General features: G+C 70.2%; 46 protein-coding genes, 1 tRNA gene and 1 other RNA gene (2 of these 48 running past the window's edge). 23 read left to right on the top strand and 25 right to left on the bottom strand.

Going from position 1 to position 57,671, the window contains the following annotated elements; genetic code table 11:
• On the bottom strand, window positions 1-157 hold the start of the coding sequence (locus KF837_20455) for a pyridoxamine 5'-phosphate oxidase family protein (GenBank protein ID MBX3229701.1). 311 nt of this gene lie to the left of the window's left edge; only the first 157 of its 468 coding nucleotides appear in the window; it begins with the start codon at window positions 155-157; its stop codon lies off the left edge, out of view.
• Window positions 158-284: 127 nt separating this feature from the next.
• Between KF837_20455 and secA the strand changes: the two genes are divergently transcribed.
• A complete protein-coding gene (gene secA / locus KF837_20450) occupies window positions 285-3,362 on the top strand; it encodes a preprotein translocase subunit SecA (protein ID MBX3229700.1) in 3,078 nt (1,025 codons plus the stop codon).
• Window positions 3,363-3,392: 30 nt separating this feature from the next.
• Here secA and KF837_20445 read toward each other — a convergent pair whose 3' ends face one another.
• Entirely contained in the window at window positions 3,393-4,196 is an 804-nt protein-coding gene (locus KF837_20445; protein MBX3229699.1) for a DUF1223 domain-containing protein, read from the bottom strand.
• Window positions 4,197-4,246: 50 nt separating this feature from the next.
• On the opposite strand from KF837_20445, the gene KF837_20440 reads away from it, so the two are divergent.
• From KF837_20440 to KF837_20420, 5 genes are all read left to right on the top strand, one after another.
• Window positions 4,247-5,095, top strand: a complete 849-nt coding sequence (locus tag KF837_20440) for a hypothetical protein (protein MBX3229698.1) — start codon at window positions 4,247-4,249, stop codon at window positions 5,093-5,095.
• Window positions 5,096-5,144: 49 nt separating this feature from the next.
• A tRNA-Ser gene (locus KF837_20435) sits at window positions 5,145-5,234 on the top strand.
• A 234-nt stretch (window positions 5,235-5,468) separates the two neighbouring features.
• A complete protein-coding gene (locus KF837_20430) occupies window positions 5,469-6,128 on the top strand; it encodes a hypothetical protein (GenBank protein MBX3229697.1) in 660 nt (219 codons plus the stop codon).
• 127 nt (window positions 6,129-6,255) lie between these two features.
• A complete protein-coding gene (locus KF837_20425; protein MBX3229696.1) occupies window positions 6,256-6,549 on the top strand; it encodes a hypothetical protein in 294 nt (97 codons plus the stop codon).
• Complete coding sequence (locus KF837_20420; GenBank protein MBX3229695.1) at window positions 6,546-7,496, top strand: DUF4351 domain-containing protein; 951 nt, start codon at window positions 6,546-6,548, stop codon at window positions 7,494-7,496. The genes KF837_20425 and KF837_20420 overlap by 4 nt, the downstream gene beginning before the upstream one ends.
• A 10-nt stretch (window positions 7,497-7,506) precedes the next feature.
• Here KF837_20420 and KF837_20415 read toward each other — a convergent pair whose 3' ends face one another.
• Complete coding sequence (locus tag KF837_20415) at window positions 7,507-7,788, bottom strand: hypothetical protein (GenBank protein ID MBX3229694.1); 282 nt, start codon at window positions 7,786-7,788, stop codon at window positions 7,507-7,509.
• Between the two features lie 261 nt (window positions 7,789-8,049).
• Here KF837_20415 and KF837_20410 point away from each other — a divergent pair, with 261 nt between their 5' ends.
• Complete coding sequence (locus KF837_20410) at window positions 8,050-8,706, top strand: hypothetical protein (GenBank protein MBX3229693.1); 657 nt, start codon at window positions 8,050-8,052, stop codon at window positions 8,704-8,706.
• Here the strand turns inward: KF837_20410 and KF837_20405 are convergent.
• Window positions 8,675-9,142 carry a DUF3291 domain-containing protein gene (locus KF837_20405; GenBank protein MBX3229692.1) on the bottom strand — a complete coding sequence of 156 codons (468 nt, stop codon included), beginning with the start codon at window positions 9,140-9,142 and terminating at the stop codon, window positions 8,675-8,677. The genes KF837_20410 and KF837_20405 overlap by 32 nt on opposite strands.
• Window positions 9,143-9,191: 49 nt before the next feature.
• The gene (locus KF837_20400) at window positions 9,192-11,765 is read right to left on the bottom strand and encodes a hypothetical protein (GenBank protein ID MBX3229691.1); all 2,574 of its coding nucleotides are present in this window, start codon (window positions 11,763-11,765) and stop codon (window positions 9,192-9,194) included.
• A gap of 97 nt (window positions 11,766-11,862) precedes the next feature.
• Between KF837_20400 and KF837_20395 the strand changes: the two genes are divergently transcribed.
• Both KF837_20395 and KF837_20390 read left to right on the top strand, forming a co-directional pair.
• A complete protein-coding gene (locus KF837_20395) occupies window positions 11,863-12,396 on the top strand; it encodes a hypothetical protein (GenBank protein MBX3229690.1) in 534 nt (177 codons plus the stop codon).
• A gap of 92 nt (window positions 12,397-12,488) precedes the next feature.
• Window positions 12,489-13,883 carry a hypothetical protein gene (locus KF837_20390; GenBank protein ID MBX3229689.1) on the top strand — a complete coding sequence of 465 codons (1,395 nt, stop codon included), beginning with the start codon at window positions 12,489-12,491 and terminating at the stop codon, window positions 13,881-13,883.
• 5 nt (window positions 13,884-13,888) lie between these two features.
• Here KF837_20390 and KF837_20385 read toward each other — a convergent pair whose 3' ends face one another.
• Both KF837_20385 and KF837_20380 read right to left on the bottom strand, forming a co-directional pair.
• A complete protein-coding gene (locus tag KF837_20385) occupies window positions 13,889-14,671 on the bottom strand; it encodes a phosphatase PAP2 family protein (protein MBX3229688.1) in 783 nt (260 codons plus the stop codon).
• 28 nt (window positions 14,672-14,699) lie between these two features.
• The gene (locus tag KF837_20380) at window positions 14,700-16,388 is read right to left on the bottom strand and encodes a right-handed parallel beta-helix repeat-containing protein (protein ID MBX3229687.1); all 1,689 of its coding nucleotides are present in this window, start codon (window positions 16,386-16,388) and stop codon (window positions 14,700-14,702) included.
• A 217-nt stretch (window positions 16,389-16,605) separates the two neighbouring features.
• Here KF837_20380 and KF837_20375 point away from each other — a divergent pair, with 217 nt between their 5' ends.
• On the top strand, window positions 16,606-18,519 hold the full coding sequence (locus KF837_20375) for a hypothetical protein (protein MBX3229686.1): 1,914 nt from the start codon (window positions 16,606-16,608) through the stop codon (window positions 18,517-18,519).
• Window positions 18,520-18,827: 308 nt separating this feature from the next.
• Here KF837_20375 and KF837_20370 read toward each other — a convergent pair whose 3' ends face one another.
• Both KF837_20370 and KF837_20365 read right to left on the bottom strand, forming a co-directional pair.
• Entirely contained in the window at window positions 18,828-20,156 is a 1,329-nt protein-coding gene (locus tag KF837_20370; protein ID MBX3229685.1) for a sigma 54-interacting transcriptional regulator, read from the bottom strand.
• 3 nt (window positions 20,157-20,159) lie between these two features.
• Complete coding sequence (locus KF837_20365) at window positions 20,160-21,092, bottom strand: serine/threonine protein kinase (protein ID MBX3229684.1); 933 nt, start codon at window positions 21,090-21,092, stop codon at window positions 20,160-20,162.
• A gap of 48 nt (window positions 21,093-21,140) precedes the next feature.
• Between KF837_20365 and KF837_20360 the strand changes: the two genes are divergently transcribed.
• Entirely contained in the window at window positions 21,141-22,712 is a 1,572-nt protein-coding gene (locus KF837_20360; protein ID MBX3229683.1) for a serine/threonine protein kinase, read from the top strand.
• Window positions 22,713-23,007: 295 nt separating this feature from the next.
• Here KF837_20360 and KF837_20355 read toward each other — a convergent pair whose 3' ends face one another.
• From KF837_20355 to ffs, 5 genes are all read right to left on the bottom strand, one after another.
• Entirely contained in the window at window positions 23,008-23,787 is a 780-nt protein-coding gene (locus tag KF837_20355; GenBank protein MBX3229682.1) for a DUF4398 and OmpA-like domain-containing protein, read from the bottom strand.
• A 251-nt stretch (window positions 23,788-24,038) separates the two neighbouring features.
• Entirely contained in the window at window positions 24,039-24,386 is a 348-nt protein-coding gene (locus KF837_20350; GenBank protein MBX3229681.1) for a DUF4398 domain-containing protein, read from the bottom strand.
• A 27-nt stretch (window positions 24,387-24,413) separates the two neighbouring features.
• Window positions 24,414-24,719: a PilZ domain-containing protein gene (locus KF837_20345; protein ID MBX3229680.1), complete on the bottom strand. Its 306-nt coding sequence runs from the start codon at window positions 24,717-24,719 to the stop codon at window positions 24,414-24,416.
• Window positions 24,720-24,722: 3 nt separating this feature from the next.
• A complete protein-coding gene (locus KF837_20340; protein ID MBX3229679.1) occupies window positions 24,723-27,335 on the bottom strand; it encodes an Rne/Rng family ribonuclease in 2,613 nt (870 codons plus the stop codon).
• A gap of 673 nt (window positions 27,336-28,008) precedes the next feature.
• Window positions 28,009-28,095: signal recognition particle sRNA small type (gene ffs / locus KF837_20335), an RNA gene on the bottom strand.
• Between the two features lie 89 nt (window positions 28,096-28,184).
• Between ffs and KF837_20330 the strand changes: the two genes are divergently transcribed.
• The 3 genes from KF837_20330 (at window position 28,185) to KF837_20320 (ending at window position 32,445) form a co-directional block, all read left to right on the top strand.
• A complete protein-coding gene (locus tag KF837_20330) occupies window positions 28,185-30,383 on the top strand; it encodes a hypothetical protein (GenBank protein MBX3229678.1) in 2,199 nt (732 codons plus the stop codon).
• A gap of 47 nt (window positions 30,384-30,430) precedes the next feature.
• Entirely contained in the window at window positions 30,431-31,303 is an 873-nt protein-coding gene (locus KF837_20325; protein ID MBX3229677.1) for an ABC transporter permease subunit, read from the top strand.
• Window positions 31,304-31,476: 173 nt separating this feature from the next.
• Complete coding sequence (locus KF837_20320; protein ID MBX3229676.1) at window positions 31,477-32,445, top strand: ABC transporter ATP-binding protein; 969 nt, start codon at window positions 31,477-31,479, stop codon at window positions 32,443-32,445.
• Here KF837_20320 and KF837_20315 read toward each other — a convergent pair.
• The 7 genes from KF837_20315 to KF837_20285 are packed head-to-tail and all read right to left on the bottom strand — an operon-like array spanning window position 32,442 to window position 39,840.
• The gene (locus KF837_20315; protein ID MBX3229675.1) at window positions 32,442-33,971 is read right to left on the bottom strand and encodes a hypothetical protein; all 1,530 of its coding nucleotides are present in this window, start codon (window positions 33,969-33,971) and stop codon (window positions 32,442-32,444) included. The two genes, KF837_20320 and KF837_20315, sit on opposite strands and share 4 nt — an antisense overlap.
• Before the next feature lie 15 nt (window positions 33,972-33,986).
• The gene (locus KF837_20310) at window positions 33,987-34,598 is read right to left on the bottom strand and encodes a hypothetical protein (protein MBX3229674.1); all 612 of its coding nucleotides are present in this window, start codon (window positions 34,596-34,598) and stop codon (window positions 33,987-33,989) included.
• Complete coding sequence (locus tag KF837_20305) at window positions 34,595-35,443, bottom strand: hypothetical protein (protein ID MBX3229673.1); 849 nt, start codon at window positions 35,441-35,443, stop codon at window positions 34,595-34,597. The genes KF837_20310 and KF837_20305 overlap by 4 nt, the downstream gene beginning before the upstream one ends.
• Window positions 35,443-36,417, bottom strand: coding sequence for a hypothetical protein (locus KF837_20300; protein MBX3229672.1), 975 nt, complete (start codon window positions 36,415-36,417; stop codon window positions 35,443-35,445). The genes KF837_20305 and KF837_20300 overlap by 1 nt, the downstream gene beginning before the upstream one ends.
• Before the next feature lie 11 nt (window positions 36,418-36,428).
• The gene (locus KF837_20295) at window positions 36,429-36,854 is read right to left on the bottom strand and encodes a hypothetical protein (GenBank protein MBX3229671.1); all 426 of its coding nucleotides are present in this window, start codon (window positions 36,852-36,854) and stop codon (window positions 36,429-36,431) included.
• 23 nt (window positions 36,855-36,877) lie between these two features.
• Window positions 36,878-38,395, bottom strand: coding sequence for a protein kinase (locus KF837_20290; protein MBX3229670.1), 1,518 nt, complete (start codon window positions 38,393-38,395; stop codon window positions 36,878-36,880).
• A gap of 32 nt (window positions 38,396-38,427) precedes the next feature.
• Window positions 38,428-39,840 carry a sigma 54-interacting transcriptional regulator gene (locus KF837_20285; GenBank protein MBX3229669.1) on the bottom strand — a complete coding sequence of 471 codons (1,413 nt, stop codon included), beginning with the start codon at window positions 39,838-39,840 and terminating at the stop codon, window positions 38,428-38,430.
• Between the two features lie 407 nt (window positions 39,841-40,247).
• On the opposite strand from KF837_20285, the gene KF837_20280 reads away from it, so the two are divergent.
• Window positions 40,248-41,531 (top strand): hypothetical protein, encoded by a 1,284-nt coding sequence (locus KF837_20280; protein MBX3229668.1) that lies wholly within the window; start codon window positions 40,248-40,250, stop codon window positions 41,529-41,531.
• 17 nt (window positions 41,532-41,548) lie between these two features.
• Window positions 41,549-44,356, top strand: coding sequence for a hypothetical protein (locus KF837_20275; protein ID MBX3229667.1), 2,808 nt, complete (start codon window positions 41,549-41,551; stop codon window positions 44,354-44,356).
• A gap of 4 nt (window positions 44,357-44,360) precedes the next feature.
• Here KF837_20275 and KF837_20270 read toward each other — a convergent pair whose 3' ends face one another.
• Window positions 44,361-44,789, bottom strand: coding sequence for a hypothetical protein (locus tag KF837_20270; GenBank protein MBX3229666.1), 429 nt, complete (start codon window positions 44,787-44,789; stop codon window positions 44,361-44,363).
• 20 nt (window positions 44,790-44,809) lie between these two features.
• Between KF837_20270 and KF837_20265 the strand changes: the two genes are divergently transcribed.
• The 7 genes from KF837_20265 to KF837_20235 all read left to right on the top strand — a co-directional run bounded on the left by KF837_20265 (window position 44,810) and on the right by KF837_20235 (window position 54,467).
• A complete protein-coding gene (locus KF837_20265) occupies window positions 44,810-45,094 on the top strand; it encodes a hypothetical protein (protein MBX3229665.1) in 285 nt (94 codons plus the stop codon).
• 332 nt (window positions 45,095-45,426) lie between these two features.
• The gene (locus KF837_20260) at window positions 45,427-48,444 is read left to right on the top strand and encodes an SDR family NAD(P)-dependent oxidoreductase (GenBank protein ID MBX3229664.1); all 3,018 of its coding nucleotides are present in this window, start codon (window positions 45,427-45,429) and stop codon (window positions 48,442-48,444) included.
• A gap of 120 nt (window positions 48,445-48,564) precedes the next feature.
• Window positions 48,565-49,743, top strand: coding sequence for a lipid-transfer protein (locus KF837_20255; protein MBX3229663.1), 1,179 nt, complete (start codon window positions 48,565-48,567; stop codon window positions 49,741-49,743).
• Window positions 49,744-49,927: 184 nt separating this feature from the next.
• Window positions 49,928-50,518: a hypothetical protein gene (locus KF837_20250; protein MBX3229662.1), complete on the top strand. Its 591-nt coding sequence runs from the start codon at window positions 49,928-49,930 to the stop codon at window positions 50,516-50,518.
• Between the two features lie 138 nt (window positions 50,519-50,656).
• Window positions 50,657-52,078: a ferritin-like domain-containing protein gene (locus tag KF837_20245; GenBank protein ID MBX3229661.1), complete on the top strand. Its 1,422-nt coding sequence runs from the start codon at window positions 50,657-50,659 to the stop codon at window positions 52,076-52,078.
• 129 nt (window positions 52,079-52,207) lie between these two features.
• Window positions 52,208-52,702 (top strand): hypothetical protein, encoded by a 495-nt coding sequence (locus tag KF837_20240; GenBank protein MBX3229660.1) that lies wholly within the window; start codon window positions 52,208-52,210, stop codon window positions 52,700-52,702.
• A gap of 229 nt (window positions 52,703-52,931) precedes the next feature.
• Window positions 52,932-54,467, top strand: coding sequence for an AgmX/PglI C-terminal domain-containing protein (locus KF837_20235; GenBank protein MBX3229659.1), 1,536 nt, complete (start codon window positions 52,932-52,934; stop codon window positions 54,465-54,467).
• Window positions 54,468-54,479: 12 nt separating this feature from the next.
• Here KF837_20235 and KF837_20230 read toward each other — a convergent pair whose 3' ends face one another.
• The 3 genes in view from KF837_20230 to rfaE1 are tightly spaced (each overlapping or abutting the next) and all read right to left on the bottom strand, a layout consistent with a single transcriptional unit that may run on beyond the window.
• On the bottom strand, window positions 54,480-55,082 hold the full coding sequence (locus KF837_20230; GenBank protein MBX3229658.1) for a hypothetical protein: 603 nt from the start codon (window positions 55,080-55,082) through the stop codon (window positions 54,480-54,482).
• The gene (locus KF837_20225) at window positions 55,079-57,079 is read right to left on the bottom strand and encodes a hypothetical protein (protein ID MBX3229657.1); all 2,001 of its coding nucleotides are present in this window, start codon (window positions 57,077-57,079) and stop codon (window positions 55,079-55,081) included. Before KF837_20225 ends, KF837_20230 begins: the two co-directional genes overlap by 4 nt.
• Window positions 57,076-57,671 carry the 3' portion of a D-glycero-beta-D-manno-heptose-7-phosphate kinase gene (rfaE1, locus tag KF837_20220; protein ID MBX3229656.1) on the bottom strand. The gene runs 376 nt beyond the window's last position, so the window shows 596 of its 972 coding nt (coding positions 377-972); its start codon lies beyond the right edge, outside the window; its stop codon occupies window positions 57,076-57,078. Before rfaE1 ends, KF837_20225 begins: the two co-directional genes overlap by 4 nt.

Genomic DNA, 57,671 nt, shown 5'->3' with positions numbered 1-57,671 from the left:
CGGCGACGATCGTGGGGACGAAGACGGTGACGTGCTGGCGGTCGGCGTGCACGACCGCGCCGCAGCCGCGCATCGCCTCGGGGACGAGCGCTGCGTCGCGCGTGCCGACGAGGATGGACACCCCGCTCTCGAACAGATCCCCCAGCTCGGGAACGATGTGGACTCTTGAGCTCGGAACGGACAAGGCGAAGAGTCCATCCTATCGCAAATCCAGAAAAACCCTGTGCTAGCCTGCGGGGTCCGCGTTCCGGAAGAACGACTAACCCTTCGAGGTTGACTCCGTCATGTTGACTTGGGCGCTCAAGAAGATCCTGGGTACCTCGCACGAGCGCGAGATCAAGAAGCTCCAGCCGTTCGTCGTCGAGATCAACAAGCTCGATGAGAAGATGGCGGCGCTGAAGGACTCCGAGCTCAAGGCGATCACCCCGAAGCTGAAGGAGAAGCTCGACAACGGCGCCACCCTCGACGACATTCTCGTCGAGGCCTTCGCCGCGCTGCGCGAGGCCGGCAAGCGCTCGCTCCGCATGCGCCACTACGACGTGCAGCTCATCGGCGGCATGGTCCTCCACAAGGGCATGATCAGCGAGATGCGCACGGGCGAGGGCAAGACCCTCGTCGCGACGCTCGCCTGCTATCTCAACGCGCTCGAGGGCAAGGGCGTCCACGTCGTCACGGTGAACGACTACCTCGCGCGCCGCGACGCGGAGTGGATGGGCAAGCTCTATGGCTACATGGGGCTCTCCACCGGCGTCGTCGTGAACCAGCAGCGCGACAAGGAGAAGAAGGACGCCTACAAGAGCGACATCACGTACGGCCAGAACAACGAGTTCGGCTTCGACTACCTCCGCGACAACATGAAGTTCAGCGCGCTCGACTACGTCCAGCGCGAGCTCAACTACGCGATCGTCGACGAGGTCGACTCCATCCTCATCGACGAGGCGCGCACGCCGCTCATCATCAGCGGCCAGGCGGAGGCCTCGAGCCAGAAGTACCGCACGATCAACGAGGTCATCCCGCGCCTGAAGAAGGACGAGCACTACGTCGTCGACGAGAAGGGCCACTCGGTGTCGCTCACCGACGACGGCATCGAGGCGGCGCAGAAGCTGATGGGGATCTCGAACCTCTACGATCCCGTCAACCTCGAGTCGCTCCACATCTTGAACCAGTGCCTCCGCGCGCACACGCTCTACAAGCGCGACGTGAACTACCTCGTCACCGATGACGGCAAGGTCCTCATCATCGACGAGTTCACTGGCCGCGTCCTCCCCGGCCGCCGCTGGTCGGACGGCCTCCACCAGGCGGTGGAGGCGAAGGAGCACGTCAACGTCCAGGAAGAGACCCGGACGATGGCGACGATCACGTTCCAGAACCTCTTCCGCATCTACAAGAAGCTCGGCGGCATGACCGGCACGGCCGACACCGAGGCGGAGGAGTTCCACAAGACGTACAAGCTCAACGTCGTCACGATCCCGACGAACAAGGTCATCCAGCGCGTCGACAAGGAGGACCTCGTCTACAAGACCGAGCGCGAGAAGTTCACCGCCGTCACGAACGAGATCCTCCAGGCGCACGAGAAGGGCCGCCCCGTCCTCGTCGGCACGACGAGCGTCGAGAAGTCGAACGCGATCGCGAAGATCCTCAAGAAGAAGGGGATCCCGCACGCCGTCCTCAACGCGAAGCAGCACGAGAAGGAGGCCTTCGTCGTCGCGCAGGCCGGTCGCAAGGGCGCGATCACGGTCTCGACGAACATGGCCGGACGCGGCACCGACATCATCCTCGGCGGCAACGCGGAGATGCTCGCGAAGCTCGAGTTCAAGGAGCAAGGGCGCGACGAGTCCGAGGTCGAGGAGTTCGACAAGACGGTCAAGAAGTACGAGGCCTCCTGCAAGAAGGAGGGCGACGAGGTCCGCGAGGCGGGCGGCCTTCACATCGTCGGCACCGAGCGCCACGAGTCACGCCGCATCGACAACCAGCTCCGCGGCCGCGCCGGCCGCCAGGGCGATCCGGGCTCGAGCATCTTCTACCTCTCGCTCGAGGACGACCTCATGCGCATCTTCGCGGGCGACCGCGTGAAGGGGCTCATGGAGAAGATGGGCATGCCCGACGACGAGCCGATCGAGCACCCGTGGGTCACGAAGAGCATCCAGGACGCGCAGCGCAAGGTCGAGGGCCGCAACTTCGACATCCGCAAGAACCTGCTCGAATACGACGACGTCATGAACGAGCAGCGCAAGACGGTCTACAAGATCCGCCAGCAGCTCCTCCTCGGCATCTACATCCCCGAGGTGACGGACGACGAGGGCAAGCCGACCGGCAAGATCCGGAAGATCGACACGCTCGAGCGCCTCGTCGATGACGTGAAGGGCGCGATCACGGAGATGGTCCTCCACTACGGGACGCCGATGCCGGAGCCGGGCGAGGAGGTGAAGCGCCCGAAGAAGGTCGAGGACACGACCGAGATCTTCGACATGGACGGGCTACGCCACGACGTCTACCAGATGTGGGGCTACCGCTTCGACTACAGGGCGAAGGAGGCGAAGGACGCGCCGCAGGTCTACGAGCGCCTGCTCGAGGAGATCCCGTCTTCCCTCACGCAGCAGCGCGAGCGCCTGCTCGACCTCGTCGATCAGATCGTGAGCGCGGTGGTCGAGGAGAGCTGCCCGCAGAACAAGCCGCCGGAGGACTGGGACTGGAAGGGCATCAAGAACGCGTTCGTCGAGCACTTCGGCGCGAAGCCCCCCGCCGACTTCGAGCACACGCACGATCTCTCCGACCTCGCGCACATGCTCTATCAGGCGGCGCTCGAGCTGCTCGAGGCGAAGGAGAAGGAGATGGGGACGGAGCTCTTGCTCCGCGTCTTCCGCCACTTCTACCTCGAGGACATCGACAAGCAGTGGGTCGAGCACCTCACGAACATGGAGCACCTGCGCGACGGCATCAGCCTCCGCGGCTACGGCCAGCGCGATCCGAAGCAGGAGTACAAGAAGGAGGGCTACGACATCTTCGTCAGCATGATGGCGTCGACGACGTCGAACGTCGTCACGAAGCTCATGTCGGTGAAGCTCCAGAAGGAGACCGACATCGAGCGCATCGAGCGCGAAGACGCGGCCCGCCACCAGCGCCAGGCGCAGCAGATGCAGCTCCGCCACGGCGGCGAGGTCGAAGGCGGCGGCGACGAGGGCGCGCCGCCCGGCGCGAGCCAGCCCCCGCCGCGCCCGCGCGTCGCGACCCCGGTGAAGCGCGCGGAGCCGAAGATCAGCCGCAACGACCTCTGCCCCTGCGGCAGCGGCGAGAAGTTCAAGAAGTGCCACGGCGCCGCCCTCGAAGACGACGACGGCGGCAGCGACGACGCCACGGCGTGACCGCCGCCCCGCCCGCCGGTGTCGAGCGAGTCAGCGCGCGCCGACGAGCGGCGCCGTCGCGACGCCGAGGACGTGGCGGCTCGCGCGGTCCTGCGCGAACGCGACGACGGAGAAGCCGGTGCCCTGCGGCGCCTCGATCGCGGCGGGCACCTTCACGCGCGTCTTCGTCGTGGCGCCGATCGTCACGAGGCTCCGCGCGATCGCGGCGTGATCGAGCGTCTGGCCCGCGTTCTCGCCGCGAGGGACCGCGACGCGGCCGCGGTCCTGCACCACCGCGACGAGCAGCTCCGCGCCGGCGGGCAGCGCCGGCGTCGTCACCGTCACGTCGAACGTGTCCTTCTCGTTCGCGACCGCGACGACCACGAGCTCCACCCTCACGTGCGGCTCCTTCGCGGCGCTCGCGATCGCCTGCTCGATCGCGCTCGCGCGGCTGCCGACCATCTCGCTGCGCCCGTCGACGACGACCTGCGGCGTGTAGCTGCCGCTCTTCAGCGGAGCGTACGATCGCTGGCGCGCCGTCGCGCCCGCCGACGACCAGGGATCCGGCCACCCGAGCCGGTCCCAGTAGTCGACGTGGTGCGCGAGCACGATGACGTGCGCGCCGGCGACGGGCTGCGCGCTCACGAGCCGCGCGGCGACGGCGTCGGCGGGCGGGCAGCTCGAGCACCCCTCCGACGTGAATAGCTCGACGAGGATAGGCGTCGTCCCCGGCGCCGGGGAAACGTGCGGTCCCGGCGGCGCGGCTTCGGCCTGCGGGGCGAGCAGACATGCGGCGCCGGCGAGGGCACCTCCGACCACGAGCACGCCGCCCATCGCCCACGCGAGCCGTCTCATGCCGACACTACGCGCGGGCTCGGCCGCGGTTTCGGCGTATGATCGCAGAGGTGAAGGTCCTTCGTCCTTCCGTCGTTCCTTCCGTCGTTGCGCTCGCGATCCTGCTCGGCGTCGTCGCGCCCGGCTGCGGGAAGGACGACGACGAGGTGGTGATGCCGCCCGTCGTCGTCGCGATGATGGAGACCACGCCCCCGCTCTACGACGACGGCGAGGAGCAGATCTTCCAGGTCACGCGTCAGGTCCCGCTCCCCTACCGTCGCTTCACCGACGCGGAGCGCCCGCGCGGCGATCAGGATCCGTACCCGCGCCCGCCGTTCCATCGCGCCGCCGACTCGCGCGTCACCGTGCGCTTCACGCTCTCGAACCTGAGCGATCAGAGGCAGAACGTCGAGCTCTTGATCGATCCATGGAACGAGTTCGTGCGCTACGAGCCGGGCGTGAGCACGGTCGGCGAGGACGAGCTCCTCCCGAACTTCTCGGGCATCCAGCGCCTCTACACGATCGCGCCGCGCTCACGCATCGAGGGCATCCTCACGCCCGACGACTTCGGCGAGCTCGCGAAGGACCTGACGACGGCGATGAGCCTGGACCGCCGCCCCCCCGATCCGATGGGCGACTTCGGCGGCCCGGCCCTCTTCAACCGCGCCTTCAACGTCCAGAACCGCTCGAGCGAGCCGGACCCGGTCCTCGCGCCGTACATGCCTCCCCGCAACTTCCGCCTCGCCGCGATCACGGGCTTCGACGTGAGCCTGCGCACCGGCGCCGCCGCCCGCCTCGCGGTCGAGCTCATCATCTCCGTCGAGGACCTCGAAGACGATCGCATCGTCGTCGAAGGCGACGAGGGCCGCGTGCTCGCCCGCCCCGGCAACGTGCTGTCCCCACCCGCCGGCGCCCCCTGACCCACCGCCCGGCTTGACTTCCCGCCGTCGATCGATGAACGTCGCGGGTGGAGAGCTGTCCGAGTGGCCGAAGGAGCCTGATTCGAAATCAGGTGGAGGTGCAAGCTTCCCAAGGGTTCGAATCCCTTGCTCTCCGCCAGAGTCTGCTGAAAAGCAGCGTTGTTTCCGGGGGATGCCGACGGGACCGGTTCACGGTTCACCGGCGGTTCACGCGTGTTGACCACCGCTCCTTCGGGTGCGATCGACAGTGGGTGTCCCGCCCCCGCGTCGTCGATCTCGGTCAGCCCGTTCACGCATCTGCTTGCGAAGGTTGCGGCGCGTCCTTCGACGTCATTCCGCGCGCAGCATTGCGCCCGGTCGCCTTCGCCTGGCGGTGCATGCCCGACTGAGTTGGACACGGGCACGGCAGCCCGTACTCGTCGCGAAGGGTGTCGCGAGTGACGAGGCTTTCGTCCATCTCCTGGCAGATCTCGCAGGCCGACCCGTTCCCAACACCGCCGCCGTCGAGACCGAGAAGGCTGCCCGAGACCGCTTCGAGGAGGCTCGGCGGAAGGAGAGAAGGAAGAGGGAGGAGATCAAGAAGCGACGACTACCGCGGGACCAACGCAAGCCAGCGCTCGATGCCGAGCACGCTCCGCTTGCCCAGGAGGCGGTGAGGCTCCGGACCGAGTGGCGTACTGCGCGAGCCAAAGCCGCTCCGGATGTCACCGTTAGCATGGGCCTCGACCTCAACGTGAAATCGGAGGAGTTCGTCGACCACTGTCGCGACGCTTTGGAGGCGACAGCCGCTGCCTCTCGTCGCTGGATCGACTTCTGTGCATGCTTCGGAGTTGAGAGTGCGAACGAGCGGATGGAAGCCACTCCCTTCGCGTTGATCAGTGGGTCGGGGCATCAGCACTTTCTCGGTACGGCTGGCGACCTCATGGAGGCATCTCCCACGCTTCTCCGGCTCGTTCGACCGCGGAAGCGGGCGCCGGCGGAGTCGACGGCCTCTGCTCGACATCGTCAGCCGGAGCACGGAAGCACGACGTGACCCTGTCGAGGAGGCTCATCGCGCGTCGCTCCTCTTCGTCCGCGCCAAGCGGAGCGCTCGCGCTTCCTCCGCCGTCAGGACGGGGAAATGTATCGTGCAGCCTTCCTGATAGGGACGTTTTCGTCGATTGTCGGCGAGACCCATCCGCGACGTCGAGTCGTCGCCAATCATCGACGCGCACGAGCGCACGGTACGCCGAATTTCTCACGCTCGTCCGTTCCTGCGGATCGAGGGAGACGGCGCGCAACAGGCGCTCGGCTGCCTCGCGCTCATCAGGATCGGCGTCTCGATCGCTCGCGAGGGCGCGGAGCTCCTCGATGAGCTTCTCGATGGTGCCGAAGCTGTAGCTCGCGCGGCTGGCGAGGACGCGTGCAATCTGCGAAATGGGGCGATGGTTCATGGCTCGTTTCCTTTCTCGTGAGCGGCGTTGGCGTGATGGCCGGCGCCGTCGATGATCGAGTCGCCGATGGGCGCTCGAAGCTTGACGATGTTGCTGCGTCGACGGCCGCCGTGGATGATGGCGGCGTGACTCGAATCCCCTACGACCAGACGGCCAAGCAGCTCCTCGACGGCGCGCTCGAATGCGCGGGCCGCGCCGAGCTCCAGCACGAGGTGTCGAACGACCCGCAATGGATCGACGTGTGGTTCGAGCGTGACGTGACGAAGTCGCTGCCGCCGGGGCTCTTCGGGAAGATGATCGCGGAGTCGTGTGCGTTCGAGGTGTTCCACGGCGCGCTGAACGTTGCGCAGGCGCTCGATTGCCTCGCGAAGCAGCTCGGCGTGTATCGGCGCCGGCGTCGACGCTCGCTCCGTGTCTCGGCCGACGTACCTCCGATGTGGCTGGTCACGAGCGAACGCCCCAAGGCTGTCTTGAAGGAGCTCCTCGCCGAGCCGCTCAAGGGGTGGCCAGCGGGTTTCTATCGAATGAAGGAGCCGGTGCTGCCTCTGCACCTCGTGGTCGTGGGCGAGCTCCCGCGCGTGCGTGACACGCTCGTCTTGCGCTTGATGGGCGCGAAGAAGGTGCTCAGGGACGCGCTGGAAGAGCTCGGTACGCTTCCCGAAGCGGCGTGGGAGCGCACCGCCGCGACCGGGGCCGTCGGCGTGCTACACTCTCTTGCGGCGAGAGCGTCGAGACTGTCGGACCCCTACGAGAAAGCGATCGTCATGAGCGCCACGGCGATGTACGAACAAGTCAAGAATGAGGGACGCCGGGAGCTCCTGGTTCGGCAGCTCCGACACCGCTTCGGCAAGGTATCCTCGGCTGTCCTCGCACGAATCAACGCGGCCGATAGCGCCCAGCTCGACCGTTGGGGTGAAGCACTGCTCACGGCCGAGACGCTGAACGAGGTCTTCGACCGGAAGCGGTAGGGGCTCTCGCTCAAGAGAACGCGGCGACCACCGCTCGGAGCGCCTCCTTGTTCTTGCTCAGGACAGTGAGGATCGCCTGCTTCATCGCCCCGTAGTCGCAGGCGGTGACGGCGCTGTCGTCGAGCCGCGCCCGGATCCTCGCCGCGCGGACCTTCGCGTGGACCGCGCTCGTCTTGTCGCGATCCGCGAGATCGCCGACGAGCATGCCGTCGATCACGTGGATTGACGCGGTTGCGATGAAGAAGGTCGAGCGTGCGCTCCCGGAGCATCCCGGCGTCGTAAGGACGGTCAAGCGGGAGGCGGAATCGGAGCCCGCCGTTCGCCGAGCTGCCCCACATGATGCCGGTCGGACCTCGCCCTCGGCTACCCGATCCCCGAGCACCACAAGTCACCGACGCTCTGGGACGTCCTCGCGCGGCGTGTCGACGCGCGCGTCGACGCCCTCGTCCGCCGCGCGCTGGTCCTCCCGCTCTCGTCGTTGTCGCACGCGGATCTCGGTCCCACGGACCTGGTCGAGTGCGAACGCCAGCTCCGCGCGCGGATGGGCTGGGACATGAGCAGCGACTTCGCCAAGAGCTGGCTCGACGACGACGCGCTCGCGAGGAAGCGCGAGCGCGTCGACGTGGTGGCGGACGAGCTCGAGCGCTCTCCGGGCGCCTTCGACGATCCCGACCTGCGGCGCTTCATCGCCGATCACATCGTCGAGATCGACGCCGCGGCCAAAGGTAGATGGCGGCGCGCGATGGACCTCTTGAGCGGTTGGCTCCACCCGGAGCTCGGTCACCTCATCGTCGTCGCGGGCGCGCGGGTCCTCCGGGCTGGGCTCGCGAGCCCCGACGAGCTCCGCGCGTGGATCCGAGCCCGTCGCAGCCATGGCTGGGTAGACGACTCATGGGTCGTTCCGCTCGAAGGCATCATCGAAGAGCACGCACCGAAGCCGTTCGCCTGGCCCGCGTTCGAGACCCCTCGGCCGCTCGACGGCGGGCGCTCGTGGACCGCGACCTTCGACAGCTACGATCAGCATCACGAGGTCTGCCACTACCTGGTCCGGATCTTCGAGGGCGAGCACCGGGTCGGCGAGCTCATGGCCGAGGTCGGGCTGGAGTTCGCCGGCGACGACTGGACCGCCCCGGGATTCTTGCCCGAGCTGACCGAGCGGATCGCGCGCGCCGCCGCCGCTACGCGCTCGGTGGCAGGAAGCGTTGCTTGAAGGTGAAGGCGCGCTCGCTCGGGCCGATCGACGTGATGAGCTCGAGGCGCTCCTTCGCGCTCGCGACGGTGGGGAGCTCGCCGCGGCGGATCCACCACATCGCGAGCGCGTGGCCGCCGACGACGGCGGGCTTGTTCACGAACCAGCGGCGGCGGCCGGCGTAGACCTCGGCGTGCGCGGTTCGATACGTGTAGTGGTGGAGCGCCTCGATCGACTCCCAGACCGACATGTTGAACAGCACGTTCGGATCGGACAGCTCGCGTTGCTGCGGGTCGCGCGTGTCGGTGAGGTAGCGCCAGACGAAGCCGGGGCTCCGATCGGCGAGCTGGTTCATCTCGTCGAGGCGCGCGATGTAGTCCGCCATCTGCGGCGAGTCGGCCGGCGCCAGCGCGTACGCGACGTTGGCCTGAGCGAGGTGGTAGTCGGAGGAGCTCACGGGACCGACCTCGTTTGTACGGCCAACGCGCGCGCGGGTCGAGGCGCGATCAGCGCGAGGGCACGGGCTCGAGGTCGGCCCAGTTGGGGCCCGCCTCGACGCCGACGACGAGCGGGACCGTGAGCGCGTACGCGCTCCGCATCGCCTCGGCGCACACGCGCGCCGCGACCTCGAGCTCGGCCGCGGGCACCTCGAAGAGCACCTCGTCGAGGACTTGCAGCACCGGCTTCGTCGCGAGCCCCTCGCGGCGGAGCGCGCGGTCGGCGTCGCGGAGCGCGCGGCGCGACACGTCCTGCACCGAGGCCTCGTGCGTCGCGCGGCGCGCGAGGCGCTCGGAGTAGGAGCGCACCTGGTTGTCGAGCGACTCGAGCCCGCCGATCGGCCAGCGGCGCCCCGCGATCGTCGTGATGCCGCCCTCCTCGCGTGCGCGGCGGAGCTGCTCGTCCTGGAAGGCGCGCACCTTCGCGTAGTGGCGATCGAAGCGCGCGATGTACTCCTTCGCCTCCGCCGCGGTGATGCCGAGCTGGAGCGCGAGCGCGCTCGCTCCTTGGCCCGCGAACGTCGCGAAGTTCACGACCTTGCCGAGCTGGCGCTGCTCCGTCGTCACGTCTTCGGGCGCGACCTCGAGGATCGCCGCGGCGGTGAGGACGTGCATGTCGGCGCGGCGGCGCAGCGGCTCGACGAGCGCGGGATCCTTCGTGAGGTGTGCGAGGACGTGGAGGCCGAGCTGGTTGAAGTCGACCGACATGAGAAGGTGATCCGGCGCGGCGACGAACGCGCGGCGGATGCGCGCCATCTCGGGCGTACGGCCGGGCACGCGGCCGAGGTCGGGGTTCGAGTTCACGAGCTGACCCGAGAACGAGCGCGCGGGATGGAAGCGCGAGTGCACGCGGCCGTCGGCGTCGATGCAGCGGCGGAGCGCGTGGACCCAGTTGTCGCGCAGGCGCCGCAGCGCGCGCCACCGGAGCACGAGCGGCACGATCGGATGCGCGTGCTCGATGCGCTCGAGCGCCTCGATCGACGTGCTCCATCCCGTCTTCGTGTGGCTCACGATCGGCAGCTTCAGCTCCTCGAAGAGCACCGCGCCGAGCTGTTTCCCGGAGCCCACGTTGAACGAGCGCCCCGCGAGCGCGTCGATCTCCGCCTTCAACGTCGCCTCGATCTCCGCGAACGCCGCCTCCGCGCGATCGAGCTCGGCGGGATCGACGGCGATGCCGGTCAGCTCCATCCGCACGCAGATGTCCTCCATCTCGAGGTAGTCCGCGAGGAGCGGCGGCGCGAGGGAGGGCCCGAGCTTCTGCCAGATCGCGGCCGACGCGTCGGCGAGGCGGCCCGCGTGCTCCGCGACGCGCCCGAGCGACAGCGCGCTCCATGCTTTGCGCTGCTTGCCGGCGCCGCGCACCGCGTCGTCCTCCGGGAGCGCGCGGCCGAGCACGTGCTTCGCGACGACGGTGAGATCGTGCGGCGCCCAGTTGCTCGGCTCGGTGAGGTGCGAGGCGCAGGCGGAGTCGCCGACCACGCCCGCGAGCACGACCCCCGCGCGTCGCAGCTCGACGGCTGCCTCGACGAGGTTGTGTCCGACCTTCTCCGCGCCCGCGTCCGCGAGCCACGCCGCGAGCTCCGGCCACGCCGCGCTCCCGACCGGCACGTACGCCCCCACCCCGCGCCCGTTCGCGAGCCCGATCCCCGCGAGCGGCGTCCGCACCGGCGCGGGATCCTCGAGCAGCGCCGCGATCGCGGTCGCGTCGTCGCCGCGCATGCGCTCGATCGCCGCGCGCGCCTCGCCCTTCGCCTCGCAGACCTCGATCTGCAGCGTCGCGCCTTCGTCGACGAGGAGCTCCACGAACGCGAGCCGCTCGTAGAGCGCGTTCGCGCTGCGTGCGTCCGGCGGCGCGTACACCAACGACGCGAGCGGCGCCGGGAGCGGCACGCGCTCGAGCCGCGCTCGCGCGAGCTCGATCGGGACCTGCTCCTCCGCCGCGCGCAGCGCCTTCGCGAGGCGGCCTTCGAGCTTCGGCAGCGCCGCGAGCGCCGTCGCGACCGAGCCCTGCTCCTCGATCAGCGTCGTCGCCCCCTTCGCGCCGATGCCCTTCACGCCGGGGAGCACCTCGTTGCCGCTGTCGTCGCCGACGAGCGCGAGCCACTCACCGACGTTCGCGGGTCCGACGCCGAAGCGCTTCCTCACGATCTCCGGCGTGTAGCGGACGTCCTTCGCCGCGTCGTACCACCAGAGGCGATCGCCCACGAGCTGCGCGTACCGCTTGTCGACCGCGGCGATGAAGACGTCGTCGCCCGTCTCGAGCGCCGCCGACGCGTAGCTCGCGACGACGTCCTCCTCTTCCGGCGCGACCACGACGTGAAGACCGAGCGTCCGCAACAGCTCGGGGAGGTGCTCGAGCTGCGCCTTCAGGATCGGCGGCCACGCCGCGTCGCGCGGCTGCGCGTCGATGACGGCGACGGCGTGCGTGGGCACGCGGAACGCGAGCACGCGACGGATCGCGCGCGCGACGGCGAAGAGCGCGTTGACCGGCGCGCCGTCCCGCGACTTGCGATCGGTCGGGACGACGAGGAACCCGCGCGCGAGGAGGTTGGTCGCGGCGGCGACGAGCAGGCGCCCGGGCATCGCCGCCCAGTCTTGCACACGGATTTCAGACCGGCGGCCCTGAAATCCGCTCTCGTCCTGGTGCAGCGCCACCGCCTCGCTGGTACGCGGTGCGGCCATGAAGCCCCTCTTCTCCTCGCTTGCGATCGCGATCGCCCTCGTCGCGTGCACGACGACCGAGATCGTCACCCTTCCCGCGCCGACCGAGCCCGCGACGAGCGATCTCCCGTTCGGCGCCGTCTGCACCGGCGACACACAGTGCGCGGCCGGCCTCACGTGCAAGCCGCTCCAGCTGAGCGGCGTGTGCTCCGACCGGATGGCGTGCACCGTCGCGTGCGCGGACGACGACGCGTGCAGCGCCCTCGATCCGCGCGGCAAGTGCTTCGAAGGCTGCGACGGCGAGCAGATCTGCGCCCTCGCCGAGCGGAAGACGACGGAGCTCCCCCTCGGATCGATCTGCGAAGCGAGCTCCGAGTGCGAGGAGGGCCTCAAGTGCCTCGCCGGCACTGGCCCGAAGGACGAGTGTGGGACCGATCGCACGTGCAGCCTCCGGTGCAAGGAGGACGCGGACTGCAGCGCGCTCGCGGACTCGGCGAAGTGCCTCCCCGGCTGCGACGGCAAGAAGCTCTGTCAGCTCACCGCGCTCGAGTGAGCGGCCGGTTAAGGTTTCGATAGCGGCGATATAGGGGCGGGGTAGGGGACTCTTAGCGTCGCGAGATCGCTCGCGATGTCACGTTGTGGCGCATGATGAATCGCGCCCTTCGTTCCCTCCCGCTCCTTGGTCTCCTCGCCGTCGTCGCCTGCGAGGACGACCGCTCCGCCGGCGCGCCGCCGGGCCTCGGCGCCGTCCCCGTCACGTCGCCGCCGGCGATCGCGTGCACCGCGCCGACGTCCGGCCCGACCTTCCACAAGGGCGACGTCGGCCCGAACGAGCTCTGGCGCGCGGACGAGAGCCCCCACATCGTCGAGTACGACGTGAACGTGCGCGACGGCGCGACGCTCACGATCGAGCCGTGCGCGGAGGTGCAGCTCGCGAAGAAGGCGCACATCCAGGTCGCGCAGCCGCTCACGCCGAACAGCGGCACGCTGATCGCGGAGGGCGCCGCGGACCGCCCGATCCGCTTCACGGCGAAGGACGGCGAGCGCTGGTCGAGCCTCGTCGTGCGCGCGCCCGGCACGATGCGCCTCGCGCACGTGACGATCGAGGGTGGCGGCGGCGGTGACTTCGAGCAAGAGGCCTCGCTCGTCGCGACCGGCGACGGCGTCGACGGCTGGGACCCGCTCGTCTTCGTCGATCACGTGACGATCGTGAGGTCGCTCGGCGCCGGCGCGTGGCTCCAGCGCGGCTCGACCTTCATCGCCGGCTCGCGCGACCTCACGATCCGCGAGTCCGGGAGCGAGGAGCATCCGTACCCGATCGAGATCGAGGACGCGACGATCGACGCGCTCCCGACCGGCAGCTACACCGGCAACCGCCGCGACGAGATCCTCCTCGAGCCGAAGGGCGGCCAGACGGGCGGCACCGGCCTCCTCGCCGACGCGACGCTGCACGATCGCGGCGTCCCGTACCGCGTCGGTCGCTCGCGCGGGACGAGCTTCATCATCGGCGGTCGCACCGACGACAAGCTCGTCACGCTCACGATCGAGCCGGGCGTCACGATGAAGTTCGAGAAGGACGGCTCGCTCAAGGTGCAGCACTTCGCGGTGACGAAGCCGTCGACCGCGGCGCTGCGCGCGCTCGGCGCCGCGGACCGCCCGATCGTCTTCCGCTCCGCCGCCGACGCCCCGGCGCCGGGCGACTGGCAGGGGATCCGCTTCAACGGCATCCCCGACGCCGCGAACGCGCTCGATCACGTCCGCGTCGAGCACGCGGGCGGCGACTGCGGCTGCATCCTCAACACGTGCAGCAGCATCGAGCGGCACGAGGGCGCCGTCATCTTCACGTCGCCGCCGGCGACCGCGTTCATCACGAACTCGACGTTCGCGCAGTCGGGCGGGCACGGCATCACGCAGGGCTTCGACGGAGAGTTCGTCGACTTCCTCCCAACCAACGAGTTCAACGACCTCGCCGGTTGCCGGCAGACGAAGCCGCGCTCGAAGGTCGCCGCGTGCGAGAGCCCGCGCCCCGCGTGTGACTGAGCCCGCTACGCCTTCCGCTTCCGCTGCGTGCCGTACGCGGCGAGGACGGCGAGCACGGCGCCGGACAGCACGTCGGCGACGTAGTGCTGGTGCGTCACCACCGTCGACACGCAGATGAGCGCGGCGGTGACGATCCCCCAGCCGAAGAGCGGCCGCGACCGCGCGAACCGCAGGCCGATCGCGGCGTACACCGCGATCGCGCAGTGCGCGGAGGGGAAGCAGTTCGTCGTCGGATCGAAGGAGTACACCCCGCGGAGGAGCCACGCGCCGAAGCCCTCGAGCGCGGGATCGATCGGCGGGCGATCGACGCGCACCGGCAGCGCGATCCACAGCACCGACGACAGCAGCACGATGAGGACCGCGCCGAGGAGGTGCCGGCGGAGGAGCCGCACCTCGGGGATGACGCAGAACGGGATCACCCCGAACACGTGCACGCCGAGGTACACCGGCGCGAACGCGGGCAGGAGCGGCACGCGCGCGAGGATGGCGTCGTCGAACGTCCGCGCGCGCGGTGCGTCGGTGAGGTGACCGGCGGAGAAGTAGAGGACGGCCCAGACCGCGAACACGCCGACCCCGTTCACCCACCACCGCGCGAGCTCGGGCGGCTCGCGCTCGCCGCGGCGGAGCGTCCACGCGATCGCGCCGGCGATGCAGAGCCCCTCGAGCACGAGCACGAACGCCGGGCTCGGCAGCGCGATCCCGGTGAGCTCGATCGCGGCCCAGAGCTGGCCGCACGCGACGAGCGGAAAGAGCGCCGCGAGCGCGAGCTTCCGTGCGCGGGACTCCACGGCGCCGTGGTCTAGCACCAATCGCCGACTAGCGCGGCGGCGGCCAGCGGAGCCCGCGATCCGCGTGCGGCGACGTCGCGGCGAGCCGCGTGTCGTCGGCGGGGGCGGGGAGCGCCTTCCAGACGTCGGGGCTCTCGTCGGGTTTGCGGTTCGTGTTGTCGGCGGTCGCCTCGTAGAGGACGCCGAGGTGCATGACGAACGCGCCTCGCTCGTACGTCACCGCGGGCTGGCCCGGCGCGAGGGTGGCCCTGTCGGTCCACCACTCGACGCGGCGGTAGTCCTCGTCGATGCGCGCGTTCATGAAGTCGCGGAAGACGACGCGCGGCACGGTCGCCTTCGTGTTGTTCGTGAGCGTCGCGATCGCGGGCGGCGAATAGGCGAAGAACGGGTAGGGGCCGTCGGTCACGTTGTCGGCGAGCAGGTGCGGGTTCGCGGTGCCGTTGCCGATCGCGAAGATGCCGGCCGGCGGGCTCGCGGTCGGATAGACCTCGGCGTAGTCGAAGCGGAACCCCGCGAACGTGTTGCGCGCGAACTCGATCGTCGCGCCGTTGGTGCCCGCGTGCGTGAACACGCCCGACGACGACGAGTCCGCGAAGTAGTTGTCGGTGAACGAGACCTTGTCCGTCGCCGCGCGCGCGTCGCCGTCGACGCGCTGCGGGAACAGCTCGACGAAGAGGTCGCCCGCGCCGACGACGACGTTGTGGTGGAAGCTGCTGCTCCCGTAGCGCTGCCCGTACTGGACGTTGCCGTCCTGGTACTGCGCGAACGCGGACCGCCAGCGAATGGCGCCGGGGCCGAGGACGTTGTGGTCGATCTCGCAGCCGGCCCCGAGCTGCCCGACCTGGAGCGCCTCGGTGCCGGTGCGGAGGATGCGGTTGTCGTAGACGTGCAGGCCTTCGAAGGCGTGCTGCGGCTGCGCCTGCGTGCTCCCGAAGTAGATGCCCTCCGAGCCGACGTCGTGGATGTAGACGTCATGCAATCGCACGTCGTGCATCGTGGCGCTGCCGTCGTTGTCGGTCTTCGCGACGATGCCGGCGAACTCGACGCGCGCGACCTCGATCGCCTCGACCTCGAAGCCCGTGGCCTTCGCGCCGATCGCGACGCCGGAGAGCCCCGTCTTGCTGAACGCGTCGTCGATGAAGATGCCGTACGTCCCGCTGCTGTGCGCGAAGGCGCCCTCGAGGTGCCCGCGGAACCCGGCGTCGCCGGTCTTCGAGGTCGGGTCGTAGCGGCCGGTGAGGATCCAGTTCTTGCCGCCCTGGAGCACGACGACGTGGTTCGCGGCGAGCCCGCCGACCTTCACCTGCCCGCCGAGGTTCGTGATGACGAGCGGCCGCGCGGCGGTCCGATCGGGCAGCCCGCCGATGAGGATCGACCGATACGCGCCGGCGGGGATGTAGAGGCGATCGAGCGTGCCCCAATCGACCTCGGGGTGCTTCGCCTGGACGTCCGGGATCGAGATCGCCGGCGCATCCCCGGCCGGCCGCGGCAACGTGAACGTCGTCGCGGGCACGCCGAAGCGCCCGTACACCGGCGTGAAGGAGGGATCGCCGGGCCCGTCGCCGCCCCCGCTGCCATCGTTGCCGCCGCCGGGTCCGACACTTCCGCCGTCCGGCAAGAGCCCGCCGCCATCGCCCGCGCCTTTCGCGGATCCATCGCCGCCCCCACACGCGCCGGCGAGGAGAAGTCCGACCCCAACGAACCTCATCCTCGACATCGTACCGCGGCCTCGGCACGCCAACGAGACGATGGTGAAGGCTCGATTCTTCTTCCTTTGGGCCCGCACGACGTCGTCTCTCGTTTCGGCCTGATCGCGTGGGGCGCGGGTGGGCCTTCTCACCTACGACGTCCTCACCATGCCCCCGCCCCAATCCCGAACGTCCACGAGCCGCCGATTGGATGACGGCGTCACGTTCCTGCGTTAAGCATTCGTCGTGCGTCGTCTTTCCCTCTCCGCGCCCGGGTGTGTGCTCGTGCTCATGCTGGCGGCGGCGTGCTCGCGGCCGCGGGATGCGGGGGCGACGGCGTCGGCGCCGACCGCGGCGGCGGGGTCGGACGGGGCGGCGCCGGTCGCGGTCGCCGCCGTCGAGGCGCCCGACGCGGCGGCGTTCGCGGAGCCGGCGCCGACCTGCGAGGCCGAGCCGGGCGTGTTCCTGTTCACGTCGCCGATGAGCCCCGTCGCGGGTGGGCCCGTGCGCGTGATGGCGGTCAGCGACAAGCCGCTCACCGGCAAGCTCGAGATCGACGGCGCGAGCTCGGAGACGCGGCGCGGTGGGCCGCCGTACTTCTGGCTCGTCGAGACGACGGCGTCGGCGAGCACGAAGGCGACGTTCTCGCAGCGCGCGTGCGCGGACACGCCGGCCGCGACCGCGCCCGTCACGGTGGGCAGGGGCAACGCGTCGCTCGCGACCGGCTCTGGCGTCTGGCCCGCGCGCAACGCGTGGACGCACAAGCTCGAGAACCTGTATTCTGCATGGATCGAGGCGCTCTTCGACGCCCCCGATGACGAGCAGCCGAGCTGGGCGGCGCTGCACGAGGTGATCCGCGATCCGAAGCGGAACTTCCTCCTCGATCACCTGGGCGCGCGCGAGGACACCGGCAAGGATCAGCCCGTCATCCGGCCGGACTGCGCCGACCTCCCGTACTTCCTCCGCGCGTATTTCGCGTGGAAGCTGCGGCTCCCGTTCGGGCTCGCGGAGTGCAACCGGGGCGGCGGGGGCGCGCCGCCGTCGTGCCGCAACCTGATCACGAACGAAGACCCCGACGAGCGCGCAGACGCGCGCAAGAAAGACGGCGCGGTCGCGGCCTTCGGCGCGTTCCTCCGCGGCACGCTCGCCGACAAGGCTCACTCCGGCTCCGCGCGCACGCCGTTCGACGACGAGGCCGGCGACTACTACCCGGTGAAGCTCTCGTGGGAGACGCTGCGTCCGGGCACGACGTTCGCGGATCCTTACGGGCACGTGCTCGTCATCGCGAAGCGCCTGCCGCAGACCGCGGAGCGCGGCGGCATCCTCTACGCCGTGGACGGACAGCCCGACGGCACCGTCGCGCGGAAGCGCTTCTGGCGCGGCAACTTCCTCTACGCCAACGCGCGCGAGCTCGGCGGTCCCGGCTTCAAGGAGTTCCGCCCGATGGTCCGCCAGGGCGGCGCGCTCGTGCGCTCGAGCAACGCGGCGATCGCCGCGAACGCGGAGTACGGCGACCTCTCGCTCGAGCCGGGCAAGCTCGACACCGAGGCCTTCTACGACGCGATGGACGACGTGCTCTCGCCGAAGCCGCTCGATCCCGAGCGCGCGATGCTGCAGACGATCGACGCGCTCGAGGAGCAAGTGCGCACGCGTGTGCAGTCGATCGACAACGGCCGCAAGTGGCTCGAGAAGGGCCGCGGCCCCGCGACGATGCCGGAGGACGCCGCCATCTTCGAGACGCAGGGCGCGTGGGAGGACTTCTCGACCCCGTCGCGCGACCTCCGGCTCCTCATCGCGATCGACGTCGTGCGCGGTTTCCCCGCCCGCGTCGCGCGCCGCCCGGAGCGCTTCGCGAACGCGGGGCCGGACGCGAAGGCGAAGCTCGAGGCCGTCCTCGAGCGCGAGCTGAAGTCGCGTTCCGTGAAATATACACGCACCGACGGCTCGCCCTTCGAGCTCACCCTCGCCGAGGTGATCGCGCGGAGCCCCTCCTTCGAGATGACCTACAACCCGAACGACTGCGTCGAGACGCGCTGGGCCGCGCCGGCCGGCTCCGCCGAGGCCTCGACCTGCCGCGCGCACGCCCCCGCCGAGCAGCGCGCGCGGATGGAGACCTACCGCCCCTGGTTCCGCGACCGGCGTCGCCCGCCGCGCAAATGAGGCGTAGCATCGTGGGGTAGTTCCCTTTTTTGCCATTTTACACTGTTCGTCCTCGCTGCGGCTTGCGGCGGTGCGGTAGACCCGGCGTCGACGGACAGCGCGGGGAACGGCGGCGGGCCCGCATCGACCGGGCCGTGCACCGGCCAGACCGCGGCGCACGAGAACAATCTTCACCGCCGACGCGGTCGGGACGTCATCGACGGCCGAGCTTCGACGAAGGCGCTGCACTGGCCGGAGGTCGCGCTCGCGTCTCCGCCCGCGATCCGGTCCGTCGTGCTGGGGAGCGCGCCGGGCAGCTTCGCCTCGACCTATTCGCCGCGCGGCTCGCGGAGGCCGTGGAGGCGCAGGTACTTCCGGACGTGCGTGCGCTGGAGGCCGGTGCGTCGCGAGATCTCCGCGACGTTCGCGTTCGTCGCCTCGACGAGCTGCGCGAAGTAGGCGCGCTCGAAGGCGTGGAGCGCCTCGCGCTTCGCGTCGTGGTAGCCGCGCACCGCGGTCGCGTCGATCGGCCTGCCCTTCGTCGGCTTCGCCGCCTTGAGGCCGAGCGCGCCCGCGATGTCGAGCGGCTCCCCCTCGTCCGCGAGCGCGAGCGCGACCGCGACCGCGTTCTTCAGCTCGCGCACGTTGCCGGGCCAGTCGTAGCGGAGGAGGCGATCGAGCGTGGCGCGCGTGACGCGCCGCCAGGCCGTCTTCGATCCGAGCTGCTCCAGCATCACGCGCACGAGGCCGGGGAGGTCCTCGAGGCGCTGTCGCAGCGCGGGGACGTACGAGCGCACCTGCGCGAGGCGGAAGTAGAGGTCGCTGCGGAACGTGCCGGCGTTGACGGCGCTCTCGAGGTCGCGCCGCGTCGCGGCGACCACGCGCGCGTCGAAGGAGACGTACTCGTTGCTGCCGACCGCCTTCACCCGCTTCTCGGCGAGCGCGCGGAGCAGCTTCGGCTGCACGTCGAGCGGGAGCTCGCCGAGCTCGTCGAGGAAGATCGTGCCGCCGTTCGCCTCGATGAACGGCGAGACGCGCGCGTTCATCGCGCCGGTGAAGGCGCCCTTCTCGTGACCGAACAGCGTCGCCTCCGCGAGCGTCGGCGCGATGGAGCCGCAGTCGACGATGACGAACGGGCCCGACTTTCGCGTGCTCGTCTCGTGCACCGCCTGCGCGACGAGCTCCTTGCCGGTGCCGGTCTCTCCTTGCACGAGGATCGTGAGCTCCGTCGGCGCGGCGCGCTCGAGGCGGCGGAAGAGGTCGCGCATCGCCGCGCTCGATCCGTAGAGCGGGCCGAAGCGCTCGATCTCCGGGAGCTCGAATTTCTGCACCTTCGTCGGCTCGAAGCGGAGGTTCGCGCGGGCGAGGGAGAACGAGGTCGCGGTCGTGAGGAGCACGTCTCCGACCTTGATGTCGTTCACCCACGTCCCGTTCTTGCTCCCGAGGTCGCGGAGGCGGACGCCGGCGGGGGTCGCGACGACCTCCGCGTGCATCGCGCTCACGCCGGTCTCGTCGACGCGGAGCCCGCACGCCGGATCGCGTCCGATCACGATCGGCTCCGGGCCGATCGTGACCTTGCGTTCCTCGCCGTGCCCTTCGTGCACGAGCGTTCCGCCCTTGAACTCCAGCATTCGCGTCGAGAAGACCGTGGTCGCCATCGATTACCTTTTCCCGCGGGGGCCTTTGGACTGCATCGTGAGCGTCGCCGTCGCGCCTTCGGGCGACTCGGGGATCGCGAGCGCGGGACCGCGTCCGCGCGCCGCTTGCTGGAGCGCCGCGAGCGCGACCTCGGCGGAGGCGTACCGCTTCGACGGCGTGCGCGCGATCGTCTTCGCGAGGAACGTCTTCAGCGCCGCGGGCCACTTCTCGCCCGTAGCCTCGTCGATCGTCGGCGGCTCGTGCTCGCGCTTCAACGTGACGAGGCGCGTCCCGGTCGCGTCGCCGTAGGGGAGGCGACCGGTGAGCGCGTGGAACACGATCGTGCCGACGGCGTAGAGGTCCGCGCGCGGCCCCGCCTTCGCGCTGTCGCCGAGCTGCTCCGGCGCGACGAACGGCAACGTGCCCATCGTCGCGCGGCTCGTCGTCCGCGGCGCGCCGGCGCCGGTCGACTTCGCGACGCCGAAGTCGATCAGCTTCGCGATCGGCGCGGGGCTCTTCCCGTCCTCGTGGAGGAACACGTTCGCGGGAGAGAGGTCGCGGTGCACGATGCCGGCGGCGTGTGCGACGACGAGACCTTCGAGGATCTCGCCGCCGATGCGGCCGACCTCGGCGAGCGAGAGCCAGTGCTCGCGCTGGAGCAGCCGTTCGAGCGTCTCGCCCTCGAGCTTCTCGAGCACGATGAACGGCACGCCGGTCTCGAGCCGTCCCGCGTCGATGACCTTGCAGATGTACGGGCTCTTGAGGCGGCGCAGGATCACGGCCTCACGCTCGAAGCGGTCGACGAGCTCGGGCTCCTCCATCGACCACGTCTGCGCGATCTTGATCGCGACCTCGCGTCCGGTCGCCTGGTCGCGCCCGCCCCAGACCTCGCCCATCGCCCCGCGCCCGATGCGGTCCGTCAGCTCGAAGCGACCGGCGATGACGCGGGGAGCCACGCGGCCTCGACGATACCGCATGGTCCGATGGATGTGGGACAATGAGCTGTGGTCGATCTGTCCGCAGGCCAGCTCGTCGCGGACAAGTACCGCATCGACGGCGTCATCGGCGCGGGCGGGATGGGCGTCGTCCTCGCGGCGACGCGCCTCGATCTCGATCAGCTCGTCGCGATCAAGGTCCTCCGCGACGCGACCGACGAGGCGATCGCGCGCTTCCAGCGGGAGGCGCGCGTCATCGTGCGGCTCAAGAGCGATCACGTCGCGCGTGTCTTCGACGTCGGCACGCTCGACGACGAGACGCCCTACTACGTGATGGAGCGGCTCGAGGGGGAGGACCTCTCGAAGGCGCTCGAGCGTCGCGGTCCGTTGCCGATCGATCAAGCGGTCGACTACGTCCTCGAGGCATGCGAGGCGATCGCGGAGGCTCACACGCTCGGGATGGTGCATCGCGACCTGAAGCCGGCGAACCTCTTCGTCGCGCGTGGTCCCGGCGGCATCGGGAGCGTGAAGGTCCTCGACTTCGGCGTCTCGAAGGCGCTCCTGAACGAAGGCAGCCAGGTCGGCGAGCTCACCGACGACGGCGTCGCGCTCGGCTCGCCGGGCTACATGGCGCCGGAGCAGATCGAGAGCTCGCGCTCGGTGGACGCGCGCGCGGACATCTACTCGCTCGGGGCGATCCTCTATCGCCTCACGAGCGGCTTCGTCCCGTACAAGGGCGAGACGTTGATGAGCGTGCTCGCGTCGATGTCGGCGGCGCCGCTCACCCCGCTCTCGGAGCGCGTGCCCGGCATTCCCCCGCGCTTCGCGCAGATCGTCGAGCGCTGCCTCGCGCAGGATCCGGTCGCGCGCCCCGCCAACGTCGCGCTCCTCGCGAAGGAGCTCGTGCCGTTCGGAACGCGAAAGGCGCAGGCGAGCGTCGAGCAGATCTTCGCGACGATGGGCCACTCCACCGGCCCCACCTCCGAGACGATCACGCTCGAGCACGGCGTGCCGGTCCGCAAGACGGAGACGACGCCGCTCGTCACGGACGATCCGAGCACCGTCGATCACGCGGCCGATACGGCGACGACGCCGCTCGTCTCGACGGCGCGAGGCGCGTACGGCCTATCGGCGACGATGCTGGCCCCGCCCGCGCTGACGCCGCCCGCGCTGTCGCCGCCGGTGCTGCCGGCGATCGTCGCCGATCCGCTCCCGATCACGGCGACCTCCCGCCCGTCCCCGACGCGAAACCCGAACATCCTCCCGCTCGGCATCGCGGCCGGCTTCCTCGTCGCCGTCGTGGTGTGGGTCGCGCTCTGGCGCCGCTCGCCGCCGCCGCCTCCCCGCATCGCCGCCCCGCCGCCGTCGGTGATCGTGATCGACACGGCGGAGCCGAGCCCGATCCCGCTGCCGAGCACCGCGATCACGATCGCGCCGGTGCCTGCACCGCTCCCCGATCCCCCGAGCACCGCCGTGACGGAGCCCGAACCCTCGAGCGTCGTCAGCACACCGATCGCGCAACCGCGCCCGTCCCCGCAACCGCGCCCCACGCGTCACCCCACCCCCGCCCCGCGTCCCGCGCCGAAGCGCGACCCCAACGCTCCGCCCAACCTCACGGACATGCCCGGCGGGCGGCACTAGTTACGCACTCAACGTCGGGGCTTCGCCCCGACACCCCACCCCAGACACGGCCCTCGCGCTGCGCGCTCGGGGCGCTTCGCGCCCGCTTGCGCGGCCGCTTCTGGGGCCCCGGGGGCGAACCCGACGCTCCGACCCCGATGCGGCCCCGGGCTTGGGCTCGTGGCGCTACGCGCTCGCATGCGCGGCCGCTTCGCGGGTCGGTCTCAACGTCAGGCCGACCCCATGACGCTCGCGGGCGCGGCCTTCTCGATGGGGAAAGGGGAGCCGGTGCGCTGCGCGTCCGGCGGGGTGGGAGTTAGTGTTTGCCTGGTTCGACGATGATTTCGACGCGACGGTTGTTGGCGCGGCCTTCGGCGGAGTTGTTGCTCGCGACGGGGCGATCGGGGCCGATGCCTACGGCCTTGATGCGGTCGGCGGCGACGCCGCGGGAGACGAGCTGCTCGCGCACGGCCTCGGCGCGCTTGCGTCCGAGGTCCATGTTGTACTGGCGCTGGCCTTGCGAGTCGGTGTGGCCTTCGACGGTGATGTTCGAGTCGGGGTTGCCCTTGATGAGGGCGTCCGCGACCTCGTTGAGCTTCAGCATCGCGGCGGGAAGGAGCGTCGACTCGTTCGACGCGAAGAGCACCGAGCCGGAGAGCGTGATGACCATGCCGCGCGCCTCCTTCGTGACGGCGGCGATCTTCTGGAGGTCGGCGAGGGCCTGCGCGGCCTTCTTCTCCGCGGCCTCGCGCGCGGCCTTCTCCTGCGCGAGCTGGTCCTGCGTCTTCTCGAGGTTGTGCTTCGTGCTCGTGAGCTCGTTGCGCGCGTTGCGGAGCTGATCGGCGGTGAGGTTCGCGGCGTCCTTCTCCGCGCCCTCGCGATCCTTCTGCGCGATGATCGCGCGCGCCGAGGCGTCGGCGAGCTCGGCCTTGCGCGTCGCGATGTACGCGTAGTCCTTCGTCTCGACCGAGCCCGGGTCGTCGTTGAAGGCGCGCTCGGCCTGGTCGAGCGCCTGCTTCGCGACATGGAGCTCCGCCGGAGTCTGCTGCGCCGCAGGCCCCTTCGACGCAGCCTGATACGCCGCCCGCGCGTCCACGAGCTCCTTCGGCGGCAGCGCATTCCCACACCCACCAACAAAGAGCGCAACGAGAGCAACACCAACCAGGGACCCCAGAAGCGGCCGCGAAGCGCCCCGCACGAGGGCCGTATCTGAGGTGTGGGCGTTGACAAGGGGCCCCAGAAGCGGCCGCGAAAGCGGGCGCGAAGCGCCCCGAGCGCTCCGCGCGAGGGCCGTGTCTGGGGTGGGGTGTCGGGGCGAAGCCCCGACGTTGACAAGACGCATGTGGCTCACTTCCCTTCCTTGATCTTCTTGACGTTCTGCTGCGCCTTGTCGGCTTCCGTCTTGGCGTTGTGTTCCTTCGCGAGCATGACGGCGAGCTCCGCGTCGGCGTTCGCGCGCTGGAGGACGAGGTCGGCGCGCTTGTTGTCGCCGTCGGCGATGAGCTTCTTCGCCTGGTCGATCTGATCGCTTGCGAGCTTGAGGTGCAGGGCGGCCTTCGGCTCGTTGTTCGCGCCCAGCTCCTTCGCGCTTCGCGAGGCGGCTTCCGCGCTGGCGAGGCGATCGGTGGGCGCGGGCATGCTGCTGCCGCACGCGACGAGGAGAAGACCGATGAGGATGATGGCGAGCTTGCGCATGGGTTTCTCGGGGCCGGATTCTATCAATTAGCGACGCTGGATCAGCAACTTGTCGAGCAGGTCCTTGGAGTAAGCGGACAGCTCGCGGAAGACCACCCCCATTCCGTCCTTCTCGACACGGACGACCTCGCCCACACCTTCGATCGTCTCCACCGCATCCATGATGACGGTGAAGTGCAGGTTCACCTGCGTGCCGACCGGGAGCGGCCGCTGCGCGCGGATGAACACGCCGGAGCGCGAGATGTTGGTGACGTACTCCTGGATGAAGGCGTCGAAGGACTCGAACTCTTTGTTGATCGTGATCCGTTCGTCGGCGCGCTTCGATTCGCTCATGACTTACTTGCCCACCAGGTCGAACTGCTCGAGGTGGTACTCCTTGCGCGGGGTCACGATGATCTTCCGCATGTACTTGTTCTCGGCGTCCTGCACCGCCGCCTTCTCGGTGCTGTTCAGCACGTCGGCGACGGCGGGGTGCGCGTTCACGAGGACGGAGTAGCCGGGGAGGGTCCCGCGCTTGCGGCGGATCTCGCGGAGGATCTCGAACGCGATCGTCTCCTTCGACTGCAGCTGGCCGGTGCCGTCGCAGTAGAAGCAGGGCTCGTGGAGGAGCCGGCCGAGGCTCTCGCGCGTGCGCTTGCGCGTCATCTCGATGAGACCGAGGTCCGAGATGCGGTTGAGCGTCGTCTTCGCCTTGTCCTTCTGGAGGAGCTCCTCGAGCGTGCGGCGCACCTTCTCGCGGTTCTTGTGCTGCTCCATGTCGATGAGGTCGAGGATGATGAGGCCGCCGATGTTCCGGAAGCGAAGCTGGTAGGCGATCTCCTTCACCGCCTCGAGGTTCGTCTTGAGGATCGTCTCCTCCATGTCCTTGCTGCCCTTGCCGACGAACCGACCGGTGTTGACGTCGATCGCGGTGAGCGCCTCGGCCTGATCGATGATGAGGTAGCCGCCGGAGGGCAGCGGGACCTTGCGCGACAGCGCGCGGCCGATCTCGTCCTCGATGCCGTACTCGTCGAAGATGGGCTCCTCTTCCGAGTAGTGCTTCACGTCCTTGAGGCGCTCGGGCGCGAACATCTCGACGAAGCGGCAGAGACGGTCGTACTGCTGCTTGTCGTCGATGACGACCTCGTCGACCTCGTCGGTGAAGAGGTCACGCGCGACCTTCAGCACGAGGTCGAGCTCGCTCGAGAGGAGCGCCGGCGCCCTCGCGCCCTCACGCTTCTTCGCGACCTCGCCCCAGAGGCGAACGAGGTAGCCGACGTCCTGCTTGAGGCCCTTCTTCGTGAGGCCCTCGGCGACGGTGCGCACGATGAGACCACCGGACGGCGGCTTCATCGCCTCGATCGCCTCGCGCAGGCGCGCGCGCTCCTTGTCGTTGCCGATGCGCTTGCTGATGCCGATGTGATCGACCGTTGGGAGGTAGACGACGTAGCGACCCGGAAGCGAGATGTGGCTCGAGCAGCGCGCGCCCTTCGTCCCGATCGGATCCTTCGTCACCTGGACGATGATCTCCTGCCCCTCCTTCACGACGTCGCGGATCGGCGTCGACTTCGAGAGGCGTCCGGGGAGCCCGCCGGCGCCGGAGCGATCGCCGCGCCCGCGGCTGCCGTCGCGCCCGCGGCTGCCGTCGCGGCCGGTCGAGCGGCCGCCGTCACGTCCGCGGCCGCCGTCGCGTCCGCGCGTGCGTTCGCCGCCTCCGCCGCCGCTGCCGCGTGCCTCCGTCGCCGGACGATCGCCGGTGCGCTCGCCGCGTCCGCGTCCGCGTCGCCGGCGCCGTCCGCCGCGCTCTCCGCGCTCGCGCTCCGCGGCTCGCGGAGCCGGCGCGCGCGGGACGGGCTCGCCGGGCTCGGACACCGTGAAGCCGGGCAGGTCGCCCAGGAGATCGTCGTCGTCGCTCTCGTCATCGTGCGCGGCGGAGGAGGGGCGATCGGAGTCGGAGGAGGGGAGCTCGTCGAGCGTCGGCTGCGAGGCGAGCGAGCGCATCGAGTCCTGCCCTCGCACCTCCGCGCGATCGTCGTCGTCGTCGTCGTCATCGTCGTCGTCGGCGAAGAGCCGCTCGGACGATTCGGCTGCGACGCCACCGAGCGCGACGGACGACACGTCTTCGATGAGCGGCTGCGTCTCCACCGCGGACGGCGGGCTCGGCGGCGCGATCACTTCGTCGGAGGGAGGATCGCTCGCGGGCGGCGCGTCGCTCGGTCCGCTGCGCAGCGCGCGCTTCGCGGTGGTCGATCCGTTCTGCTTCCGCGCGGGCGGCGCGGGCCAGTCAGGATACGCGACCGTCGTCTCGAGGTCGTCGATGCCTCCGCCGAGCCCCGCGGCGGGGGGATCCGAGTCGTTCGCGTCGTCGTCGGTCGCGGACGCCTGGGAGGGGGAATCCAGATCGCGATCGCTCTCCGCCGCGACGGCGCGCTCGTCGGAGTCCGGTTCGTCGGAGTCGGGCTCGCCGGAGTCGGCGTCGCGCTCATCGGAGTCCGGCTCGTCGGAGTCGGCGGGCTCGTCGGAGTCGGCGGGCTCGTCGGAGTCGGAGTCGGCGTCGGGCTCATCGGCGGCGCGCGGATTGGAGTCGGCGCGCGCATCGGTCTCGCGCTCCCCGGAGCTGGGGCTCGCCTCGCCCTCCGCGGTCTCGTCCTCGTCTTCGCTTTCGCTCGTCGTCGACGATCGTCCTTCACCGCGTGCCAACTTGCGCCCACCGGCGAGGTACTCGTCGAAGTCGTCGGGGCGGATCAGGTCTTCGACGTGGAGGAACGCGGCGCGCTCCTGGCCGATGTCGATGAAGGCGGCCTGGAGCCCGGGGAGGACTCGCGTGACCTTGCCGAGGTAGACGTTGCCGACGGTGCCGGACTCGGCGCCCTTACGCTCGATGTGAAGCTCGGCGATGATGCCGTTCTCGATTAGAGCGGCGCGTGTCTCGCGGTAATCGCACGAAATGACGAGGATATTCTTGGCCATGGACGGGAATCGCTTTCCCGCCCGATGACGCCCACGAAAGCCTGGTCGGAGGAGAGGGGCCGGAGCGCCAGGACCCGATGCGTTGCTCGACGCGCGGAATGCGGCGTGTCGACGCGCCAAACGCGCGCATCAGGGGAAGGGTGGCGTGACTCGGTCCTCATCGCGAATGACCCACCTCACGAGGAGGTGAACGAAGCTGCGTGGCGCCTCGGGCGCCGGCCCTCTCCTCGAATGCAGGAGTTGACCGCTGTGAGCAACTCGAGGCTCCGCCGAAATGGCGGAGCCGGGATAAACCTGCGGACCGGAGGAGCTGACGCGCCTCGGGGCCTGCCTCAAGAGCTATCGGAATCCTTCCGCGAGCGCCAGTGTCTTGATTCAACGCAGCGGGCCGCGCCCTGCACCCCCGCTCGCACCTGCGAAGATGCACCCTACGCGGGTGCAGCTCGCGATTCAGGCTTGGAACGCGAGCGCTTCCTCCGGAGCTGCCGGGTGCGCGCTCCGGTGCTCCGCCGATGCGGCCCTCACAAGGTCGCGATTTCGGGTGAGAAAATCTGCGAGATCGCGATGCGGCCTCGCTCAAGAAGTCGCGATGCGACGTCGAGTGGCGCATGCCATACGGCACATGAGCCAATTGTGCCGTGTGCCGGCACATGATGGCGCGGGCGACAAAATAGGGAAAGGCCCCGCCACACCCTTCCGCGCTACCGTTGCTCCCTCTCGGGCCTGGCGGGGTTCACGTTTCCGGGTCGACGGGACCACGAGGCCGGCGCGGTGGACCGCGCGCGACGGAGATGGACGTAAAGCCTCCTCCGCCTCGCGTCGAGGACTTTTTTCAGGCATACGCTCGCGGTGCGAACGCGTCACCTCCTCCTCATCTTGTTCCTGGGCGGCGGCGAGCTCCTGAGCGGCGGCGACGCGCGCGCCGACCTCGTCGCTCGCGGCGTCGATCGCTTCGCCGACGGTGAGACCGTCGTTCGCTACGCGCAGACCCACGAGGGGCTGCCCGTGATCGGGCGCGGCTCGATGACGCGCTACGCGAAGACCGGCGCACCGATCGCGTCGCGCGACGCGATCGTGAACGTGTTGCCTTCGACGACGCCGACGCTCACGCCGCGTGACGCCGCGAAGATCGCGCTCGCGCGGCCGGACGAGGCGCACCTCGTGATCTGGCCGACGTTCGATCGCGGCGCGCGCCTCGCGTACGCGGTCGTCCCCCGCATCCCCGCCGGGGTGCCGGCGGCGCCGCGCGTGATCGTCGACGCGCAGACGGGCGAGGTGCTCGAGGCGCGCGACCTCCTCGTGTTCGCGAACGAAGCGAAGGTGTACCGCTCGAACCCCACGAAGTCGCCGGAGGTCGTGACCGAGACGTTCGCGATGGCGCCGGTGGGCGGGGTCCTCACGAACCCGTTCCTCGTCGCGCACAACTGCATCGACAAGAAGTCGGTGAAGGCGCTCTCGTTCGGCGGCTTCGACGTCGACGTGCACGTCTGCGACCTCGAGCAGGTCGCGAAGGCCGATCGCAACGGCGACTTCCTCTACGAGCCGAGCGACGCGCCCGGCAGCGCCGCCGCGCGCAGCGACGCGTTCTCCGAGGTGTCGATCTACCACCACGCGACCAAGGCCTACGCGTTCTTCCGCGACCTGCAGGGCGATCCCGGCGCGCAGGTCGTCGTCGACGAGCAGCTCCGCCTCATCGCGAACCTCCAGGTGCCGAAGGGCATCTTCCAGGGCGACCTCGCGTCGGCGGCCGATCCGAACAAGCCGCTCGAGACGTTCCAGAACGCGTTCTACTCGCCCGCGGCCGGTGGGCTCGGCGGCGTGTTCGCGCAGCTCTACGGCTTCGACTCCGGTGCGCTCTGGTTCGGGCAAGGTCCGAAGCGCGACTACGCGTACGACGGCGACGTCGTCTACCACGAGCTCACGCACGCGGTGGTGGAGCACAGCCTCGGCCTCGGCGTGTGGCACGTCGACGAGCACGGCGCGATCGACGCGCCCGGCGCGATGAACGAAGGCCTCGCCGACTACTTCTCGTCCGCGATCACCGGCGACCCCGACGTCGGCGAATACGCCGCGAGCGACTTCGGCAGCACGACCGGCGTGATCCGCACGCTCGCGAACAAGGACAAGTGCACGAACGTCGTCGGCGAAGTGCACGTCGACTCGACGCTGTTCTCGGGCGGCCTCTGGGAGGCGCGCGAGTCGCTGCCGGCGCGGGACCGCGCGACCTTCGACAAGGCGATCTACAAAGCGATGCGCGCGAACCCCGGCCAAGCCGACGTCGGCTTCGAGGACGTCGTCGCGCTCTTCCTCGCCGTGCTGAAGACCGACTTCCCCGCCGGCGAGACCGCGCTCGCGAAGACGATGAAGGACCGCGGCGTGCTCGTCGACGGCAAGGGCTGCGACCGCGTCCTCGCGTGGGCGGGCAAGCCGATCGCGTCGCCGCAGCGGCGCCTCGGCTTCATCGCGCCCGGCAAGCAGAGCGTCTCCGTGAACGGCCTCGCGCCCGGCGTCGTGCAGATCAAGGCGAAGGTCCCCGCCGGCGCGACGAAGCTGAAGGTGTCCTTCACCGCGCGCGCGGGAGGAGCCGGGCCCGCGAACCCGCTCGGCGGTCAGGCGACCCCGTTCGCGCCCGTCGTGCTGCTCAAGGTCGGCGGCGCGATCGCGTGGTCCGCGAACGGCCACGACGCCGACGCGAAGGCGACGGCGAAGCCCGCGCCCGGCGACGCGGTCGCGACGTTCACGCTGCCGGAGAAGACAGGCGACACCTACGTGCAGATTGCAAACAACGGCGACAGCGACGGCGCGTACGACGACCTCGCGCTCGAGTTCAGCACCGACGACGGCACGGTCGTCGGTGGCGACGACGACGACGACGACGCGAACGGCCCCGGCTCCGGCGCGCCCGGCACGACGACGACGATCACGGAGACGACCTGCGGAATATCCACCCCCGGCGCGGCGTTCGGAGGCGGGACGTGGCTCCTCGGCCTCGGCGCTCTGGGGGCCGCGCGCGCCGTCGCCCGGCGCCGCAAGAACCCGCAAATCTAGGGTCCCGGACGTTTGCCTCGCCGGCACAGCCGTTCTAGCGTGAGGGCGTGAATCCCTTCGTCGAGACACGCTTCATGGTGCAGCGCGAGCTGCGTAAGAGCTTCCGAAGCATCAAGGGCATCATCCTCACGGTGCTCACCGTCGCCGGCGGCGGTGGCCTCGCGCTCCTCTTCGCGCAGTCGGACGACGTTCGACAGAAGAAGCTGCACGAGAACGACATCTCGCCCGAGGCGCTGATCGCGGCGAAGCAGAAGTTCTTCGGCTGGTGGTTCATGGACGAGAAGACGGGCGAGCACCTCGGCCGCGCGCCCGGTCTCATCTTCTTCCTCTTCGCGGTGTCGCTCGTGCTGATGCCGGCGGTCGTCCTCCTCCTCGGCTTCGACTCCGTCTCGGCGGAGCGGCAGCACAAGACGGTGCGCTACTGGACGGTCCGCTCGCGTCGCAGCTCGTACATCATCGGGAAGTGGCTCGGCCTCTGGGCCACGTGCGGCGTCGTCGCGCTCGGCATGCACGCGCTCATCTGGATCGTCGCGTCCGCGCGCGGCGAGGCGCCCTTCGCCGACATCGTCAGCTGGGGCTTCCGCTTCTGGGCGGCGTCGATGCCGATCCTCGGGATGTGGTGCGCCGTCTCCGTCTTCATCAGCTCGCTCATGCGCGTGCCGATCCTCGCGCTCCTCTCGACCGCCGGCGTCTTCTTCATCTGGTGGCTCGTGTACATCATCGCGTGGGCGCCGGGGCACTCGGACATCGAGGTCATCTCGAAGCCGTCGCCGTTGTGCTTCATCTTCCCGAACTTCTACGATCGCTTCCTGCTCTCGCCGCAGGTCGGTCCGTTCCTCACCGGGCTCGCGGTCTGCTTCGGCTTCGCCGCCGCGCTCCTCGCCACCTCGAGCACGCTCTTCGCGAAGAGGGACGTCTGATGTCCGCCGAAGAGACCGCGGTGGAAGAGAAGAAGGACGCCGCGCCGCCGCCCCCGGAAGAAGAGACGAAGGCCGAAGAGACGAAGAAGGAAGAGACCAAGTCCGCCGCGGACGAAGAGACGCGCCCCGTCGCCTCGCCGAACGACGTCACCGCGCCCGCGCCCACCGGCTACATGCCGGCGCCGCTGCCGGAGAAGGCCGCGTCGAAGCGGAAGAAGAAGAACGTCGAGATCGCGATCCGCATCAACAAGCTCACGAAGCGCTTCGGCGTGAAGACGGCGGTCGATCAGATCTCGCTCAAGGTGAAGCAAGGACAGGTCTACGGCCTCATCGGCCCGAACGGCGCCGGCAAGACGACGACGTTCTCGATGATGGCCGGCTTCCTGCGCCCCACGAGCGGCCAGCTCGAGATGCTCGGCTACGAGCCGACGCAGGTCGACGAGCTCCGCTCGCGCGTCGGCGTCCTCCCGCAGGACGCGCTGCTCCCGCCCTGGGACAAGGTCGGCGAGTTCCTCATGCACATGGCGCAGCTGCAGGACGTCCCGCCCGATCGGGTCGAGGCCGAGGCGCGCGAGGTGCTCGAGGAGGTCGACGGCAAGGACTGGTGGTCGCTCCGTTGCGGCCAGCTCTCGCACGGCATGTCGAAGCGCGTGCAGCTCGCGCAGGCGCTCCTCGGCGATCCGGAGATCGTGCTCCTCGACGAGCCGACCGCGGGCCTCGATCCGCGCGTCGCCTACGAGGTCCGCCAGCTCATCAAGCGGCGCAAGGGTCGCTGCACCCTCGTCGTCTCGAGCCACAACCTCCAGGAGCTGGAGGAGATCTGCGACGCCGCCTGCATCCTCGATCGCGGCCGCGTCGTCGCGAGCGGGACGATCACGGAGCTCACCGCCTCGAGCGAGGAGGTCCGCGTCCGCCTCGGCGCGGGCCCGACCCCCGTCGCGCAGGTCCGCGACCTGCCGATGGTGAAGCGCGTCGAGTACGACGAGGACCGTCGCGAGCTCGTCATCTACTTCGATCGCGGCTCCGTCGACGCGGAGACCGTCATCGGACACGTCCTCTGGTGCCTCCTCAACAACCAGGCCCGCATCAGCCAGGTCACGAAGGGCAAGGGCCTCGAGCAGCGCGTGATGGAGCTGACCTAATCTCCCTCCGGCATGTTGAACGCCGGCAGGCGCGGCTCCGCGACGATCGCGGTCAGGACCGCGCCGGCCGTCACCGTGAGCGCGACGAGCAACGCGAGCCGGCGCATGAAGAGGACCGCGCGGCACTCCATGCGCGCGTCTCCGCCCTCGCGCACGGCGACGAAGAGGAGGGACTCGACGCCGGTCGCCTTCACGCGCGCGTCCTCGTCGCCGGCGCCTCGATCGACGCGCCCGGCGAGGAGGACGGAGCCGCGAAGCGGGACCGCGCTCACGTGCTCGACGAACGTCTTCGAGCCCTCCTTCTTCTGGACGCGCAGGCCCACCGTCGACGCCCAGACCGCGTCGTCGGGGTGGACCTCGAGGCTCTGACCGCCCTCGCCGTCGAGGAAAAACGTGCCCTTCGAGAGCAAGCGCTCCGTGTAGATGTTCGGGTTGGAGCCGTCGACGATCTCCTCGCTCACGACGTGGACGATCGCTACCGCCTCGCCCTCCGCCGTGACCGGCGTCGGGTCGCGCACGACGCCGGAGAACGATCCCCACGCGCGCTCGAGCGCACCTTCCCGAGGGAGCCGCGGCGCGCGGAGGAGGACGCGGACGAGCCTCGCCTCCGCGCGCCCCACCACGAGCGCGGCGACGAACGAGCCCGCGCCGAAGAGGCCGAGCCACAGGAGGCTCAAGGGGCTCGCGTTGTACACGTCCCGCCCGCGCAGGTCCTGCCACGGCGTCGCATGGTCCGTGAGCGCGGAGCCGCCGATGAAGGAGCCGAAGACGACGAGGAGCATGAGGAACGCGAAGCCGGGATCGAGGCGGCTCAGCTTCCCGACCTTGCGTCCGCCGCTGACGAAGCGAGGCGTGCGCGCCGCCGTCCACCTGAGCGCCGCCGCGCCGAGGAGGACACCTCCCAGCGCCGCGAGATCGACCGAGAGCGGCGACAGCTCCATCGTCCACCCGACGCCGAGGAGGAGCGCGCCCGCGATCGCGAGGGCGAGCTCGAGCACGCGCGGAGCCCTGCCGAGGCGCGCGCGGGGCGTCGTCGCCGCCTGCGGCCTGCTCTTCGCGGTGGGCGCGACCATTCGATCGACGATCGCGGCGGCGTCGTCCCCCGTCGCGATCGCGCGCGCGGTGATGCCCGCGATCCGGCGCTCGGGCGCGCGGCGGTGGCTCGAGGTCACCGCGAACACGTGCTCGGCGTCGTCCTCGGCGAGGAGCTCGACCCGCGCGCCATCCTCGACGCGCGCGCGGACGAGGCGGACCTTCACGTGCGGCCCGGGCGCGTTCTTCACCCGCAGCGCGGCGAGGCTCGCGTCTCCCTCGATCTCCTTCCAGGGGAGGTCGCGCTCCTCGGCCGGCTCGATCCGGAGCGACCTCGCGAGCTCGACGCGTACGCGCTCGCCGGTGTCGGTCTCGAGCTCGAACGGCTCTACGCGCTCGAACGACGCGAGCTCCTCCGCGCCCGCGAGCACGCGCGCCCGCTCGAGGACGGCGCCGTCGCCGCTCACGCGCCGCGCGATGCCGGAGATCCGCATCGCGTGCAGCGTACATCAACGAAGACGCGCGAACCGCCGCCCGGCGAAGGCGCCCGCCGCCGCGAGAAGGAGCAGCATGAGCGTCAGGCCGACCGCGCGGAGCCGCGAGCGACGGCGCACGATCGGCTCCGGCGTCGACCGCGCCCGCTCGATCACCGGCGGCGGGAACACGAACGCGGGCATGCGCGCGGTGGCGTCGTCGTGAGGGGCGGAGTCGCGCGTCGCGGCCGCGTCGGCCTCGAGCTTCGCCGCCCCCGCGGCCGCGAGCGCGGCGTTCACGGCGGCGAGGAGGTCGCCGTTCTTTCCGCCCGAAGGCGGCGGCTCCGGAGGATCGGGGATCGCCGCGCGGCGCTGGCTGCCGGTGCCGGGCGCGGTCGGGGCTTCGTCGGTGAAGCGCGACGCCTCCGGCGGCGGCTCGAACTTGCGCCGCTCCACCGTCGCTTGCGGATCGGCCGGCTTCGCGCGGCGCAGCTCCTCGAGGAGGCCGGGCGGGAGATCGGCGACCGCGGTGCTCGCCGCGTGCACGTCGACCGCGCCGGGCCCGGAGGTCGGGGGGATGCTGCCGAGATCGACGAGGCCCTCGAACGAGGCCTCGTCCTTCGAGTCGCGCCGCTTCTTCGCCGTCATCGGACGTCTCCCAGCGGCGCCTGCGCCGCCGTCGCGAGGTCGAGGTCCGCCACGATCCCGATCTCGCTCGAGACGAGCTCGACCTTCCACGACGGGTCGCCGGGTCCGTATTCGTCGTTGGCGTCCGCGTCGACGAAGACGGAGACCTCGTATGGCGTCTGCGAGTCGAGCACGCCTGTCACCTCGGCGACGTACGGCGCGCGCACCACGCTGCGTCGATGGAGGCCGACGAGGCGGCCGCTCCCTTTGTCGGCGACGCGGACCTCGATCGACTTCTCGGTGTACGCCTCGATCCCCTTCAGCGAGAGCTGGAACGGGAGGAGCTCCTCCTCGCCCGAGATCGCGTTGCCCTCGAGGTCGGTGAAGATGTCGACGAACGCGGTGTCGTGGAGGAAGTTGAGGACGAACCCGCCGTCGACGATCTGCACGTCCTCGGGATAAGGCTCGACGAGCTCACGCCGCCACGCGTGGTCCTTGTCGTTGATGCCGCCGACGATGCCGTCGTACTTGCCCGAGAAGTTGTGGTCGGCCCAGAAGTCGACGCGGAAGGGGCCGCCCGACTTCGGCACGAACTTCGGACACTCGATCTTGAACTCGGTGCGGTTGACGTTGGCGTAGACCGCCTTCCCCTGGACCGTGTTCGCCTTGTCGACGAGGCGGAGCTCCATGTCCTCGCCGACGTGCGGGAGCATGCTCCGCGCGATGAAGCGGAAGTCGATGTACGTCACGCTCGCGACGACGTTGGTCGACGTCTTCGCTTCTTCCTTCCGGAAGCGATCGAGATCGAGCGACGCCGTGCAGGACGTCACCGCGAGGAGGAGGAGCGGGAGGAGGTGGGCGCGCATCAGAAGCCTCGCCCCACGACGAAGCCGCAGCCCGCCGGTGTGCACATCGCGCTCGCGGTGGTCGACGGCCTCGTCGTGCGCCGCTTCGGCTGCAGCACGTACCAGAGCGCGGCGCCGGCGACGAGCACGCCGCCGCCGACGAACGCGGCGTCGGCGACGGTGCCGTAGGTCTTCGCGGTGGTGCGCTCCGACTCGAGGTCGTAGGTCGCGGGGCAGAGATCGTTCGGGCATCGGTCCTCGATCGAGCCTTGCTTCGATCGCGCGAGGAGGCCCGCCGTGACGCCGGCGCCGAGGACGACGACGCCGGCCGCGCCGAGCGCGATCGGGCCCGCGAGCGAGGGCGACGTCTCGCGGACGACGAGCGGCGTCGTGACGCGCGGCGGCGGGAACGTCAGCTCGTGGGTGGTGTCGGACGCGGGCTCGAGCGACGCGTCGACGCTCAGCGACTCGGCGTCCGCCGCGCGCACGCGGAACGTGTGGCGCCCCGGCCGCACGCGGAGCGAGATCTCCTTGCCCTGGATCTCGTACGAGTTCTCGACCGCGGGGCCGCGCGTCTGCGCGCGCGTGTCGACGAGCGTGAAGGCGGTCGCGGGGTGGCGCACGACGACGCGGATCTTCGCGACGGTCGAGGTGAGCGTCGCGAGGTCGCGCTGGATCTGCTCGCGCTCGCGCTCGTCGATGTCCGACGCGTCGCGCAGGTAGGCGGCGTACGCGTCGATCGCCTCGCCGTCGCGCTCGAGGTGCATCGCGCAGAAGCCGACGTTCCCGAGCACGCGCGGGTTCTGCGACAGCGCGTAGGCCTTCTTGAAGGCGTGGAACGCCTCCTCGTACTTCGCGCCGTCGGGATCGTCGAGCAGGTTCACGCCGGCGCGGAACTGCTTCTTCGCCTCGGCGGCCGCGTCGTCGTCGGCGCGCGCGAGGGTCGCGGCGAAGAGGAAAACGGCGACGAAAGAGCTCCTGATCAGTTGGTGCATGAGTCTCCGGTTCATTGGTCACCCCCTGCTTCGGAATCGACCGCGGCGTCGCGCGCGCACGCCGACGGCGGGTCCGCCGGCGCGCCGGCGCGGAGCCACGCGAGCAGCGTCCTTCGCTCGTCGTCCGCGATCGTCACCGGCGCGAGCGGCATGCGTCGCGCGGTGAGCTGCTCGATCATCAGATCGCGGAGCACCATCCCGCCGTAGGACGCGAGGACGTCGGAGCGCGTCTGGAGCGGGAACGGCGCGCCGTTCGCGGGCGGCCGCGTGTGGCACTGCTGGCAGATCGTCTCGAGCACGCGCCGCGCGTCGCACGGGATCTCGTCGGCGTCGTCGCGGCGGAGCGGCGCGGCCGCGTCGGCGTTCGGATCCAAGACGAGGGCCTCGCGCGACGTGATGCACGCGACCCCGACTCCGACGTAGAGAGCAAGCATCATCGGCACCCCCCTGAGCCTCGCGCTCATAGATCGCGGCGGAAGGTCCTTCCGCGCGCCGTCTCCGCCGCCGGCGGACGAGGTTCTTGGGACGCCGGCGAGGAGTGCCGTGCCGGTTCGTCCGGTGTGGTCGCGGGGGAGGTCGCCGGCGACGCGCGGCCCGCTGGGGGCCGCGCCACGACCGGCGCGGGCTTCGGCGCGGGCGCTTGCGTCGCCGTCATCGTCGGAGGCGCGGGCGGCTCGGTGGCGGCGGCGCTCGGCGGCGGCGGCGCGGCCGGCGTCGGGACCGTGACCGTGATCACCGACGGCGGAGCGGCGGCGGCGGGCGGACTCTGCGCGCGATGGAGCGCGAGCCCGCTCACGCCGAGCGCGAGGACGGTGACGACGACGAGCGCGACGAACGCGATCGGGTTCGTGCGCGTGTTCGCGGCGGTGGTGACGACGCGGAAGACGGACGGCTGCGAGTCGCCCTCCGGCGCCTCCGAGAGATCGATGACGCCGGCGGGCGCGGGCCGCACGTGCGTCTTGCTCACCGAGACGTCGGGATCGCTCCCGCGCGCGAGCGACAGCGCGGCGAGCTGCGCCTTGATCTGCGCCTGGACCGTCTTCTTCCGATCGGCGAAGAGATCGGTGACGAGCTCGCCGACCGCCTCGGCGGAGAGGCCGCCGCCCGCGGTGATGAAGTCCTCGAGCGCCTCGCGCATCGCCTTCGCGGTCGGGTAGCGCTCGTCGACGTCGCGCTCGAGCGCGCGCGCGACGATCGTGTCGAGCGCGAGCGGGATCTGGTCGTTGATCTCCGCGACGCGCGGGATCTGCTTGTTCATCAGGTTGTAGAGCGTGCGCGCGGGCGACTCCGCCGCCATGAGGTGCTGCCCGGTGAGGGCCTCCCACAGCACGATGCCGGCGGCGAACACGTCGGCGCGGCCGTCGACGTTCTCGCCGAGGACTTGTTCGGGCGCCATGAACGCGACTTTGCCTTTGAAGACGCCGTGCGCGGTTTGCGCGGAGCCGGCCGCCTTCGCGATCCCGAAGTCGACGATCTTCGAGACGCCGCCGTAGGTGACCATCATGTTCTGCGGGCTCACGTCGCGATGCACGATCGAGAGCGGCGTGCCGTCGAAGTCGGTCAGCTCGTGCGCGTAGTGGAGGCCGTTCAGCGCGTCGGCGACGATGCGCGCCGCCATCTTCGGCGCGAGCTCGCGCCCCTCTTGCTTCAGCTTCGTGAGCACACGATTGAAGGGTTGTCCCTCGACGTACTCCATCGCGAGGAACCAGCTCCCGCCTTCGGCGCCCGCCTCGAAGGTCTGGATCACGTTCGGGTGGTTGAGGCGCGCGGCGAGGCGCGCCTCGTCGAGGAACATCTCGCGCGACGCGGGATCGCTCGCGAGCTCGTCGCGCAGGCGCTTCACGACGACGAGGCGGTTCACGTTCATCGCGCCGTGCGCGACCGCGAGGAACACCTCCGCCATGCCGCCGGTGCCGAGGCGCGCGATGACGCGGTACTTCCCGAGCATGACCGATCGCTCGGTCACCGGGGTGGGCATCCGCGGCTCTCCGTCTTCTTCTTCCGCCGCTTTCACGTGCCTGCTCCTGCCGCCTTCTTCGGCGCCGTTCGGATCCCGTACTTCTGCGCGAGCTGGTGCAGATACATGCGGTCCATCCTTGCCTCCCGCGCGGCCTTGCTGACGTTGCCTTGCGCTCGTTCGAGGAGCGGCTCGATGTACGACCGCTCGAACTGTTCGACCGCGCGCTCCTTCGCCGCGCGGAACGGGAGCGCCGGCTCGTCTTCGGACGGACGCGACGACGGCGCGCGCTCGTGCGCCGCCTCCGCCACGCGCCGCGGCGGGAGCACGTCGCCGAGGACGGTGCGGCGCTCGATGTAGTTCCGGAGCTCGCGCACGTTGCCGGGCCACTCGTAGCTCTGCATCTGCGCGAGGACGTCGGACGGGAAGACGGTGGAGACGACGCCGTCGACGTCGCGCGCGCCCATCGCCGCGAGGAAGCTCCGCACGAGCGCGGGCACGTCCTCGAGCCGATCGCGGAGCGGCGGGATGCGGACCGCGACCTTCGCGAGGCGGTAGTAGAGGTCCTCGCGGAAGCGGCCGCGGTTCACCTCGCGCTCGAGATCGCGATGCGTCGCCGCGATGACGCGGACGTCGACGTCGATCGTCCTCGTCTGTCCCACGCGCCGGACCTCGCGGCTCTCGAGCGCGCGCAGGAGCTTGGGCTGCAGCTCGAGGGGCAGCTCCCCGATCTCGTCGAGGAACACCGTGCCGCCGTCGGCCGCCTCGAACGCACCTTCGCGGTCGCGGTCGGCGCCGGTGAACGCGCCGCGCACGTGGCCGAAGAGCTCGCTCTCCACCAGCGACGGCGAGAGCGCGCCGCAGTCGACGACGACGAGCGGCCCCCCGCCGCGCGGGCTGCGCTGCACGACCTCGGTCGCGACGAGCTCCTTGCCGGTGCCGCTCTCTCCCTGGATCAGCACGTCGATCTCGCTCGACGCGACGCGCTCGAGGATGTCGAAGAGCCGCTGCATCGCGCCGGAGCCGCCGACGAGCGCGCCGAACGAAGGCAACACCGGCACCTCCGGCAGCACGCGACGGCCGTCCGGGCGCACGCGGAGGATCGAGTCGCCGAGCGAGATCACGCCCTCGTCCTCGAGCTCGGCGGAGAGGACCTTCACGCCGTTGATGCGGGTGCCGTTCGTCGATCCGGAGTCGACGACGGTCCAGCCGCTGCGGCCGCGCGCGATGCGGCAATGGAAGCGCGAGACGGTGGGGTCCTCGACGACGACGTCGTTCGACACGTGCGAGCCGATCCGGCAGAGGTCCCCCTCGTAGACGAGCTCCTGCGCGCCGGTCCGCCCGGCTGCGCGCTCGATCATGATGCGCAGGCGCCCCGTCTCGACCGCGGCCCGGAGCTTCTCGATATGGAGCGGGTTCGCGTGCTTCGCTCGCGTGGCCTCGTGGGCGAAGAGGTCGTCGGTCACGAGGGAGCCCTCGGTGCAAACTCGATGCTCACCGCGGTCGCCTTCGATGTCGGACAGGTGTGCAATGGTGGACTAACGAGAAAAACGGGTTTTACGCATCAGTGCTGATGCTTCTCGTCGGCACCCGCGCGGGGTGCTCCTCCGCCTTGCTGGATCGATCCAGCAATCGGTAGCGGGCGCCTCCCCGCATTGCGGGATCGCCCCCGCTTCAGCTCTCTCTGCCCCGCCCGAAGAAATCGCGCCTGCCCGCGTGGCGCGCCGAGTGCACGGAGCCGCACTCGGCTCGCCCCAATCCGCGAATGGAGGCTCCATTGAACACCGTCCACGCCGTCACGGGTCTCGCTCTCCTCTGTGCTCTCGGTTCCGTCGCGTGCAGTGACGATCGAGATGATGACGACGACGAAGAGGTGTCGACCGCGGTCGACGCGCTCACGGCGCGGCAGATGCTCGCGCCGATCCGGAACGACTCCGGCAAGGTCCAGAGCGCGACGCCGACCGGCAAGATCGATCTCTCGAACCCCTTCTTCGCGTCGCTCGGCACGAACGGCCGCTCGTGCGGCTCGTGCCACGTCGCCGAGGCCGGCTGGACGATCACGCCGGAGAACATGCGCGCGCGCTTCGACGCGACCAACGGCCTCGACCCGGTGTTCAACCGCCTCGACGGCGCCGACTCTCCGACCGCCCCGAACGCGACGAAGGCGGAGCGCAAGGCCGCCTCGAAGAACCTCCTCACGCGCGGCACGATCCGCGTCGGCCTCCCGCAGACGCGGCCGGTGCCGACCTGGGACATCGAGGTCGAGATCGTGGCGGACCCGCGGAGCTCGAACGTGCTCACGCCGACGAACGGGCAGGTCTCCTTCTTCCGCCGTCCGCTCCCCACCACGAACCTCCGCTTCACCGCCGCGATCAACTGGGACGGCCGCAACACACCCGACCTCACCGACATGCGGCCGGGCCTCCTCAACCAGTCGAACGGCGCGACGACGGGCCACGCGCAAGGCGCGGCGATCGACGACGCGACGCGGGCCGCGATCGTCGACTTCGAGCTCTCGCTCGTCACCGCGCAGGTGAAGCACGAGGACGCCGGATGGCTCGACCAGCGCGGCGCGGACGGCGGGCCCGTTCCGCTGCTCACGCTCCCGTTCGCGATCGACGACAACTCGGGGAGCGCGTTCTCGCCGAAGGTCTTCGACCTGTTCGACGCGTGGGCGCGCCGCCGCGACTCCCGCTGGCGCCGTCGCTGCGCGGAGACCGACCGCGAGCGCGTCGCCGCGGGCCAGAAGATCTTCAACGAGAAGAAGCTCGGCCCGAACCGCGACCGCACGTGCAGCGGCTGCCACAACGCGCCGAACGTGGGCTCGTCGACGCGCTTCGCGTTCTTCGACGTCGGCGTGAGCGCCGCGAACCGCTGGAACCGCGACGTCCCGCTCTATCGCGTGCGCCAGATCTCGAACCCGGCCAACGTGATCGTCACGACCGATCCCGGCCGCGCGATGATCACCGGGCAGTTCGCGGACGTGAACCGCTTCAAGGTGCCCGGGCTGCGGGGGCTCGCCTCGCGCGCGCCGTACTTCCACGACGGCTCGGCGAAGTCGCTGAAGGACGTCGTCAAACACTACGAGCGCTTCTTCGACACGTGGCTCAGCCGCGACGAAGAGGGAGACCTCATCGCGTTCCTCGAGTCCCTCTAGACCGGAGCAAAGACCAGATGACTTCCTATCGTTGGGCGCGGCTCGCGCCCGCGTTCGCCGCCCTTTGTGCGATCCTTCAGGCGTGTGGTGACGACGACTCCGGGCCCGGCGCCGGACCCGGCGTCACGAACGACGGCGGCGGAGGTGGCGACGACGCCGCGCCGGGCGACGACGTGCAGGCCGAGCCGCCGCGGAAGCCCTCCCCGCTGCCGACGCACGGCTCGTCGATCGCGTTGACCCCGGACGACAGCCACGCCGTCGTCGCCAACCGCGAGGCCGGCACCGTCTCGGTCTTCGCGATCGACTGGGCGTCGGGGAGCCCCGTCCTCACGAAGTCCGCCGAGCTCCCCGTCGGCGGCGACGTCTCGAACGTCGCGGTGCATCCGAGCGGCCGCTTCGCGCTCGCGCTCTCGCGCATCGAGCAGAAGGTCGTGCGCATCGACGACCTCGGCGGCGCCCCGAAGCTCGGTCCGTCGCTCGCGACCGGATCCGAGCCGACCGGCATCGCGCTCACGCCAATGGGCGATCAGGCGTGGATCGCGAACTGGATCGACGGCACCGTCTTCGTCGTCGACACGGAGGCGATGACGTTGAAGTCGACGGTCGACCTCAACGCCACCCTCGCCGCGTCGGGGCTCCTCGGCGCGGTCGCGGCGCGCCCGGCGCTCTCGCACCCGCGCAGCGTCGCGATCACGAACAACGGCAACAACCTCGACGCCGACGAGACGGTCTACGTGACGGAGTTCTACGCCCAGCACAAGGTGCCGCTCCTCGCCGACGGCTCGAACGCGGACGTCGCGAAGGTCGGCGTCGTCTACGCGATCCCGGTGAAGGACCCGAACGACGTGACGATCATCGAGCTCCCACCGCTCGCGGACCTCGGCTTCAAGGACCACAAGAACGGCACCGCGGGCTGCTTCCCGAACCAGCTCTTGTCGATCAACATCCAGGGCTCCTTCGGCTACGTGTCCTCGATCTGCGCTTCGCCGAAGGGTCCGGGCGGCCCGTTCACCGGACCTGCGGCGGCCGACTGCATCGACGACGGCGCGTGCCCCGGCGCGCTCGCCGGCTCGTGCGTCGCGGGGAAGTGCACGACGAACTGCACGACGAACGCGCAGTGCGGCGCGAATGGCGGCGTCTGCAACACGACGACGTTCGTGTGCGCGCCCAACACCGCGAACGTCAAGACGACGCTCGCGCCCGCGGTCTCCATCATCGACCTCGGCGCGGCGAAGACGATCGCGACGGTGAACCTCGCGCGCGAATTCGAGACGAGCTTCGACGCGCGCAACGTCCCGAACGACGGCAACCGGCGGATGCCGCTCACGGCGATGGACGTCGGCTTCGTGCCCGGCACCGTCACCGCCTACTTCCCGGCGAAGGGCGCCGACGCGGTCTTCCGCGTCGATTTCAACGCCACCTACGAGGCGAGCACGATCGACGGCGTCGGCGATCCGAAGGCGCCGTTCATCAACCTCACCCCCGCCGGGGTGGACGCCTCGCGCATCGGGCGCCTGCCGACCGGCATCGCGGTCGCGTTCAAGACGCACACCGAGGGCTCGACGAAGCGCTTCGCCTTCGTGAACGGCGAGAACACGCGCAACGTCGCGGTCCTCGATCTCGAGGCGCAGGACCTCGCCGGCCGGAGCGAGGGCACGCCGAACGTCGTGTCGTCGAGCGATCTCCCGACCGATCCGGTCGCGAAGACGAGGCTCGAGGGCGAGCGCCTCTTCGCGACGGGGCTCGGCCGCTGGTCGCTCCGCGGCCAGGCGTGGGCGGCGTGCGAGAGCTGTCACGTCGACGCGCTCTCCGACAACGTGACGTGGTTCTTTCCGCGCGGCGCGCGTCAGCCGAACAGCCTCGACGCGACCTTCGACTCGAAGAACCCGAACGACAGCCGCTTCCACAACTGGACCGCGGTCCAGGACGAGGTGAGCGATCACGAGATGGGCGCGATCCGCGGCACGATGGGCGGCGTCGGCGCGATCGTGAAGAACGGCGCGCTCGATCCCGTGAACCGCATCGCGATCGATCGCATCGGACAGGCGGGCCTCGCCGGCTCCTCCGCGCAGGCGGCCGATCCGGCGAACCCCGGCTCGCTCGCGGAGGCGTGCGTCGTCGACGACTGGGCGCAGGTGACCGCGTTCTTCAAGTCGATCCGATCGCCGAAGCGCCCATCGACGCTCGACGCGGCGAAGGTCGATCAGGGGCGCGCGCTCTTCCAGGAGGGCAACTGCCAGGGCTGTCACGGCGGACCGAAGTGGACGACGTCGAAGGTCTTCTACACGCCCGACTCCACCAACGCCGTCAACAACGCGCTCAAGGACCGTTCGTGGTCGGCGGCGGTCCTCGCCGCGAGCTATCCGCCCTCGCTCCTCCCGGCCGTGACGCCGCTCAACCAGAACATGCGTTACAACGGCACGAACGGCGGCCTCGACTCGATGATCTGCGCGTTGCGTCCGGTCGGCACCTTCGGCGTCGCGGAGGCCGCGGTCGGCGTCGCCGAGCTGCGGCAGGACATGGCGACGCCGGGCCAGGGCAACGAGCTCGACGGCAAGGGGTACAACGTGCCGTCGCTCCTCTCGATGACGGTCGGCGCGCCGTACCTCCACGCCGGTCAGGTCCGCACGCTCGAGGCGCTCCTCGCGTCGCCGTTCGAGGTCCATCGCGAGGCGCTGAAGAGCGGCTTCCTCGCGCCGGGCACGCCGGACCGCGAGGCGAAGGTCGCCGCGCTCGTGCAGTTCCTCCTCTCGATCGACGAGGCGGCCGCGCCGCTCGCCGAGCCCGCGCTCGGCCCGAACGGCGGCAGCTTCTGCGCGCCGTAACGCGCTACGGCGTGGAAGGGCCGGGCGCGGCCGCGAGCTCCTCGAAGAGCGCGCGGACGGGCGCGAGGTCGACGAACGTGCGATCGCTCCACAACACACACGCGCTGTCGTCATCGGTGACGGTCAGGACCCTGGCGTTCCGGTTCTCGTCGTCGCCGATGACGACCGCGTGCTCGTACCTCGCGCCCGGGGTGCAGCGGGCCCTCGAGACGGTGCGATGTTGCGCGAGCGTGCTCGTGATGCGTTCCTTCGTCGCGGCGTCGATCGCGTGCGAGTGGTAGCTAGGCGTGAGCAACGCGTCCGGTTGGTCGTCGGTCGGATCGCATGACGTCGTGTGGAGGTGGGCGCTTCCGTCCGGTCGCTCCGTGTACATGTAGGTCGCCGCGCCGGCGACACACCGCGAGCCGGCCGGCGTGGCACCCGCCCCGCCCACCGATGTCGATCACCTTCTCGATGCCGGACGCAGTCGCGAAGAGGAACGATGGCTCGCACGCGAACCGATCGCTGCGTACGTCGCTGCTCGCGAACGTCGCGCCGATGACGGGAGCCACCGTCATCCCGACGTACGCATCGGGCACGTCGCAGGACGTCTTCTCCGAGAAGGTGACGCTGCGCGCCGCGATCGCGATCGCGGTGTACTGCTCGTCGCTCAGGCCCGCGTTCCATTCTTGCGATCGCGACGGCTGCCCCACGCACTCCGTCACCCAGAGCATCTTGCTCTTCGGAAACACGGCGTAGCGGGCGTTGCCGGGCGCGCACGCGGAGCCGGCCGGGATCATGCCGCTTCCGTGAATCGAGAAGGCGAGCATCGTCACGGCTTCGTCCGTCGTCCACACCGGCGTGACGAGATCGGCAACTTGCGCGAATCGCTGCGCAAGTTGCGCAGTGACTCCACAAAATGCGCAGCGTTATGCACGAATGCTGGCGCGGCGGGGAGCCACTCCTGAGTACCTCGCGAACCATGTTCTTGTGACCGCCGGGGCGGGCCCCGTGCCTTGACGGGGACGTTTCGTGCTCCGATAGTTCGTACGCTAAAGTTTTAGCTCTGAACGTCTAGAACGAGGTGCGTGATGTCTGATCTGCGTTTCGACGGGCGCGTGGCGATCGTCACCGGTGCAGGAAACGGTCTTGGTCGCGCCCATGCGCTCCTGCTCGCGGCGCGTGGCGCGAAGGTCGTCGTGAACGACCTCGGCGGGAGCGGCAAGGGGGACGGGAAGTCGAGCGCCGCGGCGGACAAGGTCGTCGAGGAGATCAAGGCGGCCGGCGGCGAGGCGGTCGCGAACTACGACTCGGTCGAGGACGGCGACAAGATCGTCCAGACCGCGCTCGATACGTGGAAGCGCGTCGACGTCGTCATCAACAACGCGGGCATCCTCCGCGACACCTCGTTCAAGAAGCTGACCGACGACGACTGGGACCTCATCTACCGCGTGCACGTGCGCGGCAGCTACAAGGTCACGAAGGCCGCGTGGGACCACATGCAGGAGGCCGGCTACGGCCGGATCATCTTCACCGCGAGCGCGGCGGGCATCTACGGCAACTTCGGGCAGGCCAACTACGCGATGGCGAAGCTCGGCCTCGTCGGCTTCTCGAACACGCTCGCGATCGAGGGCAAGAAGAAGAACGTCCTCGTGAACACGATCGCGCCGATCGCGGGCTCGCGCCTCACGGAGACGGTGCTCCCCAAGAACATCACCGACGCGCTCAAGCCGGAGTACGTGTCGCCGCTCGTCGCGTGGCTCGTGCACGAGAGCTGCGAGGAGACGGGCGGCCTCTTCGAGGTCGGCGGCGGCCTCTTCACGAAGCTCCGCTGGGAGCGCACCGAAGGGAAGCTCTTCAAGCTCGGTCGCGACATCACGCCGGACCAGGTGAAGAAGGCGTGGAGCCAGATCACGAGCTTCGAGAAGGCGACGCACCCCGCGAACATCAACGAGTCGATGGGCCCGATCCTCGGGAACCTCGAGTCGAGGGCGCTCGGCGGCAACGACCTCATCGACGTCGATACCGCGCTCGGCTACGAGTTCCCGCCACAGAAGTCCTCCTACGACGAGAAGGACCTCGCGCTCTACGCGCTCGGCGTCGGCGCCGGCGCGAAGGCGACGGACCCGAAGGAGCTCCAGTACCTCTACGAGAACGACGCGAGCTTCCGCGCGCTCCCGACCTTCGGCGTCGTCCCCGCGCTCTCGATGGTCTTCGAGATGGCCAAGCGCGGCGAGACCGCGCCGGGGATGAACTACGGCTTCGACCGCATCCTCCACGGCGAGCAGTACACGGAGCTCCGCCGTCCGCTCCCGCCGAGTGCGAAGCTCACGCACAAGGCGAAGATCAAGGAGATCTGGGACAAGGGGAAGGGCGCCGTCGTCGTCACCGCGATCACGAGCTTCGACGAGGACGGCAACGAGCTCGTCTACAACGAGCTCTCCACCTTCGTCCGCGGCGCGGGCGGTTGGGGCGGCGAGCGTGGTCCGTCCGCCGAGGTCAACGTCGCGCCGGACCGCAAGCCGGACGCGATCGTCGAGGAGAAGATCAGCGAGTCGCAGGCGCTCCTCTACCGTCTCTCCGGCGACATCAACCCGCTCCACGTCGACCCCGGCTTCGCGAAGGCGTTCGGCTTCGAGAAGCCGATCCTGCACGGCCTCTGCACGTTCGGCTTCGCCGCGCGTCACGTCATCAAGAGCTTCTCGAACGACGACCCGCGCTTCTTCAAGAGCATCAAGGTCCGGTTCTCGGACAGCGTGTTCCCAGGCGAGACGCTGGTGACGGAGATGTGGAAGGAGGGCGAGAAGATCGTCTTCCGCTGCAAGGTGAAGGAGCGCGACAAGGTCGTCATCTCCAACGCGGCGGTGGAGCTCTACAAGGAGATCCCGAAGGCGCCGGAGAAGAAGAAGGCGGCGGCGGCTACGGCGGCCGCGGCGGCGCCGTCGGGTGAGCCGACGAGCGCGGAGGCGTTCGCGGTCATTCGCGATCACATCGAGCAGAACGGCGGGCTCGCCTCCGAGATCGGCAAGACGTTCCTCTTCAAGCTGAGCGGGCCGGACTCGGCGTGGACGCTCGACCTCAAGAACGGGAAGGGCGGCGTCTCGCAGGGCGGCTCGTCGGCGGACTGCGTCCTCGAGCTCTCGGACGCGGACTTCTGCGCGATGGTCGCGGGGAAGGCCGATCCGATGAAGCTCTGGACGGAGAAGAAGCTCAAGATCTCCGGGGACGTGATGGCTTCGCAGAAGCTCATGTTCCTGAAGAAGATCGATCCGAAGCGCGGCGCCGAGGTCGTCGCGAAGCTCCGCGCGGCGGGCGGCGGCGCTCCGGCGGCCGCGGCGGCGGGGGCGGCGCCGTCGGGTGAGCCGACGAGCGCGGAGGCGTTCGCGGTCATTCGGGATCACATCGAGCAGAACGGCGGGCTCGCGGCCGAGATCGGGAAGACCTTCCTCTTCCGCCTCTCGAGCCCCGACTCGGCGTGGACGCTCGACCTCAAGAACGGCAAGGGCTCCGTCACCGAGGGCGGCACGGCGGGCGACTGCGTGCTCGATCTCTCGGACGAGGACTTCCGCGCGATGGTCGCGGGGAAGGCCGATCCGATGAAGCTCTGGACCGACAAGAAGCTCAAGATCTCGGGCGACGTGATGGCTTCGCAGAAGCTCATGTTCCTGAAGAAGATCGATCCGAAGCGCGGCGCCGAGGTCGTCGCGAAGCTCCGCGGCTCCGGTGGCGGTGCGGCGGCGGGCGGTGGCGGCGCGGCGCCTGCGGCGAAGGCCGCGGCACCGGCGGCGGCGGCTCCGTCGCAGGCCCCCGCGATCGTGAAGGCGCTCGGCGAGCGGCTCGCGAAGACGCCGAACCTGGCGAAGGAGGTCGGCGCGAAGGTCGGGCTCGTGGTCGGGACGGCGTCGTGGCTGCTCGATCTCACGGGCGCCGGCGCCATCACGGAGGGGAAGCCCTCCGGCGCGGCGGCGACGCTCACGCTCGACGACGAGACGCTGGTCGCGCTCGCGAAGGGTGAGTCGCTCCGCGATCTCTACATGCACGGACGCGTGCGAATCGACGGCGACCCTCGGGTCGCGCACAAGCTCACGTTCTTCAAGGGTCTGGTCTGATGGTGCTGATGGTGGTCGTTTACAAGCGAGCGGGCGGTCGGAAATTCGCGCCTTCGCGAATTTCTGCGAGTCCCGCGAGCGGGGTGCAGGGGCGGAGCCCCTGCGTTGAAGAGGTTCATCATGCGTAAGGTCAATGTCATCGGCGTCGGCATGACGAAGTTCCAGAAGCCGGGCGCGAGCGACGAGTACAACGTGATGGCGGTGAACGCGGCGAAGGCCGCGCTCGCGGACGCGAAGGTGGACTTCAAGGAGGTCCAATCCGCGTACGTCGGGTACGTCTACGGCGACTCCACCTGCGGGCAGCGCGCCGTCTACGAGCTCGGGCTCACCGGCATCCCGGTCTTCAACGTGAACAACAACTGCTCGACCGGCTCGACCGCGCTCATGCTCGCGACGCAGGCGATCCAGGGCGGTCTCTACGAGTGCGTGCTCGCGCTCGGCTTCGAGAAGATGGAGAAGGGCGCGCTCGGCTCCAAGTTCACCGATCGCACGAACCCGCTCGAGTGGCAGGCGAACCTGATGAGCAAGGTGCAGGGCTTCAGCTCCGCGCCGCCGGCGGCGCAGATGTTCGGCGGCGCGGGCCGCGAGTACCGCTGGAAGTACGGCACGAAGCGGGAGACCTTCGCCGCGATCAGCAGCAAGGCGCGCAAGCACGCCGCGAACAACCCGTACGCGATGTTCCAGGAGCAGCTCACGATCGAGGAGGTCCTCGCCTCGCCCGACGTGTTCGATCCGCTCACGCGCTACCAGTGCTGTCCGCCCACCTGCGGCGCAGCCGCGGCGATCCTCTGCTCCGACGAGTTCGCGAAGAAGCACGGCATCACGAAGCCGGTCTACATCGCGGCCCAGGCGATGACGACGGACTTCGACTCTTCCTTCAAGGAGGACTCGATGATCAAGATGGTCGGCTTCGACATGGCGAAGGCGTGCGCGAAGAAGGTCTACGACCAAGCCGGCGTCGGTCCGGAGGACGTCGACGTCGTCGAGCTCCACGACTGCTTCACCGCGAACGAGCTCCTCACCTACGAGGCGATCGGCCTCTGCAAGGAGGGGGAAGCCGAGAAGTTCATCGAAGCAGGCGATAACACGTACGGCGGCAAATTCGTGACAAACCCAAGCGGCGGCCTCCTCTCGAAAGGCCACCCCCTCGGCGCGACCGGCCTCGCACAGTGCACCGAGCTCGTCTGGCAGCTCCGCGGCACCGCCGACAAACGCCAGGTGAAGGACGCAAAGATCGCGCTCCAACACAACCTCGGCCTAGGCGGCGCCTGCGTCATGACGATGTACCGCGCCGACTGAGCACCCCGTCCGTCCTCGTCGGCGCGCGCGTCGTGGCGGCCGACGGCGGCCGACGGAGCGCGCTCGCTCGGCCGCGACAGCGTCTTCCGGCTTGTGCCACGCTTGGCTGGCACAGGTCGTGAGGGCGGCGGTGTTTTGTGGAAGGTGGGAGCGGCGTGGAATGTGCTTTCATTGATCTTCCGCCGTGAAGCTCGCGCTGCGTTTTCAACGAATGGTCGCGCTCACGCTGGCGTCGGGGGCCGGCGCGGCCGCATGTTCGGACGCCGACCCGCCGCGCTCCGCGGAGAGCCCCGACGTCAGCCCCACGTTCGTCGTCGATCCGCCGCCCACTCCTCCGCCGCTCGTGGTGCCCGCCGTCTTCCGTGAAGAGGCGACCTTCGCTTGTGCGCCGCCGCTTCCGTCGCCGCTCGAGGGCCTTCGGCTCGCCGAGCCGGTGGACTACGTCGAGCTGCGAACGCGAACCTTCGCCTCCGGAGAGCTCGACGCGGGCCCGGGCGTCGCGACGGAGCAGTGGGGCGTTCCCTGCGCGACGGCGACGGATCGCGACGCGTGCGTCGCCGCGCTCGGCGCGCTCGACGCGCCCCCGCACTCCGACTTCGGCGTCTCCGGCGGATGGTCCGCCGCCGCGCGCGCCGAGGCCTTCCTCGCGCTGCGCTCCACGCTCGCCCACGAGCCCGACGCCGACGTGCATCGCGTCGCCGGCGTCCCGAGCGCGCGCGAGGCCGCGGCGCTCCTCGATGCGCTCGCTCCGCATGTTGTTGTCGGCTTCGCGTGACGCGGGCGCGACACCGCGATCGGCGGATCGTGTGGGTGTGCCAACGACGGCTCGTGGCACAGCGGAACGGCGGGGATTTCGTGCGTTCGTCGCGGGTACGGGGCGTGCGAGGCTCGTGCCTTCGCGATGAGGTCGTCCATGCTTGTCCGTCTTCGACAGGTCGCTGCGCTCGCGCTCGCGTCGTCGGCTGCCTCCGGTCTTGCCTGCGACGGTGAGACGGAGCCTGCGTCGCCGAGCACGGTCTCGAGCACGAGCACGAGCAGCAGTAGCAGTAGCGGCAGCAGCACGAGCGGCAGTGGCGGCAGCGGGGTGTTCGCCGCCGATGACTACCAGTGTTCGCCGCCGCTCGCGGGGATCGCGCCGGCGCTGACGCCCGCTACGCCGGTCGACTACCTCGAGCTTCGCCGGCAGGTGCTCGACGCGGACGGCGGTCTCGGCGCCGCGCGCGCCGCCGCCAAGGTCGGGACCGCCTGCGCGACGGCGACGGACAAGGGCGCGTGCACGGCGTCGCTCGAGACGCTCGGGTTGAGCTCGCCAATGGACGGATGGTCCACGAACGGCGATCCGATCGGCGCGTTGGTCCCCGACGGAGAGGTCGAGAAAGAGCTCCTCGTCTACACCCGCGGCGACGAGGTCGGCGCGGTGCGAACGGAGGCGGAGCTCCGCGCGTTCCTCGGAACGATCGACTCGCTCGAGGAGGCGCGCATGCTGCTCCTCACGCGGAACGTCCCGTTCACCTGCACCTCGACGCCCGCGAAGTCGGGCTGGAAGCAGAACCCCGACGGGTCGTACGAGATCCTCGCCGTTGGCGTGGGCTGCGGCACCTTCATCAAGTACCGCTGGCACTTCACGATCGCGAAGGACGGGACGGTCACCGGACCCGACCGCGATCCGCAGCTCGAGCCGGACGGCGCCGTGTGCGGGCGGCGGCCGGACGGGCTCGCCGCGTTGAGCGGCGGCGCCGCGAGCGGCCTCCGCGCCTACCTCGCGCAGGCGGCGCACCTCGAAGCGGCGAGCGTCGTCGCGTTTCGGCGGCTCGAAACGGAGCTCCGCGCGCACGGCGCTCCGGCCACGCTCGTCGCGCGCGCGCGGCGTTCGCGGACCGACGAGATCCGGCACGCACGCGAGATGTCCGCGCTCGCGCGGCAGGCCGGCGCCGTCGTACCGCCCGTCGTCGTCGACGCGCCGGGCGCGCGCGACCTGTTCGCGATCGCGCTCGAGAACGCGGTCGAAGGCTGCGTGCGCGAGACCTACGGCGCGGTCGTCGCGCTCTTCCAGGCGGAGCGGGCGGCGACGGAGCTGCGTCCGATCCTCGCGCGCATCGCTCGCGACGAGGTCCGCCACGCGGAGCTCGCGCACGACGTGGCGGCGTGGCTCGAGCCGCAGCTCACGCCGTCGCAACGCGCGGCCCTCGCCGACGCGCGCGCGCGCGCGACCGAGGAGCTCCGCGCCGCGCTTCGCGTCGAGCCGCACGAAGAGGTCCGTCGCATCGCCGGCGTGCCGAGCGCGTTCGAGACGAGGATCCTCCTCGACGGTCTCACCGGCGAGCTCGCTGCGTAGCCGCAACACGCTCGTTACACCGCTGGATCGGGCCTGGACCGGGGCCGGGGTGGGCATCGTGAAATCGTCCTCGATCGCGGACGCCGTCGCGCGCTCGCGCTTGGAACGGCGGCTGCTCTACCGAGCCCCATGCTTCGCGTCGTCGTCCCTTGCTTGCTGGCGCTCGTCGCCTGCGGCGAGCCCGACGACGACTCGAACGCGCCGCTCGCGACCGACTACCTCCCCGCGCGTTCGCGCGACGAAGCCCGCCGATCGTGCGAGGAGATCGAGGGCTCGAAGGGGCGCTCGGTGATCGTCACGGACGAAGGCGGCGGTCGCTTCGTCGTCGCGAGCCTCCCCTGGAGCGAAGCGGCCGACGTCTGCAAGACGCTGTGCGGCGCGAACCAGCGCCTCGCGAACACGAAGGAGATCGCCGCCGTGCGCGACGATCCCGACGCGAGCATGACCGCCTCCGGCATCCGCTTCGACGGCGACAAACGCGCGCGCGCGACGACGCGCCACTTCTGGGTCTCCGCCGGCGCTTTCACCGACCCCTACCGCTTCGAGCGCAAGAGCCAAGCCGCGCCGCCCGACGACGACACCGAGCCGCGTTACGCCGTCATGTGCATCACGACGAAGAAGTGAGCGTCACGTGTGTGGACACGGTCTCTGCAGCGTAGCACCGCGGTCTGGGCGTCATCCGAACGGGTGACCGAGGGATCTTGGGAACCTTTCCCGGGGAGCCCTGTCTCTCCTCCTCGACGACGCTGAACGACGCTGAAAACAGCGCCCCCGAGGCGAAGTCGCATTCCCAAAACCCCCAGCTGCCTGCGTGAGCAGAGCGGCGCTGCTGCTCTGCGTCAAAGAAACCATCATGACCACCTCGTCCTTCGCCAACCCGTTCCGCCCGTACAACCCGTTCATCGCGACCGTCGAGGAGCAGCCGCTCGAGATCGAAGAGGTCGAGGAGACCGGGCACGTCTCGTACGCCCTCGTCCAGAGCGGTCCCGCGGTCGCGGCCGACGAGGTCGAGTCGCACCTCGACGCGGTCGAGGTGAAGGTGACCTGGGGCGCGCAGGTGCTCTCCGTGAACCACCTCGAGACCGGCAAGGGCTTCTCGATCGGCGAGGGCGGCGACTTCGTCGTCCCCAACACGATGAAGTCGGACGTCGTCGGCGTCCGCGGCGGCCAGTGGTTCGTGTCGGTCCCGGCCGGCGCGACGGCGACGGTCAAGAACCGCGGTGAGTCGCCCGCGCCGCTCCAGGCGGGCGACGAGATCGACGTCCGCGAGGGCATGCGCGTCTCGATCGAGATCGAAGGCGTGACGCTCGACGTCTCGGCGGTGCGCGCGGGCAAGAAATTCAAGGTCGGGTTCCTCGCGTCGCTCGCGACGGGGGCGGCCGCGGCGATCGGTCTCTCGTTCGTCGGTCACACCGCGATCGTCGCGGCGATGGCGCTCTTCATGCCGAGCATGAACGCGGACGACGCGGAGGGCATCAGCCGCGAGCAGCTCCTCAGCATGCAGGCGCTCCTCGACGCGTCGGCCGATCGCGAGCAGGACCGCCTCAAGGAAGAAGCGGCCGCGGCGGCGGACGAGAACGGCGGCGGCAGCCAGGGCGGCGAGCCGACGAAGGGCGAGGCCGGCACCGCGGGCACCGCGAACCCGAAGATGGCGGCGGGTCACATGGCCTTCGCGGGCAAGAACGACCGCTCGCAGTTCTCGCGCCAGGACGAGCTGAACGAGATCCGCAACTCGGGCATGGTCGGCATGCTCCGCTCCGCGCACAACGAGCTCGGTCACACCGCGCCCTGGGGCGACGAGCCGATGGGCACCGAGGCGATGAACGCGCACGGCGCCTTCTTCGGCTCCGACATCGGCGAGGTCGCGGGCAGCGGCTACGCGCTCTCCGGCACCGGCGAGGGCGGCGGCGGCAAGGGTGAAGGCGTCGGCATCGACGGCGTCGGCAACACGGTCGGCGGCGGCGGCGGCGGTCCGGGCAAGTGGGGCTACGGCAAGGGCGACAAGGACGGGATCGGCAACGGTCACGGCCCGGTCAGGGGTGGCCACGTCGCGAAGGCGCCCCCGCCTCCGCGCGAGGGCAAGGTCACGACGAACGGCCAGCTCCCGGCCGAGGTCATCCAGCGCATCGTCCGTCAGAACTTCGGTCGCTTCCGCCTCTGCTACGAGGCGGGCCTCCGCGGCAACCCCACGCTCCAGGGGCGCGTCGTGACGAAGTTCGTGATCGGCCGCGACGGCTCGGTCAACCAGTCGATGGACGGCGGCTCGGACATGCCGAACCAGGAGGTCACGAGCTGCGTCGTCCGCAGCTTCCAGAACCTCTCGTTCCCCCAGCCGGACAACGGCATCGTGACGGTCAGCTACCCGATCACGTTCTCGCCCGGCGAGTGATCTCGGCGACGGTCAAGGCGCCGGGTCCCAGTAGGCGAAGTAGACGAGCACGACGTTGAGGGCCGGCGGTTCGGACCAGTGGAAGGCGATGGACGACGTCACGATGTTGACGTCGGCCCAGCTTCGACCTTGCCACAGCGACGGATCGTCGACCGTCACCTCGATGCGGTAGTGCCCGTCGTCGCCCTCGAGGGTGACCGGTCGCGTGGAGGCCATGCGCACGCCGTTGAAGTAAGCGGTGAGCACGGGCGACGTGTGGAGCACGCGGTTGTGGACCCAGCCTCCGACGCGCAGCTTCATCTTCTCGTCGTCGTGGCGCCGGACGCGAAGATGCGCGTTCTGCCCCATCCACCGGAAGGCGTGGTCGCGGTAGCTCTCGGACGGTCCCTTGTCGCCGTAGAGGATCTTCCCGAAGCCGTCCTCGAAGGTGAGGTCGGTGCGCGAGCTGACTCCGGCCGCGCGCCCCGCCTCCTCCGCGAGGAGCGTGGTCCACGCGAAGACGGCGCGATCGTGCTCCTGACGCCGGACCTCGTCGCTCTTCTTGCCGCACGCGACGATCGCCGACGCGCACGCGAGCGCGGTGACGAGCCCAGAAAACTTGAGGCGGCGCTTCATCGCGCCTCCTCGAGATCGACGACGACGAGACCGCGGTCGTCGAAGAGCACCTTGTGCCGCGCCGTGATCGCCGCGAGCGAGTCCATGAAGTCGATCAGGTAGGGCGCGAACGCGCGCCAGATCTCCATCTCGTCGACGAGGATGCCGATCCAGTACTCGCGCCGATAGTGGTAGCGGGAGTGGTCGGGCCGCACGTACGCGAGGTAGCGAACGCCGGTCCCGCGGAGGTAGCTCTCGAGCTTCTCGCTCCCCTGAAAGAACGGCATCCCCGGCGCCGGGCTCGAATAGCCGGGCATGTCGAGGTTCCAGATCGGGTTCTTGCGCCAGTCGAGGTGGTAGGGCTCGTCGAGGAGGACCGCGAGGCGCTCTCCCGCGGGCACGGTGCTCTGGAGCCGGCCGTAGAGCCCGGCCTCGGGCGGCTCGCGCGCCTCACGGCTCCGAGACTGGTTCGCGAGCTGCTCGACGTGCTCGAAGACGCGGTTGTAATAGCGATGGAGGTTCGCGTGCTCGTGGAGCACGTGCGCCGCGCTCGCGACGAGGACGATCCCGAGCGCGACCTGGGCCCGCGATCCGCGCGGTCGCGTCGTCCCCGCGGCGAGCACCACCGCGAGCACGAGCGCGATGACGTAGCCGACCGCGTAGCGACCGACGTTCCCAGGGTCGCCCGCGTTCAGCCCGTGCACGAGCGCGAAGAAGCCGCCGGCCGCGCCGATGACGTAGGCGCCGAGCGGCCGCCTCTGCTCTCGCTCGCGCAGGAAGGCGGCGGCGACGATGAAGAACACGACCGCGCGGTTGGGGATCCCCTCGAGGAACGTCCAGACGTTGAGCTTCACCTCGCGCCAGAAGCCCCAGTCCGACGCGGAGAGCGCGAGCGCGCGGTTGAAGGTGCCCGCCATGATCGGATAGAGCAGCGTGCGGTTCGACTGCCACGACGCGACGAGCCAGGGCGCGAGGCACGCGATCGTGAGCCCCGCCGTCCAGAGCGGCTCGACGAGCGCGCGCCGCGTGCGCTGATGCCAGAGGCGGAAGCCGTAGCTCGCCGCGAAGACGAAGACCGGCACCGGCAGGTAGTTCTGGCGGAGCGTCGTCACGCACGCCGCGACGAGCGCGAGCGGCAGCGCGTTCTTCCAGGGCGCGCGTCCTTCGTCGTTTGCCGCCCACGAGATCGTCCGGTAGAGCGCGAGGAAGAACGCGATCCCCGACCACCAGCTCGCGGTGTTGATCCCGGTGAACGGCGTCGTGACGAGGAGCGCGAGCGTCGCGACGAGGACGAGCGGCGAGAGCCGGCGCCCGCGGCTGCGATGACCCAAGACGAGCAGCACGACGAGGAGGAAGCAGATGCTGCGATCGAAGGTGTTCGCCTGCGGCGCCGCGCTGCGAAGCCACACCATCGCGACGAAGAGCGTCTGCCCGCCGAGCGCGGAGAGGCGACGGAAGCTGAACGGCTCGATGACGGTGCCGGTCGCGAGCAGCTTCTTCACGAAGCCGAAGTAGGCGATGTCGTCGTCGTACGGGTTCGTGTGCGGCTCCGCGATCCCGGCGAGGTAGTGGATCGCGATCACGAGCGCGCCGACCGCGAACAGCACCGCGAGCCGCCGCTCGCGCCGCGCGAACCGGAGCACGAAGCGACCCGCGCTTCGTACCCGCGCACGCGACCGCACGAGCTCCGCGATCGCGAGGAGGACCCCGGCGTCGACGAGGAGGAGCGCCGCGGCGCGGTTCATCAGCGCCGGCACCATCAGGAGCCCGCCGAGGGAGCAGACGAGGCTCGCGCCCCACGCGACGCGGAGCCCGAGATCGACGCGTTCGTCACGCGCGACCGCGAAGGCGACGACGCCGCCCCAGCCGGCGAAGGCGGTCATGACGAGCAGCGACCATACCAGCGTCTCCGCGAGCGGCGGTCGATCCCCCGCCGGCAGGACCCAGGCCGCGGCGCCCGCGATCGCGAGGACGAGGACCGCGGCCGGAGCCGCGCGACGGACCTCGGTGGCGTTCAAGCGTTCGATACTCCGAGCGCCTCGCCGAGCTCCTGCGGTGACACGCTCGCGGTGCCGACCTTCGAGACGACGACGCCGGCGGCGGCGCTCGCGGCGACGACGGCGTCGGGCAGCGTGGCGCCGGAGGCGAGCGCGATCGCGAGGGTCGCGACGACGGTGTCGCCGGCGCCGGTCACGTCGAACACGCCCTTCGTCGCGGCGCGCACGTGGATCGGCGCCTTGCCCGCTTCGAACAACGTCATCCCGTCCGCGCCGCGCGTCGCGAGGAGCGCGCCGCCGTCGAGCAACGGGAGCACCTCTGTTGCCGCGGCGGCGAAGTCGGCGTCACTCTCCAGCGCGCGCCCCACCGCGAGCTCGAGCTCGCCGTGGTTCGGCGTGATCACCGAGACGCCGCGGTAGCGACGGAGGTCCTTGTGCTTGGGGTCCGCGACGATCGGCGTCTTCCGCGCGCGCGCGGCGGCGACGACGGCGGCGACGAGCTCCTCCGAGACGGTCCCCTTCGCGTAGTCGGAGACGACGAGCGCGTCGGCGTCCGCGGCGAGCTCGATCAACGTCGCGGCGAGCTTCGCCGCGATCGCCGGCGCGGGCTCGC

Source organism: Labilithrix sp., assembly GCA_019637155.1.
Lineage (GTDB): Bacteria > Myxococcota_A > Polyangia > Polyangiales > Polyangiaceae > Labilithrix.
This window is presented reverse-complemented; position numbering and strand designations above follow the sequence as displayed.

What these genes read in the sequence shown, in the direction of transcription:
- KF837_20240 (MBX3229660.1), top strand. Translation starts at nt 52,208, where the DNA reads ATGCTTCGCGTCGTCGTCCCTTGCTTGCTGGCGCTCGTCGCCTGCGGC.
- KF837_20260 (MBX3229664.1), top strand. Translation starts at nt 45,427, where the DNA reads ATGTCTGATCTGCGTTTCGACGGGCGCGTGGCGATCGTCACCGGTGCA.
- KF837_20235 (MBX3229659.1), top strand. Translation starts at nt 52,932, where the DNA reads ATGACCACCTCGTCCTTCGCCAACCCGTTCCGCCCGTACAACCCGTTC.
- KF837_20340 (MBX3229679.1), bottom strand. Translation starts at nt 27,335, where the DNA reads ATGGCCAAGAATATCCTCGTCATTTCGTGCGATTACCGCGAGACACGC.
- KF837_20380 (MBX3229687.1), bottom strand. Translation starts at nt 16,388, where the DNA reads ATGTCGAGGATGAGGTTCGTTGGGGTCGGACTTCTCCTCGCCGGCGCG.
- KF837_20265 (MBX3229665.1), top strand. Translation starts at nt 44,810, where the DNA reads ATGCCGGACGCAGTCGCGAAGAGGAACGATGGCTCGCACGCGAACCGA.
- KF837_20320 (MBX3229676.1), top strand. Translation starts at nt 31,477, where the DNA reads ATGCCGGCGCCGCTGCCGGAGAAGGCCGCGTCGAAGCGGAAGAAGAAG.
- KF837_20350 (MBX3229681.1), bottom strand. Translation starts at nt 24,386, where the DNA reads ATGCGCAAGCTCGCCATCATCCTCATCGGTCTTCTCCTCGTCGCGTGC.
- secA (MBX3229700.1), top strand. Translation starts at nt 285, where the DNA reads ATGTTGACTTGGGCGCTCAAGAAGATCCTGGGTACCTCGCACGAGCGC.
- KF837_20400 (MBX3229691.1), bottom strand. Translation starts at nt 11,765, where the DNA reads ATGCCCGGGCGCCTGCTCGTCGCCGCCGCGACCAACCTCCTCGCGCGC.
- KF837_20290 (MBX3229670.1), bottom strand. Translation starts at nt 38,395, where the DNA reads ATGCCCACCCCGGTGACCGAGCGATCGGTCATGCTCGGGAAGTACCGC.
- KF837_20310 (MBX3229674.1), bottom strand. Translation starts at nt 34,598, where the DNA reads ATGACGGCGAAGAAGCGGCGCGACTCGAAGGACGAGGCCTCGTTCGAG.
- KF837_20345 (MBX3229680.1), bottom strand. Translation starts at nt 24,719, where the DNA reads ATGAGCGAATCGAAGCGCGCCGACGAACGGATCACGATCAACAAAGAG.
- KF837_20315 (MBX3229675.1), bottom strand. Translation starts at nt 33,971, where the DNA reads ATGCGGATCTCCGGCATCGCGCGGCGCGTGAGCGGCGACGGCGCCGTC.
- KF837_20245 (MBX3229661.1), top strand. Translation starts at nt 50,657, where the DNA reads ATGCTTGTCCGTCTTCGACAGGTCGCTGCGCTCGCGCTCGCGTCGTCG.
- KF837_20255 (MBX3229663.1), top strand. Translation starts at nt 48,565, where the DNA reads ATGCGTAAGGTCAATGTCATCGGCGTCGGCATGACGAAGTTCCAGAAG.
- KF837_20295 (MBX3229671.1), bottom strand. Translation starts at nt 36,854, where the DNA reads ATGATGCTTGCTCTCTACGTCGGAGTCGGGGTCGCGTGCATCACGTCG.
- KF837_20230 (MBX3229658.1), bottom strand. Translation starts at nt 55,082, where the DNA reads ATGAAGCGCCGCCTCAAGTTTTCTGGGCTCGTCACCGCGCTCGCGTGC.
- KF837_20395 (MBX3229690.1), top strand. Translation starts at nt 11,863, where the DNA reads ATGAAGCCCCTCTTCTCCTCGCTTGCGATCGCGATCGCCCTCGTCGCG.
- KF837_20445 (MBX3229699.1), bottom strand. Translation starts at nt 4,196, where the DNA reads ATGAGACGGCTCGCGTGGGCGATGGGCGGCGTGCTCGTGGTCGGAGGT.
- KF837_20410 (MBX3229693.1), top strand. Translation starts at nt 8,050, where the DNA reads ATGAGCAGCGACTTCGCCAAGAGCTGGCTCGACGACGACGCGCTCGCG.
- KF837_20300 (MBX3229672.1), bottom strand. Translation starts at nt 36,417, where the DNA reads ATGCACCAACTGATCAGGAGCTCTTTCGTCGCCGTTTTCCTCTTCGCC.
- KF837_20390 (MBX3229689.1), top strand. Translation starts at nt 12,489, where the DNA reads ATGATGAATCGCGCCCTTCGTTCCCTCCCGCTCCTTGGTCTCCTCGCC.
- KF837_20275 (MBX3229667.1), top strand. Translation starts at nt 41,549, where the DNA reads ATGACTTCCTATCGTTGGGCGCGGCTCGCGCCCGCGTTCGCCGCCCTT.
- KF837_20305 (MBX3229673.1), bottom strand. Translation starts at nt 35,443, where the DNA reads ATGCGCGCCCACCTCCTCCCGCTCCTCCTCCTCGCGGTGACGTCCTGC.
- KF837_20370 (MBX3229685.1), bottom strand. Translation starts at nt 20,156, where the DNA reads ATGGCGACCACGGTCTTCTCGACGCGAATGCTGGAGTTCAAGGGCGGA.